Below are 42,040 nucleotides of genomic sequence, written 5' to 3' on the forward strand. Positions count from 1 at the left end.
TGACACGGTGACTTCAAGTCAGGGTGCCCGCCGCACTCCCTTTCCTGTCTCATCGAGTGCGAGGGCAGCAGCCTGTGATCCTGATCGGTGTTGATCCCCACAAGTCGTCCCACACCGCCGTCGCCGTCGATGCCGCCGGCCACCAGGTGGCCCAGCGCCGATTCGTCGTCAACGCCGGAACCTTCCGCCAGCTGATGCGCTGGTGCGAGCAATGGCCCGACCGTCGTTTCGCGGTCGAGGGCGCCGGCGGCCTGGGCCGCCCCCTCGCCCAGCAGCTGGCCGCCGCCGGCGAGAACGTGGTGGACGTGCCCTCGACCCTGTCGGCCCGGGCCCGGCTGCTGGCCACCGGCGGAGACCGGAAGACCGACGCCAAGGACGCCCTCCACGTCGCCCAGGTCGCTCTCTTCCGCACCGACCTGCGGCCCGTGGTCCAAGAACACCAGACCACGATCCTGCGGCTGCTGACCGAGCGGCGGGACGACCTAGTCCACGAGCGCACCCGTGTTCTCAACCGGCTGCATGCCGTCCTGCGCGATCTTCTGCCCGGCGGAGCACCCACCGGTCTGTCGGCGGACAAGGCCGCGGCCTTGGTGAAGGGCATCCGGCCGGTCACGGCCACCGACAACTGCCGCCGGGACATAGCCCGTGACCTGCTGGCCGACCTGCGCAGACTGGACCGGCAGGTCAAGGACAACGAAGCCGAGATGCGCGAGGCCGTCGCCGCGACCCGCACCACACTGACCACCCTGCCGGGCCTGGGCACCGTGCTGGCCGCGAAGGTCATCGGCCACATCGGGGACGTCAGCCGGTTCCCCACCGAGCACCACTTCGCCAGCTACACCGGCAGCGCACCCCTGGACGCCTCCAGTGGCAACAACGTCCGCCACCGGCTCAATACCGGCGGCAACCGCGCGCTGAACTCGGTGCTGCACACCATCGCCGTCTGCCAGATCCGAGACGGCGGGCGCGGACAGGACTACTACCTGCGCAAGATCGCCGAGGGGAAGACGCCTTCGGAGGCCCGCCGGGCCCTGAAGCGACGGCTGTCCAACGTGGTCTACCGGATCATGAAACGAGATCAACGGAACCGCCTCGCTCAGGCCGCTTGACACACAGAGGCGCTATCAGGTCACGATCGCCTGGTCGGCCGCGTGCGTCGTGGCCCTCCGCAGCGAGTCGACAGTTCTCCGACATGACAGCCCTTGGGCGTCAGCTTCGATGTGGGTCAGACCCAGCGGAGGACCACGACGCCATCATCACTGCTTCGATGGTTCCTGAGTCTGCCATGTCCTGCAGGTGTCCGGGGTGTGCTGCGGGCGTGTCGCCCGATGCCGGGGTGTTCGCGCTGGTCAACAACCTGCGCGATCCGCGTGACCCGCGCGGGCGTCAGTACCCGCTCGGCGCGGTGTTGCTGATCGCGTTGTGCGCGATGGTCTGCCGTTTCGACTCCTTCCGGGCGATGGGCCAGTGGGCGGCCACGGCTCCACCGGCCACGCTGGAACGGCTGGGGCTGCGCCGCAGCGGGGCCTTCGGCCTGGTGACGGCCCCGAGCTCGGACACGATCCGCCGCGTGGTCAACGCGGTCATGCCGGGCGGACTGGAGGAGCTGCTGCGGGTCTACAAGGACAAGGCGCGGGTGGTGGCCGTGGACGGCAAGTGCCTGCGGGGCTCCAAGGACGCGGCCGGGCAGGCGGTGATGGTGCTCGGGGCGATGCTGCAGGACGGCACTCTGGCCGCACAGCAGAAGGTGGCGGACAAGGGCAGCGAGATCACCGGCTTCGCCGCGCTGCTGTCCGCGCTGGAGCTGGAGGACGCGGTGGTGGTCGCGGACGCGCTGCACACCCAGCGCGAGCACGCCAGGGTGCTGGTAGAGGAGTTCGGCGCGCACTACGCCTTCCCGGTCAAGCGCAACCAGCCCGAGCTGTGGAAGGCGTGCCGGAAGGTGCCCTGGCAGGGCGTGCGGGCGGCCTTCCGCTCCACCGTACGCGCTCACGGCCGCATCGGTACGCGGGTGGTGGAGGTGGTGAGCTTCGCCGGCCTGGACTTCCCCTACGCGCGTCAGGTCGCCCGCATCACCCGGTACCGCACCGTGCAGGCGAGGCGAGTGGGAAGCGCAGCCGGGAGACGGTGTACGTGATCACCGACCTGTCCTCCGGCCAGGCCGACCCGCAGCGCATCGGGGAGATCGTGCAGGCCGAGTGGGGCATCGAGAACAAGATCCATTATGTGCGGGATGTGACGTTCGGCGAGGACGCCTCCCGCATCCGCACCGGCCACGGGCCCCAGAACATGGCCACGTTGAGGTCGGTCGCCATGAACTTCCTCCGCACGATGGGCCGTTCGATCGCCGACGCACGCCGGCAGCTCGCCATCGCGCCGCACACCGCCCCACTCAACCTCTTCGGCATCCCCTGCGACCTGCACACTCATCCCTGAAATCCGACCTTGCAACAGCCCTGGTCTTCGGCCCGCACGGAACGGAAGGCCTGCAGAGCTTGGTCGCTGGAGGAGGCGAGGATGTCGATCAGGGGGACGGCCGTCGGGGCGACACTGACGCGTTTCCGCAGTTCAACGGACCCTTCCCCGCGGTTTCAACGGCACCTGCGGAAGTACCGGTGCGGCCAGTGGGGCGCCGTCGTAGCCCTTGACCTCGCCGAAGCGGGTGCCCTCCATCCAATCCCGGCGGGCCTGTTCGATCTCCTCCTGGGTGCGGCCGATCCAGTTCCAGAACATGATCAGTTCTTCCTCGAAGGGCTCGCCGCCGAGGAGCATGAGACCGGCGTCCGAGTCGGCGCGCAGGGGCAGTTCGGCGCGCCCGCAGCCGAGGTAGAGCATCGATCCGGGCGCTACGGGAACGCCGTCGACGTGGGCCTGGCCGGACATGGACAGCACGGCGTACTCGAAGTCCGGCTCGAGCGGCAGGCTCACGTCGGCACCGGCGGCGAGGGCTAGGTCGGCGCCGACGATCGGTGTGTAGGTGGTGCCGGGCGAGGTGGCGCCGTCCAGGGTTCCGAGGATGAGAGTCGCCGCCAGCGCCGGCGCCGTGACGACCGGGAGCGCGGCGTGGTGCTCGAAGTGCGGGTCGGTGTGGCGGTGGCCGTCCGGAAGTGCCACCCACAGTTGGGCGCCGTGCAGGAAGCGGGCGTGCGGCCTGGGACTCTCCTCCGAGTGGCTGATCGCCCGGCCGGAGGTCATCAGGCCCAGCTCGCGCGGACGGATGGTCTGGAGGCTGCCGGTGGAGTCGCGGTGCAGCACTTCCCCCTGGTGAAGCCAGCTCACCGTTTGCAGGCCCATGTGCGGGTGCGGCGGCACCTGCATGCCGGGCTCGTCCGCGATGTCGTCGGGACCGTAGTGGTCGACGAAGCACCAGGCGCCGACCATGCGCCGGCCCAGGTTGGGCAGCAGGCGGCGGACCTCGGTCGACTCGCCGAGCGGGACGCGGCGCGGGCTGAGGAGTTCGCGGACCGGTTCCGCCACGACGAAACCGCGGCCACCGCACACGGCGGGCGCCGCCTGGCGATCAAGATTGCTCATAGCGGACAACCTAGCCCTGCGCGGGGTGTCCCGTCAGTCCGTCCCCCCGGTCCACCCGCCGTGTTCGAGTGACCGGGGAAAATAGTAGCCATGTACATAATCGCCATGTACTGTATTTGTCATGAGCAAGGTCTCCGAGGGAGCGACTCCCGGTTTTCTGGTGTGGCGTCTGTCGATGAAGTGGCGGGTCGCCGTCGATCGCGCGGTGGCCCCGATGGGCCTCACCCACGCGCAGTACGCGCTGGTCGCGTCCCTGTACGGGATGCAGCGCACCGGGGAGCACCCCAGTCAGCGCCGACTGGCCGACCACACCGGCCTGGAGCCGCTGTACGTCTCGAAGCTGGCGCGCGCGCTGGAGGCCGCCGGCCTCGTCGACCGCACCCGGAACCCCCGCGACCCGCGAGCCGTTCAACTCGCCCTCACCGAGGAGGGACAGGCCACCGTCCGCCGGGCGATCACCGCCGTGCACGGACTGTTGCGGCAACTGCTGGCGCCGCTCGGCGGGCTGGACAGCGAGCGGACTCGCGCGTTCCGCCACGACCTGGAGACCCTGCTCGACACCCCGCTCGATCCGCTCAGCGAACACGAAGGCATCGACAAGGAGCACCCATGACCACCACCGCACCGCTCGTCGACCCCCGCGTCATCGGTCTGGCGCACTACGCCGGACGCGCGGTCCTCGAAACAGTCCTGGCCCGCCGCGGCGCCACCTTCCAGCAGATGGTCGCCCTGCGCCTGGTCGCCGTGGCGGACGGCGCCCTGGACCGCGACCAGCTCACGACCGACGTCGTCGACGCCCTCAAGGTCGCCCCCTCGGAGGCGGACCGCACGGTCGCCGAACTGCTGGCGGCGGACCTGATGGCGGCCGCGGGGGCGTCCTCCGTGCGCCTCACCGAGGCAGGGCGGGAGTTGTTCGACGCGAGCTCGGCGGAGACCTCGGCCATATCCGCCCGCATCTACGCCGGTATCCCGGACGGCGACCGCGCCGTGGCCGGCCGGGTCCTGGCGCTGGTCACCGAGCGCGCCAACGCCGAACTGGCCGCCCTGACCGAACCGAACGGCTAGTGGAATTTCCGGCCACGTCCGGTGCGTTCCCCTCCCGCGAAGGAGGTCGGCAGTGGAAGCAGCAAAGGCGACGTTCGGACCGGTCCACCCCGCGGCGACCGGATCGGACTACTACGCCCACGGAACGCAGGACGAACGCTGGGAGAGGGCGCGGCTGTTCTTCGACGCCCGCGACTACGCGGCCGCGGCGCGGGTGCTGGCCGCGCTGGTGGAGGAGGTGCCCGAGCAGAGCGGGCCTCGGCTGCTGCTGGCGCGCGCCTACTACCACTCGGCCCAACTCCGGCGAGCTGAGACGGTGTTGCGCAACATCGTCGATCGCGAACCGGTGGAGCACTACGCCCGGCTGATGCTGGGGCGCACCCTCGAGCGCCAGGGCCGGACCGAGGAGGCCCGGACCCATCTGCGGATCGCGTCGGCGCTGGCAGGCGCCTTCGAGGATCTCTGAGGGCGCGCCGCCCGGCCTGCGAGGAGGCGCAGGCGAGGAGGCGCAGGAGAAAGGAACGCGCGGCACCCGGGGAGTCGCCGGGGCGGGGCGGCACCGCGCCTCCGGCCCGGCAGCGGGCGACAGGCGCAAGGCCCGGAGGGTGGGGCGCCCCGCCTCCGGGACCGACCGGTGGCGGTGCGGGTCAGCCCCGGTAGGCCTCCAGCAGGCGCAGCCACACCTCGCTGATCGTCGGGTACGACGGGACGGCGTGCCAGAGCCGGTCGACGGGCACCCGGCCGGCCACGGCGACGGTCGCGGAGTGGATCAGTTCGCCGACGCCGGGGCCGACGAAGGTCACTCCCCGCACGATCTCGTCCTCCACGTCCACGACCATGCGGGCGTGGCCGCGGTAGCCCTCGGCGTACAGGGCCGCCCCCGCCACGGACGACAGGTCGACGTCGACGGCCCGCACCCGGTACCCGGCCCGCTCCGCCTCCGCCAGCGAGAGGCCGACGGCCGCTGCCTCCGGGTCGGTGAACACGACCTGGGGCACGGCGTGGTGGTCGGCGGTGGCGGAGTGCGCTCCCCAGGGGTCGGTCTCCAGCAGGGGGACGCCGGCGGCACGGGTGGCGATCGCGGCTCCGGCGATACGCGCCTGGTACTTGCCCTGGTGGGTGAGGAGGGCGCGGTGGTTGACGTCGCCGACCGCGTACAGCCAGTCGGTGCCGGTCACCCGCAGGCTGTCGTCGACGTCGAGCCAGGAGCCGGGTTCCAGGCCGACGGTGTCGAGCCCGATGTCGTCGGTGCGCGGTGCCCGGCCGGTGGCGAAGAGGATCTCGTCGGCCTCGATCCGGTCGCCGCGGTCGGTGGCGACGACCACGGTGCCCTCCTGCCGGGTCACCGACGTGACGGAGGTGCCGGTGCGGACGTCGGTGCCGGCCTCGGCGAGCGCCTCGGCCACGAGTTCGCCGGCGAACGGCTCCATTCGGGGCAGCAGCCCCTTCCCGCGTATCAGGAGGGTGACGCGGGAGCCGAGGGCCTGCCAGGCGGTGGCCATCTCGGTGGCGACGACCCCGCCTCCCACCACGACGAGCCGACCGGGGACGGACTGGGCGCTGGTGGCCTCGCGGCTGGTCCAGGGCCGCACCTCGGCGAGCCCCGGCAGGGCGGGCAGGGCGGCGCGGCTGCCCGTGCACACGGCGACGGCGTGCCGGGCGGTGAGGACGTGGCTGGCGCCGTCGGGGCCGGTCACCGCGACCGTGCGCTCGCCGGTGAGGCGCCCCTGCCCGCGGTAGAGGTCGGCGCCGACGCCGTCCAGCCACCGGACCTGGCCGTCGTCCTTCCAGTGCGAGGTGTAGTCGTTGCGGTGGGCGAGGACCGCGGACGCGTCCAGGGGCCCCTGGACGGCCTGGGCCAGGCCGGGTGTCCGGCGCGCGTCGGCGCGGGCGATCGCCGGACGCAGCAGGGCCTTGCTGGGCATGCACGCCCAGTAGGAGCATTCGCCGCCGACCAGTTCGCTCTCCACCACCGCGGTCGACAGGCCGGCCGCGCGGGTGCGGTCGGCGACGTTCTCCCCCACGGGCCCGGCCCCGAGCACCACGACGTCGTACGCGATGTTTTCCGTCTCCGTCTTCTCCGTCATGGACGTCAGTCTGATGGGTGGTGTGCGCGGCTGCCACATGGGTAAGGGCGCGGGACACCCGTCGGAATACCGGCCCGTCCGCCCGTGTTGTCGCGGGCGGTAACGCTCCAACACCGGAATGAGGGATCACACGCCATGAGCAGCACCGTGGAGCTCACCAAGGAGAACTTCGACCAGACCGTCACGGAGAACGAGTTCGTCCTGATCGACTTCTGGGCGTCCTGGTGCGGACCCTGCCGTCAGTTCGCGCCGGTCTACGAGAAGGCCGCCGGCGAGAACCCCGATCTGGTGTTCGGCAAGGTGGACACCGAGGCGCAGCCCGAGCTGGCCGCCGCCTTCGGTATCCAGTCCATTCCGACCCTGATGATCGTCCGTGACCAGGTGGCCGTCTTCGCGCAGCCCGGCGCCCTGCCCGAGTCGGCGCTGACCGATGTGATCGGCCAGGCCCGGAAGCTCGACATGGACGAGGTGCGCAAGAGCATCGCGGAGCAGCAGGCGGGGGACGGGAAGGGCCAGTAGGTCGGCGCCTCCCGCCCGTCCCGGGCCCGCACCGGTGTGGTCGCCGGAGCGGGCCCGCGGTGTGTACGGGTGCGGCGGGTTCGCGGGCTTCCCGCCGCCCGGCCGGTGGGTGAGGCGGAGCAGGGGGCCCGCGGGGCGCGGGCTGCCGCCCGCATCGTCTGCGCGTCCCGGATCAGCTGGAGTCGCGCCGTACCACCGAGACCCGGAGTACGCGGTGCGTCTCGGGGGGTGCACCGGGGTCGGAGACGGCGCGGTCCACCAGTTCGGCGAGTTGCGGGCCCGAGGGCAGGTGGATGCGGACCGTGCTGAGCCGCGGGCGCAGCAGTCGGCCGAGCAGCAGATCGTCGGAACCGATCACGGCCGTGTCCTCGGGAACGCGTACCCCCGCGTCCTGCAGCGCCCGCATCAGCAGCATGGCGTACTCGTCGTTGTAGGCGAAGACCGCGTCGAGGCCGAGTTCGGGCCAGCGGGCGGCGAGCCGGGTCGCCGAGTCCTCCTCGTAGGCCAGTGGCAGTGCGGTGACGGTGGCGCCGGTGCCGCGCAGCGCTTGGCGTGCACCCGCCAGGCGGGGCCGGGAGAACGCCCCCAGGCCGGGCTCCTCGGGGACGACGACGCCGATGCGCCGGCGGCCGCGGGCGTACAGGTGGCCTGCGGCGGCGTACCCGACGCTGCCGTGGTCCATCAGCAGGGCGTGGGCGCCCTCCACGGACTCGGGGCCGAGCGTGACCACGGCGCGGGCACCGGAGCGCTTCAGGACCGCCACGCCCTCCGGGCCGAGGCCGAATCCGGGTATCAGCACGGCGACCGGACGCAGTTCGGCCCAGGCGCGGGCGGCCTCGTCGCCCGGCACGGCGGCGGTGCCGTACTGCACGACGGTGTAGTCGAGACGGCCCAGGGCGCCCTGGAGTTCACTGACGAAGGCACTGTAGAGAGGGCCGACGGGGATGGCGGGGGCGGGCATCAGGACCATGCGGCTCCGGCCTGCGCGCAGGCTGCGGGCGGCCGCGTGGGGTACGTAGCCGAGTTCCCGGGCGGCCTCGCGGACTCGGCGGCGGGTGGCCTCGCTGATCCGCACGGCGGTGGCGTCGTTCAGGACGTAGGACACGGTCGCGCGCGAGACGCCGGCAAGGCGGGCCACGTCGGCGCTCGTGGGCGCCGAGGAGGGTGCCTGGGGCGCGGACGCGGACGTGTTCGGTATCTGCACCATGACGTACCGCATCTTGGCAGAAGCACCGGCGCGCCCTCGGGCCGGGGGAAGGATGGGGGCGCGCGCGTACGGGCCGTCCCCGGTCGACCCGCCCGTCACCTGCCGCATCACCTGCCGTGTCGCCGGGACGGCATGCCGCACGCCCGCGAAGGCTCCGGCGCGGGCGGACCGCACCCCGTCCGGCGATGCGCGGCAGGTCTCTCGCTGTTCGTCGCGCGGGGCGGTCAGCCGGGCGTCGGGGCGGTTCGGGTGACGCGGGCGACCAGGTCCGCCCAGCCGGCCTCCAGCCGTTCGAGCGGAACTCGCCGCTGCCGGAGCAGGTGGTGCACGAGTGCGGGACTGAGCTGGGCCATCAGCGCGTGCGCGAGCAGTTCGCAGTCCGCGTCCGGGACGACCTGCCGCAGCAGCATGACGACGTGGCTGTGCAGTACCCGCCCCGCTGGCACGGTGAAGCGCCGCTCGGGACTCGGCTCGGCGGCCATCTGCAGCTCCAGTTCCTCGGCCGTGCGGCGCAGCATGGCGCAGCCGAAGGCGCGCAGCCGGTCCACCGGCGGCGCGCCCGGACCGAGCGGAGGCGGCCCGCTGAGGAAGGAGGCCTGGAACTTGCGTTCGGAGTGGTCCAGCAGCGCGGTCAGCAGTCCGGTGCGGTCTCCGAAGCGGCGGAAGACGGTGCCCTTGCCGACCTCCGCGGCGGTGGCCACCGCCTCCATGGTCACGGAGTCCGCGCCGCGTTCCGCGATCAGCCGGGCGGCCGCCTCCAGCAGCCTGGCCCGGTTGCGGGCGGCGTCCGCGCGCAGGCACGGCTCGTCGTCGGCGGTCCCTATGGACAGGTACGCGGGGCCTGCCGCATCGGGGTCGGGGTCCGGCAGGGACGGCAGGACTGTGGACATGGGGACAGGGTAAAGCATCGGGAATGAAACTGGACCCCGGTCCGGTTAGCCTGATAGAACTCAAGCGGACTTCGGTCCGGATCGTTTCATCAGAGTGTTTTTCACACCCCCCAGGAGTCATCCATGTCTGTTCGCATCCTCGCGCTCGTCGGCAGCATCCGCTCCGGTTCGCACAACCGCCAGCTCGCCGAGGCCGCCGTGAAGCTCGCCCCGGCGGGCGCCGAGGTCGTGCTGTTCGAGGGGCTGGCCGAGATCCCGTTCTACAACGAGGACATCGACGTCCAGGACGGCGTGCCGGCCGCCGCCGCCCGACTGCGCGAGGCCGCCCAGGGCGCCGACGCGTTCCTGCTGTTCTCCCCGGAGTACAACGGCACCATCCCGGCCGTGCTGAAGAACGCCATCGACTGGCTGTCCCGCCCCTACGGCGCCGGGGCCTTCGGCGGCAAGCCGGTCGCCGTGGTCGGCACCGCCTTCGGCCAGTACGGCGGCGTGTGGGCGCAGGACGACACCCGCAAGGCCGTGGGCATCGCCGGCGGCAAGGTGATCGAGGACATCAAGCTGTCCATCCCGGGGTCGATGACCCGGTTCGCCGAGACCCACCCGGCCGACGACGCCGAGGTCGCCGCCCAGCTGACCGAGGTCGTCGCCCGGCTGCACGGGCACGCCGGGGAGCCCGTGGCCGCCTGAGCCGCGGGACCGGAGCCGCCGGACCGGCGCACCGGCGGACCGGCGGAGCCACAGGCCGACAGGCCGACAGGCCGACAGGCCGACAGGCCGAAGGGGCCGGCGGAGCGATCCGCCGGCCCCTTCGCCATGTCCACCCGCGCCTCGGCAGCGGGGTCGCCGCCCGCGCGGGGCGACCGCACGCGGTGCCGCCGCCGCGCGGTCGGGTGCCGCTACCGCGCGGCCATCCGCAGCGCGCCGTCCATACGGACGGTCTCGCCGTTGAGGTAGTCGTGCTCGGTGATCATGGTGACCAGTCGGGCGTACTCGTCGGGGCGGGCGAGACGCTGAGGGCAGGGCACGCTCGCGCCGAGGCCGGCCCGGACCTCGTCGCTGAACCCCGCCATCATCGGCGTGTCGACGATGCCGGGCGCGATGGTCATCACCCGGATGCCGTGCTGGGCGAGGTCGCGGGCGGCGGTGACGGTCATCCCGGCGACGCCCGCCTTGGACGCGGCGTAGGCGATCTGGCCGATCTGGCCCTCGAACGCGGCGATGGAAGCGGTGTTGACGATCAGGCCGCGGCGGCCTTCGGCGTCCGCTTCGTGCCGCAGCATGGCGGCCGCGGACAGCCGCAGCACGTTGAAGGTGCCGACCAGGTTGACGTCCACGACCGTGCGGAACAGGTCGAGGTCGTGCGGGCCGCGGCGGCCGACGATGCGGGCGGAGGGAGCGATACCGGCGCAGTTGACGGCCAGGCGGAGCACGGCGCCGTCGGACTCGATCCTCGCCAGCGCCTCCTGGACGGGCTCCTCGCGGGTGACGTCGGCGGGCAGCAGCGTGACGCCGTCCGGCCGGTCGCCGGCCTCGGCGACGGCCTTCTCCAGGTCGAGACCGTAGACGGTGGCCCCGCGTGCGGCGAGAGCGGCGGCGGTGGCCGCCCCCAGGCCGGAGGCGGCGCCGGTCACCAGGGCTGCGGATCCTGCGATGTCCATCGGGACTCCTCGGTGGGTACGGGCGGCGGGCAGGGACCGGGCCCGCCGGGGGGAGGTGGGGAGGATGGGGCGGTCAGTCGCTGAGGCCGCGGCTGATGACGAGCCGCTGGATCTGGTTCGTCCCCTCGAAAATCTGCATGATCTTGGCCTCCCGCATGTACCTCTCGACCGGGAAGTCACGCGTGTAGCCGTACCCGCCGAGCACCTGCACGGCGTCGGTGGTCACCTTCATCGCGGCGTCCGTGCACACCAGCTTGGCGACGCTGGCCTGCCGGCTGAAGGGCCGCCCGAGATCGCGGCGGCGGGCGGCGTCCAGGTAGGTGGCCCGGGCGGAGTCGACCGCGGCGGCCATGTCGGCGAGCAGGAACCCGAGGCCCTGGTGGTCGATGATGCGCCGGCCGAAGGTGGTGCGCTCGTTGGCGTACGAGACGGCGGCGCTCAGGGCGGCCTGGGCCAGGCCGGTGGCGCAGGCGGCGATACCCAGACGGCCGCAGTCCAGCGCGCTGAAGGCGATCTGCAGGCCGGCCCCCTCGGCGCCGATGCGCCGGTCCGCGTCGAGCACCGCGCCGTCCCAGTAGGCGGCGGTGGTCGGCACGGCGTGCAGGCCCATCTTGCGCTCGGGGGCCCCGAAGGAGAGGCCGTCGGCGGATCCGGGGGCAAGGAAGCAGGAGATCCCGTGGCTGCCGGGCGCGGTCCGGGCGAACAGGGCGTAGAAGTCGGCCTTGCCGCCGTGGGTGATCCAGGCCTTGGTGCCGGTGACGCGGTAGCCGCCGGCCACCGGTTCGGCCTTGCAGGACAGGGACGCCGCATCCGAACCCGCCTGCGGTTCGGAGAGGCTGTAGCCGCCGATCCGCTCACCGGCCAGCATCGCGGGCAGCCAGCGGTCCTTCTGCTCGTCGGTGCCGAAGGAGTTCAGCGGGTGGCAGGCCAGGGTGTGGACGCTGGTGGCGACCGCCACGGCCGCCCAGCGGGCGGCGAGCTCCTCCAGCACCTGCAGGTACACCTCGTAGGGCTGCCCGCCCCCGCCGTGCTCCTCGGGGTACACCAGGCCCAGCAGGCCGGCACGGCCCAGGGTGGCGAACAGGCCCTCGGGATACGTCTCCGCGCTTTCGTGCTGCTCGACGCGGGGTGCGAGTTCCTTGTCTGCGATCTCCCTGGTGAGGGCGATCAGATCCGCGGCTTCCGGGGTGGGGAGCAGGCGGTCGACGTCCACGGCGACTCCTAGCGGTCCTCAAATCTAGCGGTACTGTGCATGGTACCTCAGTACCGTTTTCCGTAGCAGGGCAGGTGGGGCTTGGAATACTGGCGGGGTGATCGAGACGTCTGCCGCCGAGAGCCCGAAGCCGACCGGACGCGGCGCCGCCCGCCGCTCCGAGCTTTTCGAGGAGCTGGTGGTCCTGCTGGTCGACCAGGGCTTCGCCCATCTGACCCTGGACGATCTCGCCGCACGACTGCACTGCTCCAAACGCACCCTGTACGGACTCGCGGGAAGCAAGGAGCAGCTCGTACGGGCCGCGGTGGTGCAGTTCTTCCGCCGGGCCACCGAACGGGTGGAAGCGGCCCTGGCCGCGGAGACGGAGCCCGCACGGCGGCTCGCGGCGTACCTGCACGCCGTCTCCGCGGAGCTGGCACCGGCCTCGGCACGCTTCTTCGACGACGTGGCCGCCTTCGAACCGGCGGCCGAGGTCTACGACCGCAACACGCTGGCCGCGGCGCGCCGCGTTCAGCAGCTCATCGAGGAGGGCACGGACGCGGGCGCGTTCCGCGAGGTGCACGTGGCCTTCGCCGCCGATGTGATCAGCTCGGTGATGGTGCGCATCCAGCGCCGCCAGGTGGCCGCCGCCACGGGTCTGAGCGACGCACAGGCGTACGCCCATCTGGCCGAACTGCTGCTGCACGGCCTCACCCGCTGAGCCGCGCCGCCACGCCGCCGTGGGCCCGGGGCCGACCAATGCCCCTTCCCGTGCGTGTGCCGCGGTCGGGACTCCCCCCTGACTCCCGGGGGTCGGCACCGCGCGGCGACGGCGGCGACGGCGCCGGCAGCGCGCGGCGCCGCCACCGGGTCCGGCTCAGACGGCAGGCGTGCGGGCGAGCCTGCGCAGGTTGTGGAACTGGCGGGTCTGCATCACGAAGTGGGCGGGCTCCCCGAGCAGCAGGTCGAAGGGCCGGGCCAGCCACCGGGGCCGGCTCTGGCCGCGGGTGCGCACCACCAGCCGGGTCGCACCGCCGGGCGCCGGGCTCAGGTGGAAGGCCCAGATCCCGTCCATCCGCACCGCGGGCAGCGGCTCCGACCACGGGTCGAAGGAACGACCGGCGATCGGGTCCAGGTCCGAGCGGAGGACCAGGGTCCGGTTGGGTTCCAGCAGTGCGACGCCGAACCAGCAGCTGCCGTCCCGTGTCGCGTCCAAGCGCTGGCCCTCCCGCAGCTCCTGCCAGGCGGGGACGATGCGCTCCGTGCTGGGGTGCCCCCAGTGGTCCAGCCGGTCCCAGCTGTACCAGCCGCCGCGGTCGCCGCCCATCTGCACCAGCCACGGCCACACCCGCTCGGGCGGCGCCGGCAGCGTGGTCGCCATCGTGGAACTTCCGTCGGCGTACGGCACCATCTCGTCGCCGGGGTAGGCGCGGTGCGCCTCGCTCGGCGTGGCGCCCCAGGTCAGCAGTTTCGGACGGAACCGCAGAGCGTAGACGGCCAGCGCGGCGGAGGCCGCCGTCAGGAAGGCCGGGGTGAGCGTCCGTCGGAGTGTGCGTGGTCGCGTCTGGCGCATCGTGCCCTCCGTGATCGGCGGGAGCGGGCCCGGCGCCGGCAGCCCGGCGCGAGGGCCTTCGCCTGGTTCCGGCCTAGCCCGCCCGGAAGGGTGGGGGCGAGGGCCGAACGGCCACCCCGTGGGAGGGCCGGTCGGCCCTTCCCGAGGCCCCACCGGCCCGGGTCCCGGGCGCGGCCCGCCGCGGGAGAATCCCGGACCCGCTGCCGGTCGGCGGGCGCCGGGTATCCCGGGCCCGACGCGCCGACCGCCGCCTGCGGCATCGGCCGACCGGTCCGGCCGTGCAGGTGGCGCGTCCGGTCGCGAGAAGTGAAGGGGGAACGGGGGCACCGGCGTTGCACGCCCTCGCCGGGGGCTTAGGGTGCTCTCCGTGACTACGTCCACCGATGAGAACGTCCCCGGCCGCCACGGCCCCACCGCCACCACCGAGGCCGCCCCCCGCGAGGTCGGCCGGGTGCGCACCGAGTACTCGCCCGCGCACGACGGCGACCCCGACCCCGGGGAGATCGTGTGGACGTGGGTGCCCTTCGAGGAGAACGACGGCCGGGGCAAGGACCGTCCGGTCCTGGTCGTGGCGCGGGAGACGGCGGGCACCCTCCTGGCCGTGCAGCTCTCCAGCAAGGGGCACGACGGCGACCGGGAATGGGTCCCGCTCGGCAGTGGGCCGTGGGACCGCTCCGGTCGCGCGTCCTGGGTGGACCTGGACCGGGTGCTGCGCCTGCACGAGGACGGTATGCGCCGGGAGGCCTGCGCACTGGACCGGATGCGGTTCGACCTGGTCAGGCATCGGCTGCGGGAACGCTACGGCTGGAACTGACCGACAGGATCCGCGGGGCGGGCGCCGCACCCCGAGCGGGCTCGCGGCACGCTCCCTCGCCGGGGCGCACCCGGCCCGTGCACACGGGCGCGGTGCGGGACCGGTCGGCACGGCCCGCCCGGCACACGACGACGGACCCGGGGGCCCGACGCACGACGACGGACCCGGGGCCCGACGCAAGACGACGGACCGGAGAGAGACCCCTACCCGGCGTTCCCCGGCGGCCTGACGCCCCCTCGGTTCCGCGGACCGCCGACGTCGAAGGCCCGCTCGAACGCCGTCCGGACCGCGCTGCCCGGGGTGCGGTCCAGCACGGCGAAGACCACCTGTTCGAACCGGTCGCCGAACCGACGCCCCGGGCCCAGCAGTCCGTGGAAGGCGGCCGCCACCTGCTCCGGGTCGTTGCGGAACACGCCGCAGCCCCAGGCGCCCAGCACCAGCCTCCGGTAGCCGTTCGCCGAGGCCACCTCCAGCACCCGTTCGGCGCGCGCGAGCAGCGCGCCCGGCAGTGCGGCAGCGCGTTCCGGGGCCGTCCGCAGGACGACTCCGGCGTTCGGCGCGGCGGAGGTGAGGAAGCCGGCGCGGTACGGCGCGTCGAGCAGCCGCCCGCGGTCGTCACGGAAGACCGGAACGCCGGGCGAGTGGATGACGCGGTCGCTGTAGAACGGATCGCGGTGCGCCCGGTGGTGCTGGTAGAACCGCCGAGCCCGCAGCAGGCAGCCGTACAGCGCGGAGGCCCGGCACAACGCCTCTTCCTGGGCCTGCGCGCCGTTCAGGTAACCGCCGCCCGGGTTGCGGGCGGAGGCGAAGTTCAGCACGGCGACCGGTTCCCCGTGGAGTCGCCGGGCGGCTTCCAGACTGCTCTCCGCGGTGACCTCGATCCGGGTGCGGGCCGGTACGGCGGGCGCGTCCAGCGGCACCGGTTGCGGCCCCCAGATCCCGGTGCCTTCGCGGGCGGCGGCCACCGCGGCCGCGATCGGCACCTCCCGTCCGTCGGCGCGCCGGTACGCCCCCGCGGCGACGATCTGCTCGGTCTCGCGTGCGATGCCGCGCAGCCGCGCGCTCATGGCGCCACCCCCGTGGACGCCGTGAACGCGCCGCACGCGCCTTCCCCCGTCGTGCTCATGGAGGCATCCTGAGCGATGCTTGTCCTGCGTCGCAACGGAGTTTCCCGGTCCGCACCGGGGTCGGGAAACGGACGTCGCGTGCCACGGGCGCCCCGCTGGGCACCCTTGTGCGAACGGGCGCGAGGGTCTTGGGTGGGACGGGTGTGCCGTGCGCGGCCCTGACCGGGGGCCGGGCCGGTGGCATGGTGGAATCTCAGGAGGATCCCGACATGTCCGATACCTCGACCGCTTCGGCGGGCGGCCGCCCGCGGCCCCGCGCCACGGTCACCGAACCGGAAGTGGATGCCCTCGTCAGGGGAATCTGCTTCAAGACCGGCCCGCCCCGCGCCCTCGGTGTGGAGGTGGAGTGGCTGATCCGCGAGTTGCAGGGGACGGAACGCGCGGTGCCACCCGAACGCCTCGCAGCGGCGTACGCCGCTCTGCGTACCGTGCCTCTGCGGTCGGCGCTCACCGTCGAACCCGGCGGCCAGCTGGAGCTCAGCTCGCCGCCCGCCGCGACGCTCACGGAGTGCATCGGTACCGTCTCCGCCGACCTCGACGCCGTCCGGGCGCTGCTCCGCGACAACGGACTCGGCCTGCTCGGCGTCGGCCACGATCCCTGGCACCCGCCCCGCCGGTACCTGCACGAACCGCGCTACGACGCCATGGAGGCCTGCCTCGACCGCAGGGGTCCGGCCGGGCGCAGCATGATGTGCGCCTCCGCCTCCGTACAGGTCTGCGTCGACGCCGGGTACGAGGAACCGGGCCCCCTCGGTCACGTCCGGCGCTGGTGGCTGGCGCACACGCTGGGCGCCGTGCTGCTGGCGGCCTTCGCCAACTCCCCCATGGCCGGGGGCCGACCCACCGGATGGCGCTCCACCCGGCAGCTGATGTGGATGGAGATCGGCTCCGGCCGTGCGGGCGCGCCCCCGCTGGACGGGACGCCGAGGACCGCCTGGGCGCGGCACGTGCTGGACGCCGAGGTGATGTGCGTACGGCGGGAGTCCGGCCCGTGGACGGTCCCGGACGGGCTGACCTTCCGGGAGTGGACCCGCAGCGGCGCACCCCAGGCACCCACCGGTGAGGACCTGGACTACCACCTGACCACTCTGTTCCCGCCGGTCAGACCGCGCGGCCATCTGGAGCTGCGGATGATCGACGCGCAGCCCGGCGAGAACGGCTGGATCGTGCCGCTGGCCGTGACCGCCGCGCTCTTCGACGATCCGGAGGCCGCCGAGACCGCCTACCGGACGGTGAAGCCGCTGGCCGAGCGGATGCTGGGGCTGCCCGCGCCGCACAATCCGCTGTGGACGAACGCCGCCCGGCTCGGACTCGCCGACCCCGAACTCCACGAGGCGGCCGTCGCCTGTTTCGCTGCGGCGCTCCCCGCGCTGCCGCGCCTCGGCGCGGGCCGGGAGGTGGTGGACGCGGTGGCCGCGTACCGGGACCGGTACGTGGGCCCCGGCCGCTGCCCCGCGGACGACCTGCTGGACCGGCTGCACGCAACGGGAGGACCCCGGGCCGGACTCCACTCGACCGGACCAACCGGACCGACCGGATCGGCCCGACCGACCGGATCGGCCGAGGACACTCCCCACGCGCCCGGGAAGGACACGCACCCATGACCGAGCCCGCACTCGATCCCGACTCCCGCCCCGGTACCGCGCCCGGGGCCGCGGCCGAGACCGCGGCAGCGCCCGATCCGGTGGCCCTGCGCGAGCGGGCGGTCGGCGCGCTGACCGCGGCCCGCGACCGGACCACGCTGCTGACCTCCTGCGTGGCGGACCCCGACCTGACCGCCCAGCACTCGCCTCTGATGTCGCCCCTGGTGTGGGACCTGGCGCACATCGGGAACCAGGAGGAGCAGTGGCTGCTGCGCGCGGTGGCCGGACAGGAGGCGATACGACCCGAGATCGACGGCCTCTACGACGCCTTCGAGCACCCGCGGTCCGAGCGGCCCTCGCTGCCGCTGCTGCCGCCCGCCGAGGCCCGGGCGTACGCCGCAGACGTACGCGGCCGGGCGCTGGACGTCCTGGACGGCGCCGCGTTCCACGGCACCCGGCTCACCGAGGCGGGCTTCGCCTTCGGCATGATCGCCCAGCACGAACAGCAGCACGACGAGACCATGCTGATCACCCACCAGCTCCGGCGGGGACCGCAGGCGCTCTCCGCCCCGGATCCCGACCCGGCGCCGGTGTCCGCCGGCCCGCCCGAGGTCCTCGTCCCGGGCGGCCCGTTCGCCATGGGCACCTCCGCCGAGCCCTGGGCCCTGGACAACGAGAAGCCCGCGCACGTGCGCGAGGTACCGGCGTTCCACATCGACACCGCCCCGGTGACGAACGCCGCCTACCTGGCGTTCATCGAGGACGGCGGATACGACACCGAGCGGTGGTGGGCGCCGGCGGGCTGGGCACACGTCCGGCGGCACGGCGTCCACGCGCCGCTGTTCTGGCACCGCGACGGCGGGCAGTGGCTGCGCCGCCGGTTCGGGGTCACGGAGGTGGTCCCGCCGGACGAACCGGTGCTGCACGTGAGCTGGTACGAGGCCGACGCCTGGGCCCGCTGGGCCGGTCGGCGGCTGCCCACCGAGGCGGAGTGGGAGAAGGCGGCCCGCTTCGACCCGGCGACCGGCGGGTCGATGCGGTACCCGTGGGGCGACGCCGACCCGGGCCCGGCCCACGCCAACCTGGGCCAGCGTCACCTGCGGCCGGCGCCGGCCGGCAGCTATCCGGAGGGCGCGTCGCCGCTGGGCGTACGGCAGCTCATCGGGGACGTGTGGGAGTGGACGGCGAGCGACTTCCTGCCGTACCCGGGCTTCCGGGCGTTCCCGTACCGGGAGTACTCCGAGGTGTTCTTCGGAGGGGAGTACAAGGTGCTGCGCGGCGGCTCCTTCGCGGTGGACCCGGTGGCGTGCCGGGGCACCTTCCGGAACTGGGACTACCCGATCCGGCGGCAGATCTTCTCCGGCTTCCGCACCGCCCGCTCCGCCGCCGGGGCCGCCTGATGTGCCGTCATGTGGCCTGTCTGGGGCCGGCCGAGCCGCTGGGCCGGCTGCTGGTGGATCCGCCGCACTCCCTGTACCGGCAGTCGTGGGCGCCGCGCCGGCAGCGGTACGGCACCGTCAACGCCGACGGTTTCGGGGTGGGCTGGTACGCCGAGGGCGATCCGGTACCGGCCCGCTACCGCCGGGCCGGCCCCGTCTGGGCCGACCTGTCCTTCGCCGACCTGGCCAGGGTCGTGCGGTCGACCGCGGTACTGGCGGCCGTGCGCGACGCCACGCTCGCGGGCGCGGACGGGGAGGCGGCCGCGGCGCCGTTCGCCGCGGGGCCGTGGCTGTTCAGCCACAACGGCGCGGTCGTGGGCTGGCCGCGCTCGGCGGCGGCCCTCTCCCGGACGCTGCCGCCCGAGGACCTGCTGGCGCTGGAGGCCCGCAACGACTCCGCGCTCGTGTGGGCGCTGGTCCTGGCGCGGCTGCGCGGCGGTGAGACGATGCCGCAGGCGCTGGCGGACACCGTGCTCGACGTCGCCGCCGCCGCGCCGGGCTCGCGGCTCAACCTGCTGCTCACCGACGGCGAGACCGTCGCCGCCACCGCCTGGGGCGACACCCTGTGGTACCTGACCGAGCCGGGCCTGCGCACGGTCGTCGCCTCCGAACCGTACGACGACGACCCGCGGTGGCGGGAGGTTCCCGACCGGACGCTGCTCGCGGCGAGCCGCACCGACGTGCTGCTCAGCCCGCTGAAGGACATCGAGGAAACGGCCGCCCCAGGGGCGCCCTCACCACGCAAGGAGTCCCGCACGTGAGCCTGTTCCGCATCACCCGCACCCTGCCCGAGGACGCCACCGGCGCCGCCCTGCGCGCCGACGTCCTGGGCGGCCTGACCCGCTCCCCCAAGACGCTGCCGCCGAAGTGGTTCTACGACGCCCGCGGCAGCGAGCTGTTCGAGCAGATCACCGAGCTGCCCGAGTACTACCCCACACGCGCCGAGCGCGAGATCATCGTCGACCGGGCGGGCGACATCGCCGCCGCGACCGGCGCCCGCACCCTGGTAGAACTGGGCTCCGGCTCCTCGGAGAAGACCCGGCACCTCATCGAGGCGCTCACCGGCCTGGACACCTATGTCCCCGTCGACGTCAGCGCGAGCGCCCTCGAACAGGCCGGGCGGGCGCTCACCGAAGCCCATCCGGGGCTGCACGTGCACGCCCTGATCGCCGACTTCACGGCCGCGCTGGCTCTTCCGGACACGCCGGGCCCGCGGCTGGCGGCGCTGCTCGGCGGCACCGTCGGCAATCTGCTGCCCGCGGAGCGCGCCGCGTTCCTGGCGTCGGTGCGCGGGCTGCTGGCGCCGGGCGACGCGCTGCTCCTCGGCACGGACCTGGTCAAGGACGAGTCCGTGCTGGTGCCGGCGTACGACGACGCGGCCGGGGTGACGGCCGCGTTCAACAAGAACGTGCTGTCGGTCATCGACCGCGAGCTGGGCGCCGACTTCGATCCGGGCGCGTTCGAGCACGTCGCCCTGTGGGACGCCCGCAACGAGTGGGTCGAGATGCGTCTGCGTGCCCGCACCGCGCAGACCGTGAAGATCCCCGCACTGAACCTGGCGGTGGAGTTCGCCGCCGGCGAGGAGATGCGCACCGAGGTGTCGGCGAAGTTCCGCGAGGAGGGGGTGCGGTCCGAACTGTCCGCCGCCGGGCTGGAGCTGACCCACTGGTGGACGGACGCCGAGGGGCGCTTCGCGCTGTCGCTGAGCGAGGTGCGCTGACGCCGGGGTTCAGGCCAGCGGCACCTGGAGCTGCTCGGTGATCCGCCGGGAGGCGCGGCGGGCCTCGGTGGCGGGATCGGCGCCGGAGAGCACCGCCGACATGTACGCCTTGATCGGGTTGTCGGCCTCGACCACGGCCCACTCGGGGGTACTGGGGGTCGCCCGTCCGCGGGCGGCCCCCGCGGCCATGGCCGCGACGCCCTCGTCGTCGCCGACTGCCGGAGCGAGTGCGGCCTTGTTGGGCACGTAGTCCATGGTCCGGGCCAGGTCGGTGTCCCACTGCCGGCCGGTGAGGGCGCCGACGACGGCGACGGCGCCCTTGCGGTAGTCCGTGTGCTGCGGGATGACCAGGTCGGAGCCTCCGGTGAACACGGCTCCCGGCTGCCCGGCCTTCCTGCCGGGCACGGGGAAGAAGCCGAGCTTGTCGGCGAGTCCGGGGTTCTGCCGGATGATGGTGCGGGCGAGCCCCGGCACCGCGACGATCTGCGCCACCCGGCCCCGGGCGAACACGCCTGCCTGGGGCGGGTGCTCCTCGTCGGAGTCGGCGGGGCCGTCGCCGAGGGACTGGAGGCGGCGGTAGAAGTCCATGCCGCGCAGCGCGGCCGGCGTGTCGAGGGTGCCCTTCCAGACGCCGTCGTGCTGTTCGGCGAGGTTGCCGCCCTCGTCCCAGATGAAGCCGGAGAGGGTGTACCAGTCCTGTCCGGCCAGGTAGATGCCCTGGTTGCCGTCGGAGTCGAGCTTCTCGGTGGCGGCGAGCCACTCCTCGCGGTTCTTCGGCGGTACGTCGACGCCGGCCCGGGCGAACAGGTCCTTGCGGTAGATGACGACGCGGTTGGCGGCGTACCAGGGGATGCCGAACTGCTGGCCTCGCAGTTGGCCCGGCTCGGCGAGACCGGGCAGCCAGGCGTCCGAGCCCCAGTCCCGCAGCGACTCCAGGGTGAGGTCGAGCAGTCCGCCGCTGTCGACGTACTGCGGCACCTGCGTGTTGCCGACCTCGATGACGTCGGGGGCGTCCGCGTCCTCCGACTTGAGCGCGGACTGCACCTTCGGTCCTATCCCGGTCCACTCCTGGACCTTGATGTCGAGGTCCAGGTCCGGGTGGGTGCTCTCGAAGTCCTTCGTGAAGCGCTTGACGAAGTCCGGCGAGGCGCTGCCCTTCATCAGCCACACGGTGACGGTGTGCCGCTCCCCTCCGCCCTGCGGCAGCAGGCCGCAGGCGCTGAGCAGGGAGGCGGACACGCAGACGAGGGCGAGCAGACGACGTCTCACAGAGGGGTTCTCCCGGGTCCTGAGCTGGTCCTGCGGACAGGGCGAGGTGGCCCGACGTGGGGGGGACGAGCGACAGCGCCCGAACGGGTGTGCTGGATTTTGGTATGGACCAATGCTCGGGTCAAGTGCTTCCCCCGGAAGCGCCGACGCCTCGCGCTCCGCCGCAGCTTGGGGCACGGTGGAGTGACGCGTCCCACACGCACCGTCATCACCGCGGAGAGGAGTCCCGCATGTCGAACCACACGTACCGGGTCACGGAGATCGTCGGTACCTCGCCCGAGGGCGTCGACCAGGCAGTCCGCAACGGCATCACCCGCGCCGGGCGGAAACTGCGCAACCTGGACTGGTTCGAGGTGACCCAGGTCCGCGGCCAGATCGAGAACGGGGACGTCGCGCACTGGCAGGTCGGCCTGAAGGTGGGTTTCCGCCTCGACGAGTCGGACTGACCCCGGCGGGCGAGGCGGCCGGGCGTCCGCGGACGGTCGGGCGCCCCGCTCCCGCCCCGCTCCCGCCCCGCTCCCGCCCCGCGGGGCGGCCACCGGCCGCCCGCTCGCATCACCGGGAGCCCGGCGGAACGCCGTGGAAGAAGCCGGCTGCCGCGTGCTTCCATGGGCGGCATGCCGTCCGCCGACCGCCTTCCGGCCTTCGCCGCCCTGTCGTTCCTGCTGATCGCGGTACCGGGGCCGAGCGTCCTGTTCGTGATCGGACAGGCCCTGGCCCGCGGACGCCGAGCCGCGCTGACCTCGGTCGCGGGGAACACGCTCGGCGCCTACGCCCTCGTCACGGCCGTGGCCTTCGGCGTCGGCTCGGTCGTCGCACGGTCGGTGCTCGTCTACTCGGCGTTCAGGCTGGCCGGCGCCGCCTATCTGGTGTACCTGGGCTTCAGGGCGTGGCGGGAGCGCGGCACCCTGCGTGCCGCGCTCACCGCCGAGGCCCCGGTGCGCGCCGCCCGCCGCACCTTCCGTGAGGGTTTCGCGGTCGGCGTCTCCAACCCGAAGACCCTCGTCTTCTTCGCCGCCGTGCTGCCGCAGTTCGTCGACCGCTCGCAGGGGCACGTGGCCGGGCAGATGCTGATGCTCGGCCTGGTCTTCAACGTCATGGCCCTGGTCTCGGACAGCGTCTGGGGGCTGGCCGCGGGCACCGCGAGGGACTGGTTCGCCCGCTCGCCGCGGCGGCTCTCGCTGGTCGGCGGGGTCGGCGGGCTGACGATGATCGGTCTGGGCGTCGCCGTGGCCGCGACCGGCCGCTCCGAGTGACCCGCAGAGCGGGCCGGTGCGCCGCTCTGCACGGCTGACCCGCGAAGGTCTCCGGCCCGGCGGCGCGGGGCCGTCCGCCGCGTGGACACGGCGCGTGGACACGGCGCGTGGACACGGCGCGCGGCTCACGACTCCTTCCACACCAGTACGGTCAGCACCGCGCTGGTGAGCGTCACCGGTCCGCCGCCCTGGTTCAGGAGGGACATCCGCATCGTGCGGCCCGCTCCCAACCTCTTGGTCAGCGGGACGACCGCGAAGGTACCGCCCGCGGTCCCGACGATCTCGTGCACCGGATGGCTCAACCGGTGCGCGTCGCCCTCGTACTCCGCCATCCGGACCTGCACGACCTCGCCCACCCCCAGCCCGGTCATCGCCACGCCGAACGAGCCGGTGAACCGGCAGGCCCCGCGGGCGAACACCGAACCGCCAGGGGGGTGGTCACCGGTCTCGTCGGTCCACTCCCGGGAGAACTCCAGCGAGTCCCAGGCGCCGGCCCTCAGGATGTAGTGCCGGGCCAACCCCATGTTCACGTACTGCGGCATGTCGTCCTCCTCGTCGGTGGCACCCGCGGCCCAGGCCCGCAGGCCGGCCTCGGACAGATAGGCGATGGACCGGTCCACCGGCCGGTCCGTGAACTGCCAGACGAGCGGGAACCGACCGGACGGCCGGGGCCGCGCCGCCGCCTCGGCGCGGCCGTACCCGGCCTCGCCCCACGGATAGGCGGGGTACCACAGCGGCACCCCGCCGGGGACCCGGCCGGCGGCCAGGTCGTCCGCCGAGGTGTAGACACCGACGCGCTGCCCCGGGAACGCCCGGCGCACCGCGGCGATCCAGGCCTCGGCCCAGGCCCTGATCTGTGCGTCGCCGCATCCGGAGTAGTTCCTGCCGTCCGGATACCGCTCCAGGTCCAGCCAGTGGGTGAACCCCCGGCGCGCGTGGGGGCGGACGGCACCCACGTAGTTGGCGGCGTCCGCCTCCGCGTCCTGGTTGGGCCAGGCGAAGTGGTAGGCGCCGGGCACCAGCCCGGCGGCGATGATGCCCGCGATGTGGTGGCCGAACCGGCCGTCCCGGGTCCGGCGGCCCTCGGACGCCTTGGCGAAGGCGAAGACGACGCCCTCCCGCCGGCGCGCTTTCCAGTCCTGGGTCCCCTGATAGGCGGAGACGTCCATGCCGCGGCAGGTGGCCATGCAACCTCCAGGCAGATGTGCACCCTTGGCCGCTGACGGCGCGGGGGTGGCGGCGAGAGCCGGAACCCGGCATTCCTGTCGGTGGGCTCTTGCCCGGCCCCGACCGCCCCGACGCGCCGGCAGGGCAGGTTGCGGAAGCACCGGGCGGCGTGGGGGCGTGCGCCCCGCAGCACGGGAATCCTGCGCGCCCTGAGGCGTTGAACCCCCTGTGAGCTCCCTGATCGCCCGGACCCGGTTCTCCGTACTCGACCGCTCGCGCACCCGCGAGGGGCGACCCGACGCCGAGGCGCTGCGCGACACCGTGCGGCTGGCGCGGGAGGTGGAGCGGCTCGGCTACCACCGGTTCTGGGTGTCGGAGCACCACGGTGTGCCCGGGGTGGCGGGCTCGGCCCCGACCGTGCTGGCCGCCGCGGTGGCCGCCGCCACGCACACCATCCGGGTGGGCACCGGCGGGGTGATGCTGCCCAACCACCGGCCGCTCGTCGTCGCCGAGCAGTTCGGCGTCCTGCAGGCCCTGTTCCCCGACCGCGTCGACATGGGCCTCGGTCGCTCCGTCGGCTTCACCGACGGGGTGCGCCGGGCGCTGGGCCGGGACAGGAGCGACGCGGACGCCTTCGCCGCGCAGCTGGAGGAGCTGCTGGGCTGGTTCCGCGGCACCTCCGAGTCCGGGGTGCGCGCCCGGCCCGCCGCGGGCCCGACCGTGCCGCCCTTCGTCCTGGCGACGGGCGGGAGCGCGGCGACCGCCGCGCTGGCGGGGCTGCCGCTCGTCATCGGGGACCTGCGCGACCGGGACCGGATGCGCCGCGGCGTCGACGCGTACCGGTCCGGCTTCCGCCCCTCCCTCTGGGCACCGGAGCCGTACGTCGTCGTCTCCGGCACCGTCGCCGTCGCGGGCACCCCGGAAGCGGCCCGCCGCCTGCTGGTCCCCGAGGCGTGGTCCGCCGCGTACGCCCGCACCCACGGCACGTTCCCGCCGCTGGCCCCGGTCGAGCAGATCGAGAACCGCACGATGACCACCAAGGAGCGCGACCTGTTCGCGTCCGGCTTGACCGGTCACATCGCCGGCACCGAGGAGCAGGTCGCGCAGGAGCTGGAGTCGGTGCTGCGGGAGACGGGCGCGCAGGAGGTGCTCGTCACGACCAGCACCCACGACCGTGCGGCCCTGCTGGACTCCCACCGGCGGCTGGCCCGGCTGACGCTGGGTGCCCGACGAGCGGGCACGGCGGGTGCCCGACGAGCGGGCACGGCGGGTGCCCGACGAGCGGGCACGGCGGGTGCCCGATGAGCCGATGAGCTCCCGCCGTCCGAAGCGGACCGGAGCGGCAGCGGCGAACCCCGGGACGCGCGCTGCCCGGTCGCGGCCGGGCGTGGGCCGGTCGCCCCTCCCTGGGCGACCGCTCGCATAGGATCAGGGGGTTTGCCCCCGCAGAACGGTGCCGAGCCCCATGCACAGCCCCCACGATCCGTACGTCCGCGTCCGCGGCGCCCGCGAGCACAATCTCCGGGGTGTGGACGTCGACATCCCCCGCGACGTGCTGGTGGCGTTCACCGGGGTGTCCGGCTCCGGCAAGTCGTCACTGGCCTTCGGCACGGTCTACGCCGAGGCGCAGCGCCGGTACTTCGACTCCGTCGCGCCCTACGCCCGCCGGCTGATCCACCAGGCCGGCGCGCCGAAGGTCGGCGAGATCACCGGGCTGCCACCCGCGGTCTCCCTCCAGCAGCAGCGCTCGGCACCCGGCTCCCGGTCCTCGGTGGGCACGGTCACCACCCTGTCCAACTCGCTGCGGATGCTCTTCTCCCGCGCGGGAGACCACCCGCCGGGGGCCGCGCGCCTCGACTCCGACGCCTTCTCCCCCAACACGGCCGCCGGGGCGTGCCCCGCGTGCCACGGGATGGGCCGGGTGCACCGCACGACGGAGGAGTCCCTGGTGCCCGACCCGTCGCTGTCGATCCGGGAGGGCGCCGTCGCGGCCTGGCCGGGGGCCTGGCAGGGCAAGAACCTGCGGGACATCCTGGAGGCGCTCGGACACGACGTGGACCGCCCGTGGCGCGAGCTGCCCGCACAGCAGCGGGAGTGGATCCTGTTCACGGACGAGCAGCCGGTGGTGACCGTGCACCCGGTGCGGGACGCGGACCGGATCCAGCGGCCCTACCGGGGGACGTACCAGAGCGCGCACCGGTACGTGATGAAGACGTTCTCCGATTCCCGGAGCGCCGCGCTGCGGGCCCGCGCGGAGCGCTTCCTGACCAGCGAGCCCTGCCGGGCCTGCGGGGGCAGCAGGCTGCGGCCCGAGGCGCTGGCGGTGACGTTCGCCGGCCGCACCATCGCGGAAATGGCCGCACTGCCGCTGGACGAGCTGGCGGACGCGCTCGGCGCGGGGGCCTCCGCGGCCGCCCGCGCCCTCACCGAGGACCTGCGGGCCCGGATCGGGCCCGTCGTCGAACTGGGCCTGGGCTACCTGAGTCTGGACCGGGCCGCACCCACCCTCTCCGCGGGCGAGTTGCAGCGGCTGCGGCTGGCGACCCAGTTGCGTTCCGGGCTGTTCGGTGTGGTGTACGTGCTGGACGAGCCGTCGGCGGGACTGCACCCGGCCGACACGGAGGCGCTGCTGACGGTGCTGGAGCGGCTCAAGTCGGCCGGGAACTCGGTGTTCGTGGTCGAGCACCACCTCGACGTGGTGCGCGGCGCCGACTGGCTGGTGGACATCGGCCCGGGCGCGGGCGAGCACGGCGGGCGCGTGCTGCACAGCGGACCGGTGGCCGAGCTGGCCGGCGTGCCCGAGTCGGCGACGGCCCGCCACCTCTTCGACGACTCCCCCGTCCCCGCCCGCGAGGTCCGGCGCCCGGCCGGGTGGCTGACGGTCGGGCCGGTCACCCGGCACAACCTGCGCGGGGTGACGGCCGAGTTCCCGCTCGGCGTCCTCACCGCGGTGACCGGCGTGTCGGGATCCGGCAAGTCGACGCTGATCGGCGAGCTCGCCGCGGATCCGCCGGACGGGGGCCGCCTGGTCACGGTCGACCAGAAGCCGATCGGTCGGACACCGCGGTCCAACCTGGCCACCTACACCGGCCTGTTCGACACGGTGCGCAGGCTCTTCGCGGCGACCGAGGGGGCGCGGGCCCGCGGCTACGGCGCGGGCCGGTTCTCGTTCAACGTGGCCGGCAGGCGGTGCGAGACCTGCCAGGGGGAGGGCTTCGTCAGCGTGGAGCTGCTGTTCCTGCCGAGCACGTACGCCCCGTGCCCGGACTGCGGCGGGACCCGCTACACCTCCGACACGCTGGAGGTCGCCTACCGGGGCCGCAGCATCGCCGGGGTGCTGGACCTGACGGTGGACGCGGCGGCGGAGTTCTTCGCCGGCACCCCGGCCGCGGCGCGCACCCTCGGCACCCTGCGCGACGTCGGTCTCGGCTACCTGCGCCTGGGCCAGCCGGCGACCGAGCTGTCGGGTGGCGAGGCGCAGCGCATCAAGCTGGCGAACGAACTGCAGCGCGGCCGCCGCGGCCACACCGTGTACCTGCTGGACGAGCCCACGACCGGCCTGCACCCCGCCGATGTCGTGGTGCTCATGCGGCAGTTGCACGGGCTGGCGGACGCCGGGCACACGGTGGTGGTCGTCGAGCACGACATGTCCGTCGTCGCCGGCGCGGACTGGGTGATCGACCTCGGGCCGGGTGGCGGGGACGCGGGCGGCCGCATCGTCGCCGCCGGTCCCCCGGCGCGGGTGGCGGGTACGGAGGGCAGCGCCACCGCGCCGCATCTGGCCCGCCGGTGCGGGCCGGCGACGCCCTCCGAGGGGAGCGGGCGTCCCTGACGCGCGCGGGAACACCGACCGGCCGCTTGTCGCCAGCTTCGCCCAGCTCGGAAGGAACCGCCCCGACCGGCTCGGTGTGTCGCGGTGCCGGCTGCTGGGCGTCGAGGGACCGGACGTGCACGTGCAGTGCAGGGACTGGACGCGGTCGACGGCACCCCCGTGCTGGACATCGGGCCTTACCCGGCCGGGTTCGGCCCGCGCGGCGAGGTCGGGCAACCCGGCTGGGCCACCGCGCTCATGCGGAACTACCGCTGAGGCGGGGCCGGAGCCCGGGGGCGACGGTCCCGGTGGCACCGTAAGGCCGGTGCGCGCCTTCCGGAGCGGGCGGTTGCGCCGCCCGGGCGAGAGCGCGGCGGTCGGGCCGGCTGCCGGGCGGGATCGCCCGGAGCAGGGACGCCTCGGCGACCAGCCCGCGCGCCGACACCACTCGCCATACCGAGGTGAACAGGGAGTCCTCTCCGACGAAGGACGCAGCGGTGCCGGCCGAGCCGTCGGCCAGCCGGTAGCGGATGCTCACCGGCTGGACGGGGACGCCGGCGTCGAGCGCGGCCTGGAAGGCCGCCGGGCGGAAGGGGCCCTGGGCACGGCCGCACCACGTGCTGCCTTCGGGGAACACGGCCACCGCCTGCCCGGTGCGCAGCACCTCGGCGATCCCGGCCACGGTGGCGGGGAGTGCGCGCAGCCGGGACCGGTCGATGAACAGGGCCCCGCCGCGGGCGGCCATCCAGCCGGCCACCGGCCAGCCGCGGATCTCGGACTTGGCCAGCATCCGTGCCGGGCGGACGGCTGCCAGCAGCGGCACGTCCAGCCACGAGACGTGGTTGGCGACCAGCAGCAGGCCGCCCTCGGCCGGGGCCCCGGGTCCGCTGACGCGCAGGCGCACCCCAGCCGCCCGGACGATCCAGCGGCACCAGCCCCGGATCGCCCGCGACGGGATCCGCGTACCCAGCGGCGACAGGGCGAGGCCGACGAGGAGGAGCGCCAGCACCGCCGTCAGGCGCACCGCGGCCCGCGGCAGCGCGGTGATCCGGGCGGGGGCGTCCACGCACGCTCCCGGGGTGCAGGGCGAGGTGGGCTGCCAGCCGCTCATCAGGCCGGGACCAGTGAGAGGAAGTGCCGCAGATAGCGCGGGTTGACCCGGCGCATCGACAGCAGCACGTACAGGTCGGCCACGCCGAAGTCGGGGTCGTGGGCGGGTTCTCCGCACACCCAGGCGCCCAGGCGGACGTATCCGCGCAGCAGCGCCGGGAGTTCGGTGCGGGAGGCCGGCGCCGCCGCGGCCTGCGGAACCCACGGCAGCAGCGGCCGTACCCGGTACTCCGCCGGCGCCAGGTGCCCGGAGCGCACCCGGTCCCAGGTGGCTGCGGCCAGGGTGCCGCCGTCGTCGAGCGGTACGGAGCAGCAGCCGGCGAGCCACTCGTGGCCGCGGTCGACCATGTAGCGGGCGATTCCGGCCCAGATGAGGCCGATGACGGTGCCGTCGCGGTGGTCGGGGTGGACGCAGGAGCGGCCGACCTCGACCAGCCCGGGTCGGATCGCGTCCAGTGCGGTGAGGTCGAACTCGCCCTCGGAGTAGAGCCGGCCGGCGACCGCGGCGCGTTCCGGGGGAAGCATCCGGTAGGTGCCGACGACCTGGCCGGTGGCGTCCTCGCGGACGAGCAGGTGGTCGCAGTAGGCGTCGAAGGCGTCGATGTCGTGACCGGGCTGCGGGGTGGTCAGCAGGGCGCCCATCTCGCCGGCGAACACGTCGTGGCGCAGCCGCTGCGCGGCACGTACGTCGGCCTCGTCACGGGCGAGGGAGACGGTGTAGCGGGGAGGTGCTGCCGCGGGCTGCGCGGGACGGTCGAGTGTCGAAACGCCGGTCATGGCTACTCCTGGGCACGGGCCGGTCGGCGGGGGTGGGAGCGGCCGGCCCGCGGACGTGCGGGCCGCCGGTCCTGTTCTTCCGACGCTGGTTGGCGTGTACGTGACCTGTGCCAGGAGAGCGGATGTGGGGATGCTGAACGGCCCGCGTCACCGCGTCACGGCGCCGGGGCGCTCCGGTGCCGGAAGGGCCGGGACAGGGGTGCGGAGTGCGGGGTGCGGGTGCGGGTGCGGGCAGCGGAGTGCCGGGGCCGGGTGCGGCCGCCTGCGGCGGGGCGGACCGCGATGCCGGGTGCCGGGGCGGGCCGACGGGGGCCGGGGGTGGGGAAGCGGGACGGGCCGGTGGCGGGGAAACGAGACGGGGCCGGGGATGAGCACCACTCCCGGCCCCGCCCGCCCGCCGTGTCGGCGAACGTCCTCTGCTAGCGCCCGGCGGCCTTCCGGGTGGCCCGCAGCCATTCCTTGTTCATTCCGGTGATGGACGTCAGCGGGATGCCCTTCGGGCAGGCGGTGGCGCACTCTCCGGCCAGCGTGCACCCGCCGAACCCCTCGCTGTCCATCTGGGCCACCATGTCGAGTACCCGGGTCTCCCGCTCGGGGGCGCCCTGCGGGAGCACGTTCAGGTGGTTGACCTTGGCGGAGGTGAACAGCATCGCCGCGCCGTTGGGGCAGGCGGCCACGCACGCGCCGCAGCCGATGCACTCGGCGTGCTCGAAGGCGAGGTCGGCGTCCGGCTTCGGCACGGGTGCCGCGTGGGCCTCGGGCGCGGCACCCGTGGGGGCGGTGATGTAGCCGCCGGCCTGGATGATCCGGTCGAAGGCCGACCGGTCCACGACCAGGTCCTTGATGACCGGGAAGGCGGCGGCCCGCCAGGGTTCGATGTCGATGGCGTCGCCGTCCCGGAAGGACCTCATGTGGAGCTGGCAGGTGGTGGTGCGCTCCGGGCCGTGCGCCTCGCCGTTGATGACGAGGGAGCAGGCGCCGCAGATGCCCTCACGGCAGTCGTGGTCGAAGGCGACCGGGTCCTCGCCCCTGAGGATGAGTTCCTCGTTGAGGGTGTCCAGCATCTCCAGGAAGGACATGTCGGGGGAGATGCCGTCCACCTCGTACGTGGACATGGCGCCGTCGGCTTCGGCGTCCGGCTGACGCCAGACGCGCAGGGTGAGCTTCATGCGTAGCTCCGCTGGGTGGGGTGGACGTACTCGAAGGCCAGGTCCTCCTTGTGGAGGGCCGGCGGGCGGCCGGTACCGGTGAACTCCCAGGCGGCCGCGTAGCCGAACTCCTCGTCCTTGCGGGCGGCCTCGCCGTCGGGGGTCTGCGACTCCTCGCGGAAGTGGCCGCCGCAGGACTCGGTGCGGTGCAGGGCGTCGAGGCACATGAGCTCGGCGAGCTCCAGGTAGTCGACGATGCGGTTGGCCTTCTCCAGGGACTGGTTGAACTCCTCGCCGGTACCGGGGACCTTGATGCGCCGCCAGAACTCCTCCCGGATCTCCGGGATGCGCCGCAGTGCCGTGCGCAGGCCGCTGTCGCTGCGCGCCATGCCGCAGTACTCCCAGAGGAGCTCGCCGAGTTCGCGGTGGAAGGAGTCGGGGGTGCGGTCCCCGTCCACCGCCAGCAGGCGGGAGAGGCGGTCCTCGGTCCCGGACAGCGCCTCCCGTACGGCGGGGTGGTCCGGGGGCACCGGGTCCTGGTGCGGGTTGCGGGCGAGGTAGTCGTTGATGGTGGCGGGGAGCACGAAGTAGCCGTCGGCCAGACCCTGCATCAGCGCGGACGCGCCGAGGCGGTTCGCTCCGTGGTCGGAGAAGTTGGCCTCGCCGATGGCGAACAGGCCGGGGACGGTGGTCTGCAGGTCGTAGTCGACCCACAGTCCGCCCATCGTGTAGTGCACGGCGGGGTAGATCCGCATCGGCACCCGGTACGGGTCCTCGTCGGTGATCCGCTGGTACATGTCGAAGAGGTTGCCGTACCTGGCCTCGACGGCCTTGCGGCCCATCCGGGCGATGGCGTCGGCGAAGTCCAGGTAGACGCCCTGGCCGCCGGGGCCGACGCCGCGGCCCTCGTCGCACACGTTCTTCGCGGCGCGGGAGGCGATGTCGCGGGGCACGAGGTTGCCGAAGGCGGGGTAGATGCGCTCCAGGTAGTAGTCGCGCTCGTCCTCGGGGATCTCGTTCGGCGGGCGGGTGTCCCCCTTGGCCGTGGGCACCCAGATCCGGCCGTCGTTGCGCAGCGACTCGCTCATCAGGGTCAGCTTGGACTGGTGGTCGCCGGTGCGCGGGATGCAGGTGGGGTGGATCTGGGTGAAGCAGGGGTTGGCGAAGTAGGCGCCGCGCCGGTGGGCCCGCCACACGGCGGTGGCGTTGGAGTTCATGGCGTTGGTCGACAGGTAGAACACGTTGCCGTAGCCGCCGCTGGCGAGGACGACGGCGTCCGCGAAGTAGGTGTCGATCCGCCCGGTGACCAGGTCCCGGGCCACGATGCCGCGGGCCCGGCCGTCGACGACGATCAGGTCGAGCATCTCGGTGCGCGGGTGCAGTTCCACGTTCCCCGCGGCGATCTGCCGCGAGAGGGCCTGGTAGGCGCCGAGCAGGAGCTGCTGGCCGGTCTGTCCGCGGGCGTAGAAGGTGCGGGAGACCTGGACGCCGCCGAAGGAGCGGGTGTCGAGCAGGCCGCCGTACTCGCGGGCGAACGGCACGCCCTGCGCCACGCACTGGTCGATGATCTCCACCGAGACCTGGGCGAGGCGGTGGACGTTGGACTCGCGGGCCCGGAAGTCGCCGCCCTTGACGGTGTCGTAGAACAACCGGTGCACGGAGTCGCCGTCGTTGCGGTAGTTCTTCGCGGCGTTGATGCCGCCCTGCGCGGCGATGGAGTGGGCGCGGCGCGGGGAGTCCTGGTAGCAGAACTGGACGACGTGGTAGCCCTGTTCGGCGAGGGTGGCGCCGGCGGAGCCGCCGGCCAGTCCGGTGCCGACCACGATGACGGTGTGCTTGCGGCGGTTGGCGGGGTTGACCAGCTTCGCCTCGAAGCGGCGCTTGTCCCAGCGCTCGTTGATCGGGCCGGCCGGGGCCTTGCCGTCGGCGAGCGGCTCGCCGGTGGTGTAGTGCGTGTATGCAGCGGTCATGTCAGCTCACCACTCCGGTCATGACGCCCACGGGGACGGCGATGAAACCGGCCGTGAGCAGCAGCGCGAGGACGTCGGCGACGATCTTCAGGGCACGGTCGCGGGTGCGGCTGCCGACGCCGAGGGTCTGGGCCGCGCTCCAGAATCCGTGCCGGACGTGCAGGCCGAGGGCGAGCATCGCGACGATGTAGATGACGTTGCCGTACCAGGTGGAGAAGGTGTCCACCACGTTCTGGTAGGGGTGGCCCTCCTGGAAGCCGCCGGAGTGCACGGTGCCGGTGGTCAGGTCCAGGATGTGCCAGACGATGAACAGGCCGAGGATGACCCCGCCCCAGCGCATGGTGCGGGTGGCGTAGCTCGCCCGCGGCCTGGAGTGCACGTACCTGCTGGGGCGCGCCCGGAGGTCGCGGCGGCTGAGCTGGTAGGCCGAGACGGCGTGGGCGAGGACGGCGACCACGAGGACGACGCGGACGGTCCACAGCGTCCACTCGTAGTGCATGAACGGTTCGCCCACGGTGCGAAGCCAGTGCGCGTAGTGGTTGAACTCGCCGGCGCCGAAGTAGATCTTCAGGTTGCCGATCATGTGGACGACCAGGTACAGCAGCATGATCAAACCGCTGACCGCCATCACGGTCTTCTTGCCGACGGTGGAGTGCCACACGGTGCGCGCCATCGACGGCCGTCGGTCCGTCCGCGTTGCCAGAGCCATGGGACAGCAGGCTAGGGCCGGAAGGCCCCATCGGTCCAAGACATGGCCCGCCTTGTTTCCATAGGCGGGAGCTATCGGCGGGGTACCTTTGCAGGATGCAGTTCCAGCAGCTCCAGTACTTCGTCGCGGTCGCCGAGACCCGGCACTTCACCCGGGCCGCGGCGGCGGTCCACGTGGCGCAGCCGTCGCTGTCGCAGCAGATCCGGGCGCTGGAGCGGGAGCTGGGCGCCGATCTGTTCCTGCGGGCGCGCGGCAACATCACGCTCACCGACGCCGGCGAGGCGCTGCTGCCGCTGGCCCGCCGGATCCTGGCCGACGCCGACACCGCCCGGCACGAGGTGCAGGAACTGGTCCAGCTCCGCCGGGGCCGGGTGCGGCTGGGGGCGACGCCGAGCCTGTGCACGGGGCTGCTGCCGGACGTGCTGCGCGCCTTCCACGACCGCTACCCGGGCATCAGGCTGCTGATCGAGGAGGGCGGCTCGCACGACCTGGTCCGCGAGCTGGCCCGGGGCGCCCTGGACCTCGCCCTGGTCGTGCTGCCGCTGCCGACCCCGTCTCCGGCGCTCAGCACGGCGGAGCTGCTGCGCGAGGACCTGGTGGTGGTCTCCTCGCCGGAGGCGCCCCCGCCCGGCGGCGGGCGGCGCACCGTGGACGTCGCCGAGCTGGAGGGGGAGCGCCTGGTGATGTTCCGGCACGGCTACGACCTCAGGGAGCTGACCGTGGCGGCGTGCCGCGCCGAGGGCTTCGAACCCGAATTCGCGGTGGAGGGGGGCGAGATGGACGCGGTGCTGGGATTCGTACGGGCGGGGCTCGGGGTCGCCGTCGTCCCGCGGATGGTGGCGACGCGCTCGGGGCGAGGACTGCGGGTGACACCGCTGTCCCGGCCCGCGCTGCACCGGACGATCGCCCTGGCGCACCGCAGCGACGTGGCGCCGCCGCGGGCCGCCAGGGAGCTGCAGCGGATGCTGCTGGAGCGGTAGGCGCGCCGTTCGGCCCACCACCCGCGCGCCCAAGGCGTCGTCCACCGCCAGGCGTCGTCCGCCGCGCGGTGCCGGACGCGCCGCCCGCCGGGCCGTGATCGCCCGGCCGCAGCAGTCCCGCTCGACGGCCACGGCGGCACTACCGGCCCGGGCGGCCTGGGCGGCCTGGGCAATCGCGGCGGAGGCACGGCGTCCGGCCGGGACGTCGCGGCTCCGGTCGGCGCGAGGGCTCAGCCCGCCGCGTCCACCAGCGCCAGCTCGTGCAGCCGCTCCGGCGGGCCCGGGCGGGCGTAGTACCAGCCCTGGGCGGTGTCGCAGCCCAGTATCCGCAGCTGCTCGGCCTGTGCGCCGGTCTCCACGCCCTCCACGGTGACCGCCAGATCGAGGCTGTGCGCCAGCGAGACGATGCCCTCGACGATCTTCAGATCGACGGGGTCGGCCGGGAACTGCTGCATGCCGCGGGTGAAGGAGCGGTCCAGTTTGAGCACGCTGACCGGCAGCCGGCGCAGGTTGGCGAGGTTGGAGTATCCGGTGCCGAAGTCGTCGAGGGCGATGTCGACCCCCATCTCGGCCAGTCTGCGCAGCGGTTTGAGCAGGCCGTCGTCGGCGCCGATGAGGGCCGACTCGGTCACCTCCAGGCACAGTGCGTCGGGGGCGATGCCCGCCCGGTCCAGGATGTCGACGGTGTCCTGGACGAGTCCGGGGTGGTGGAGCTGGCAGGGGGAGAGGTTGACGTTGATGCGGAACGGGCCGGCGGAGGCGTGGCGCTCCCGCCACTCGCGGGCCTGCCGCACCGACTGCTCCAGCACCCAGCGGCCCAGCGGAACGATCAGCCCGGTGTGCTCGGCGAGCGGAATGAACCGGTCCGGGCCGAGTACGCCGTGCTGCGGATGCAGCCAGCGCACCAGGGCCTCGGCGCCGCGCACGCTGCCGTCGCCGAGGTGCACCAGCGGCTGGTACTCGATGAAGAACTCGCCGCGGTCCAGGGCCGCCGGCAGCGCCGTGGTCAGCCCGTGCCGGGTGATCGCCCGGGCGTCGGCCTCCGCGTCGGCGAGCTCGAAGCGGTTGCCGCCGGCCGACTTGGCCCGGTACATGGTGATGTCGGCGCTGCGCAGCACCTCCGCGGCGCTGCGCTCCCCCGCCGGGCCCTCGACGATGCCGATGGAACCCCGTACGGTCAGTTCGCGGCCGTCGATGCTCACCGGTGCGAGCAGCGCGTTCATGATGCGCGCCGCCAACTCGTCGACCTCGCGCCGGGTGTCGGGCCCGGTGGTCAGCGCCACGAACTCGTCCCCGCCGAGCCGCGCCACCATCTCCCCCGGGGCGGTCGCGCAGGACTGGAGCCGGTCGGCGACCTCGACGAGCAGCCGGTCGCCGGCCGCGTGGCCGAGGCTGTCGTTGATGGTCTTGAAGCCGTCCAGGTCGAGGTAGCACAGGCCGTAGCGCTGCCCCTCGCCCGCGCCGAGCGCCTTCTCCAGCCGTTCGAAGAACAGCGTGCGGTTGGGCAGCCCGGTGAGCGCGTCGTGGGTGGCCTCGTAGCGCAGGCGCAGGTTGAGCAGCCGGCGTTCGGTGGTGTCCTCCATCAACGCCAGCTGGTACTGCGGGAGGCCGTCGGCGTCGCGCAGCAGGGAGACGGTGAGGTTGGTCCACAGCACGGTTCCGTCGGGACGGTAGAACGCCTTCTCCACGTGGTAGTGCTCGCGTTCGCCGCGCACGAGTTCCTCGTACAGCCGCCACACCTGCGGTGCGTCCTCGGCATGCGTCCAGTCCTTGACGTTGCGGCCGCGGACCGACTGCTCACCGCCGCCGAACATCCGCACCAGCGCGGCGTTGACCTGCAGTATGTTGCCCTCCAGGTCGGCGATGCCGATCCCTATGGCGGCGCCCTCGAACACGGCGCGGAAGCGTGCCTGGCTGGCGTGCAGGGCCTGCGCCACCACACCCTGGGCGCGCAGCGCGGCCTGGGCGATGGCCTCCTGCTCGGCCAGTGTCCGCTCCCGCAGTGCCTGGGCGTACCCGGCGGCCATGGCGTGCTGGAGCCGCCCGGACCGGATGCGCAGGTCCTCGGCGTCGCCCTCGCCGCCGCAGTACAGCACCAGGTAGGCGTCGACGCAGTCCAGGCTGCGGCTCAGCGCCTCCGGATCGGTGCAGTGCGCGGCGACCAGCGCGGCACCGACCGCGCGGCCCTCCTCCGGGTCGAAGGCGCGGGCGCGCAGTGCCTCGCTCAGCCGCCTCGCCAGCGGCAGCAGCAGCATGCCGAACTCGACGCCGGTCGAGGACGTGGACGTGACCGGGAACACCGCCCGACTCCAGATCGCGGCGAACCGTCGCAGTCTGCCGTCCGGCCCGTCCGCCTCGGCGCTCACGCCGAACGCCCCACGCCGGCGAACCCGGAGAAGGCATAGGGATCCTCGTCCTCCACCGCGGTCTCCGGCCGCCAGTGCGGCATCGGCACCAGTCCCGGTTCCACCATGTCGTACCCCTCGAAGAACCGCGCGACCTCGTCACGCGAGCGCATGATCAGCGGATTGCGAATGTTCCTGTATACGCCCACTGCGCCCCCTGCACGCTCGGGAGGCAGCGGGATTCCCTCGTACGAGGCATGGGTGAGCAGCAGCAGGCTGCCGGGCGCGAGCGCACGACTCAGCTCGGCCACCGCCCGGTAGGGGTCGTCCTCGTCCGCCACGAAGTGCAGTATGGCAACGAGAAGCAGCGCCACCGGCCGCTTCAGGTCGATCAGGCGCTCCACTTCGGGGCTCGACAGGATCGCCCGGGGCTCGAGCAGGTCTGCGGCGACGACCCCGGCGTCGGCGTTTCCCCGCAGGACCGCCTCGCTGTGGGCCACGGCGACCGGGTCGTGGTCGACGTAGACGACGCGGGCGCCGGGCCGGACCTCCTGGGCGACCTCGTGGACGTTGCCGAAGGTGGGGATGCCGGAGCCGACGTCCAGGAACTGGTCGATGCCCTCGGCCGCCGCGAAGCGCACCGCGCGCCGCATGAACGCCCGGTTCGCCTGCATGATCTTGGGCAGGCCCGGCAGGAACTCCATGGCCCTGCGCGCCGCCTCCCGGTCGACCTCGAAGTTGTGCGAACCGCCCAGGTAGTAGTCGTAGATGCGCGAAACGCTCGGCACCGAGATGTCGATGCTCCGGGGGGCCCAGGCGGGGCGCTCCATCTGCTCTCTCCAAGACATAGGCGATCCGGTGTTCGAGCAGAGGCTACTGATCGCCCGGCAAAGGAGCGAGTGGAAACGGAAATTGACCGTCCGTTACCGGTCACTGCCTGCGGCACGTGCCGCGGTGAAGTTGCCCGCCGGAACCGCGAACAGCCCGGGTGAAGCGGTCGTTGTCCGCCCAGGAGGTGAGGAACCGCGGGTCTCGGGTGAAAGGGAGCACATGGGCCGGCCCCCTCCGAGCGGCACGGAGGGGGCCGGCACCGGGCAGGTCGCGCCGAAGCGGGCAGGGGGTGGTCGACCCTGGGGAAGTGATCCCCCTACTTCTTCGGCGCGCCGACCGGCTTGCCGTCGGGCGCCACGGCGTACCAGGTGCCGCCGACGCCCTGGCCGTTGGTGTCCCCGGGAGACTTGTCACCGGAGAAGGTGTAGACGGGCCAGCAGTTCACCGTCTGCTGCTTGACCCCGTCGGGCCGGGTGAAGCCCATCAGGCCCTTCTTCTGCACTCCCTTGGTGTCACCCGCGGCGACGGGCGGCACCACCGGCCACTTGTCCAGGCAGGCGCCCTTGCAGGCCGACACCGGCTTGGGCCACGCCTTGTCCTTGAGGAAGCGGTAGACGGTCATGCCGTTGTGGTCGACGATCACGTCGCCGAGTTCGGGGTCCTTGCGGACGGACAGTCCGGGCAGGTCCGACAGCTTCGCCTTCTTGCCGTCCGGCGCGAGGGCGTACCACTTCCCGCCCACTGCCTGCCCCTCGACGTCCCCGGGCTCGGTGTCCTTGGCGTAGCGGTAGGCGGGCCAGCCGCCGATGGTGAGCTGCTTGGTGCCGTCGGTGCGGGTCACCTCGCCGAGCATCGCCTTGTCGATCCCCGCACCCGCCGTGGCATCGTCGGCGGGGACCGGCGGCCAGGCTTTGGCGCAGTCGCCGTCGCAGTTCGACTTGGGCGGTTCGGCGGTGTCGTCGTCGAAGCGGTAGAGCGTGAGTCCCGCGCCGTCCGTGAGCACCTTGCCGAGTTCGGCGTTCTCGGTGACGGCCAGTTTCCCCGCCGGCTCGACCTCCGCCGGCGGGCTCGCCTCGTCCTTCGCATCACCGGCCTGCGTGCCGTATCCCGCGCTGCCGGCGCCGCCGGCCGGCGCGGTCGCGCCGACGTTCTGGCCCACGGCCTGCGTGCCACCGCCTTCCTGACCGCACGCCGTCGTCAGGGCCAGCACGGCCACGGCGCTCGCCAGCAGCGAGGCGTTCCGCCAGGAGGTCCTCATGTCGTCAACTCCCATGTGCACACGGTGTTGCAGCGCCCTGCTGCGCCGTCGCACGGCACTGGGTACGCACGGGCACGGGTGCGGTGTTCAATCACGGCGCGGCTTTCTTCCCACCGCCCCTCCCCGACCGCCGCCGGCCGCGAGCCGGCTGCCCGCACGACCGGCGGTCTCGTACGCGCGTGCCCGGGGCCGGACAGGCGAGCACCCGCCGATCAAACCGCGCGGCGGGGACCGTCCTCCCTTCGGGGCAATCCCCCGCCGAGCAGGCGTGTCCCGCCGCCGCAGACCGCATGATCTCCGTCGTGCAGCATGGACCCGAACGGACCCGACTCGCCCTGGTGTCAAGGGTGTTGGCGCTCATGACGCTCGCGTGGCTGCTCGTGGGGGCGCCCGCGGGGACGGCGGAGGCCGACGCGTGCGCCTACGCCTCGACCGGACCGGACGGAGTCGACGCGGTGGCGGTCTCGGGCACCGCCCCCTGGCCGGCCTCCTGGCCGGCCTCCTGGCCGACGCCCCCCGCCTGCCGCTCCCCAGGGCCACCCCCCACCCCGACTCCCGCACCCACTCCGCCGCCGGCGGAACCGACGCCACCACCACCGCCCGAGCCGGTACCCGAGCCCTCTCCGCCGCCCGCCCCGCCACGCCGGCCGGCACCACCGCGGCCCGCCCCGACACGTCCGGCCCCGCCGAAGCCGACGCCCACGCACCGGCCGAGCCCCACCCCCAGCCCCTCCGCGACACCGGTCGCCTACCCGCGCTATCACGCGACGGCGACCCACTCGCGCCCGCACGGCAGGGTGTCGCCGGTCACCTACGTCCTGCTGATCACCATGCCCGCGGTGGTCGCGGTCGCCGCGCTGCGCCCCCGCTGACCGGGATCCCCCTCCGCGCCGCCCACTCCACACCGCCCCTCCACACCGCCGACTCCGCGCCGCCCCGCCGGATCGTCACGCCGGACGGCTCGAGCCGGCCCGCTCACAGCGCCCCTCCACCGACCGGCGGATCCGCTCCGCGGCCCGGGTCCGCGGTCTCGATCCGCACACCCGCCACGTCCCGCACGACCGCCGACGTCCTGCGCCGGTGCACCCCAGGAGGTACTTCCTTGCCGGAATGGCTCGTTCTCACCCTCGCGATGCTGGCCTCGTGCGCCGTGGTGGTCGTCGTCACCATGCTCCGCCACCGCACCGCGTCGGACGACGACGACCCCGACGAGACGCCAGACGTCATCGAGTACATGACCATGTGGATCGGCGTGGTGTACGCGATCGTGCTGGGCCTGGCCATCGCGGGCGTCTGGGAGGCCCGCGGCGCCGCACAGGACCACGTGCAGGCCGAGGCGCAGGCGCTGCACGAGATCGACGCACGGGTCCGGGTGTATCCCGCGGACGTCCGTGACACCGTCCGGGCGGACGTCAACGCCTATGTCGGCCATGTCATGACCACCGAGTGGAAGGCGATGGCCGACCACGGCCGGGTGACCGAGCGGGGCGACGCGCTGCTCGAGCGGGTGCGCCGCGACGTCACGGACTACCGGCCCCGCACGGACTTCGAGGCGCAGGCCTACCAGCCGCTCGTCGACCAGGTGGCCGCGGCCGACCGGGCACGGACCGAACGGGCGGGCTCGATGGAACCGACGATGCCGGGGGTGGTCTGGTTCGGGCTGATCGGCGGGGCTGTGATCACCATCGGCATGGTGTTCGCCCTGCAGATCCGGCGGACACCGCGTGAGCTGGTCCTCGCCGGGCTGTTCTCGGCTCTGATCGCCTTCCTGCTGTTCCTCATCTGGGACTTCGACGCGCCCTACACCCGGGACGTCGCGAACTCGATGGACCCCTTCCTGAGCCTCTTCCCGCACTCCCGGGGTTGACCGTGCCGGCCGCCGGTGTCCGCGTGCCACGCCGCAGCGACCCCCGGACACCGCAGCGGCGTCCACCGTGCGGCCCACACGGTTGACCCGTTCGCGCGACTGCGTTCGCGGCCGCGCACACGCGTTCCTAGCGTTTCGGATGTCGAGGTGCATCCCTGATGCCTGCGGAACAGGTCCGCAGCTGCTCCTCGGGACCCGGAGGATCCACATGCGCGCGATACGCGTCGCTTCGGCCGCACTACTGGGCGTCGGCGCCCTCTCCCTCGCCGCGCCGGCCGCCGTCGCCACCAGCGACCACGATGTCACCCCGTTCGGCTTCAGCGTCGAACCATCGACCATTGCGGCGGGCGGGCAGGTCCGGCTGCGGTTGGAACGGGACGACGGCGGCTGCAAGGGAGCGGCGACCGTCACGTCGGGGGTCTTCGACACGGTGACCATCCCGCGGCACCGCTCGACCGCGACCGCCCGAGTCGACCGGGACGCCCGGCCGGGCGCCGTGTACGAGGTGACGTTCACCTGCGACCGGGTGAGCGGCTCGACGCCGCTGACCATCGCCGGAGGCCACTCGACGGAACTGACGCCGGTGCCGCGGGGCGTGCACGCCGGCCAGGGCGGGAGCGTCGCGGGATTCGACCTGGGCCGGATCGGACTGGGGGCGGCCCTGGTCACCGCCTCGGTCGGTGCGGCGTACCGGCTCGTGCGCCGGCGGAGCGGAGACGGTGCCGCCTGACGCGCGGTCATGGAGACCGTTCGTGGAGTCATGGAGAAGGCCGTCCTCCCGGCCCCTGGTGGGGCCCGGGAGGACGGCCTTCCCTCATGACGTGCGGATGACGCTTGCCGCTTCCCCGTGGCCTGCGGACGGCCGGCTGCCGCTCCGTGGCCTGCGGACGGCCGGCGTGCTTCGCCGCGACGTGCGGATGACCGGGACGCGGGTGACTGGGGTACGGATGACCGGAGTACGTACAGCGTGCGCGAGAGACCCGGGGGCCGAGGGGGCCGCCGTTGCGGACTGGTCGAGCTGCGGTGGTGGCGGGAGGCCACCTCGGCGTTCAGGGGCGAGCACCCCGGGACACGTCCCCGCAAGGGGGCGGCAGAGGGCTGCCGACCGGCTGCGGGCGCGGGGGGGGGGGGGGGGGGGGGGGGGGGGGGGGGGGG

Annotated in this window: 40 protein-coding genes; 22 read left to right on the forward strand and 18 right to left on the reverse strand. The window is 73.6% G+C overall.

Annotated features, from left to right (window positions below; genetic code table 11):
• Positions 1–74 precede the first annotated feature (74 nt).
• The 3 genes from ACL02U_RS27710 to ACL02U_RS27720 all read left to right on the forward strand — a co-directional run bounded on the left by ACL02U_RS27710 (position 75) and on the right by ACL02U_RS27720 (position 2,436).
• Entirely contained in the window at positions 75–1,109 is a 1,035-nt protein-coding gene (locus tag ACL02U_RS27710; protein ID WP_412793699.1) for an IS110 family transposase, read from the forward strand.
• A 209-nt stretch (positions 1,110–1,318) separates the two neighbouring features.
• Positions 1,319–2,137, forward strand: a complete 819-nt coding sequence (locus ACL02U_RS27715; protein WP_412793700.1) for an ISAs1 family transposase — start codon at positions 1,319–1,321, stop codon at positions 2,135–2,137.
• Positions 2,134–2,436, forward strand: coding sequence for a transposase (locus ACL02U_RS27720; RefSeq protein WP_412793701.1), 303 nt, complete (start codon positions 2,134–2,136; stop codon positions 2,434–2,436). The genes ACL02U_RS27715 and ACL02U_RS27720 overlap by 4 nt, the downstream gene beginning before the upstream one ends.
• A 132-nt stretch (positions 2,437–2,568) precedes the next feature.
• Here ACL02U_RS27720 and ACL02U_RS27725 read toward each other — a convergent pair whose 3' ends face one another.
• Positions 2,569–3,534, reverse strand: coding sequence for a pirin family protein (locus tag ACL02U_RS27725; protein WP_412793702.1), 966 nt, complete (start codon positions 3,532–3,534; stop codon positions 2,569–2,571).
• 121 nt (positions 3,535–3,655) lie between these two features.
• Between ACL02U_RS27725 and ACL02U_RS27730 the strand changes: the two genes are divergently transcribed.
• From ACL02U_RS27730 to ACL02U_RS27740, 3 genes are read left to right on the forward strand one after another with little or no spacing between them, the layout of a single operon-like run.
• Complete coding sequence (locus ACL02U_RS27730) at positions 3,656–4,147, forward strand: MarR family winged helix-turn-helix transcriptional regulator (RefSeq protein WP_412793703.1); 492 nt, start codon at positions 3,656–3,658, stop codon at positions 4,145–4,147.
• On the forward strand, positions 4,144–4,599 hold the full coding sequence (locus ACL02U_RS27735) for a MarR family transcriptional regulator (protein ID WP_412793704.1): 456 nt from the start codon (positions 4,144–4,146) through the stop codon (positions 4,597–4,599). The genes ACL02U_RS27730 and ACL02U_RS27735 overlap by 4 nt, the downstream gene beginning before the upstream one ends.
• A gap of 52 nt (positions 4,600–4,651) precedes the next feature.
• Positions 4,652–5,044, forward strand: coding sequence for a tetratricopeptide repeat protein (locus ACL02U_RS27740; RefSeq protein ID WP_412793705.1), 393 nt, complete (start codon positions 4,652–4,654; stop codon positions 5,042–5,044).
• 181 nt (positions 5,045–5,225) lie between these two features.
• Here the strand turns inward: ACL02U_RS27740 and ACL02U_RS27745 are convergent, their stop codons facing one another.
• Positions 5,226–6,665, reverse strand: a complete 1,440-nt coding sequence (locus tag ACL02U_RS27745) for a dihydrolipoyl dehydrogenase family protein (RefSeq protein WP_412793706.1) — start codon at positions 6,663–6,665, stop codon at positions 5,226–5,228.
• A gap of 135 nt (positions 6,666–6,800) precedes the next feature.
• Between ACL02U_RS27745 and trxA the strand changes: the two genes are divergently transcribed.
• On the forward strand, positions 6,801–7,184 hold the full coding sequence (trxA, locus tag ACL02U_RS27750; RefSeq protein WP_412793707.1) for a thioredoxin: 384 nt from the start codon (positions 6,801–6,803) through the stop codon (positions 7,182–7,184).
• 172 nt (positions 7,185–7,356) lie between these two features.
• Here the strand turns inward: trxA and ACL02U_RS27755 are convergent, their stop codons facing one another.
• Together ACL02U_RS27755 and ACL02U_RS27760 are read right to left on the reverse strand one after the other, a co-directional pair.
• Positions 7,357–8,403: a LacI family DNA-binding transcriptional regulator gene (locus ACL02U_RS27755; protein WP_412793708.1), complete on the reverse strand. Its 1,047-nt coding sequence runs from the start codon at positions 8,401–8,403 to the stop codon at positions 7,357–7,359.
• Positions 8,404–8,615: 212 nt separating this feature from the next.
• Positions 8,616–9,281, reverse strand: coding sequence for a TetR/AcrR family transcriptional regulator (locus tag ACL02U_RS27760; protein ID WP_412793709.1), 666 nt, complete (start codon positions 9,279–9,281; stop codon positions 8,616–8,618).
• Between the two features lie 123 nt (positions 9,282–9,404).
• On the opposite strand from ACL02U_RS27760, the gene ACL02U_RS27765 reads away from it, so the two are divergent.
• Entirely contained in the window at positions 9,405–9,968 is a 564-nt protein-coding gene (locus ACL02U_RS27765; RefSeq protein WP_412793710.1) for an NAD(P)H-dependent oxidoreductase, read from the forward strand.
• Between the two features lie 209 nt (positions 9,969–10,177).
• Here ACL02U_RS27765 and ACL02U_RS27770 read toward each other — a convergent pair whose 3' ends face one another.
• Positions 10,178–10,939, reverse strand: coding sequence for an SDR family NAD(P)-dependent oxidoreductase (locus ACL02U_RS27770; RefSeq protein WP_412793711.1), 762 nt, complete (start codon positions 10,937–10,939; stop codon positions 10,178–10,180).
• 73 nt (positions 10,940–11,012) lie between these two features.
• Positions 11,013–12,152, reverse strand: coding sequence for an acyl-CoA dehydrogenase family protein (locus tag ACL02U_RS27775; protein ID WP_412793712.1), 1,140 nt, complete (start codon positions 12,150–12,152; stop codon positions 11,013–11,015).
• A 97-nt stretch (positions 12,153–12,249) separates the two neighbouring features.
• Here ACL02U_RS27775 and ACL02U_RS27780 point away from each other — a divergent pair, with 97 nt between their 5' ends.
• A complete protein-coding gene (locus ACL02U_RS27780) occupies positions 12,250–12,852 on the forward strand; it encodes a TetR/AcrR family transcriptional regulator (protein WP_412793713.1) in 603 nt (200 codons plus the stop codon).
• 156 nt (positions 12,853–13,008) lie between these two features.
• On the opposite strand, the gene ACL02U_RS27785 is transcribed toward ACL02U_RS27780, so the two are convergent.
• Positions 13,009–13,704 carry a hypothetical protein gene (locus ACL02U_RS27785; protein WP_412793714.1) on the reverse strand — a complete coding sequence of 232 codons (696 nt, stop codon included), beginning with the start codon at positions 13,702–13,704 and terminating at the stop codon, positions 13,009–13,011.
• A 367-nt stretch (positions 13,705–14,071) separates the two neighbouring features.
• Here ACL02U_RS27785 and ACL02U_RS27790 point away from each other — a divergent pair, with 367 nt between their 5' ends.
• Positions 14,072–14,518, forward strand: a complete 447-nt coding sequence (locus tag ACL02U_RS27790) for a type II toxin-antitoxin system PemK/MazF family toxin (protein ID WP_412793715.1) — start codon at positions 14,072–14,074, stop codon at positions 14,516–14,518.
• 203 nt (positions 14,519–14,721) lie between these two features.
• Here the strand turns inward: ACL02U_RS27790 and ACL02U_RS27795 are convergent, their stop codons facing one another.
• Positions 14,722–15,585, reverse strand: a complete 864-nt coding sequence (locus tag ACL02U_RS27795; RefSeq protein ID WP_412793716.1) for a TIGR02452 family protein — start codon at positions 15,583–15,585, stop codon at positions 14,722–14,724.
• Between the two features lie 269 nt (positions 15,586–15,854).
• Here ACL02U_RS27795 and egtA point away from each other — a divergent pair, with 269 nt between their 5' ends.
• From egtA to egtD, 4 genes are read left to right on the forward strand one after another with little or no spacing between them, the layout of a single operon-like run.
• Complete coding sequence (gene egtA, locus ACL02U_RS27800; RefSeq protein ID WP_412793717.1) at positions 15,855–17,249, forward strand: ergothioneine biosynthesis glutamate--cysteine ligase EgtA; 1,395 nt, start codon at positions 15,855–15,857, stop codon at positions 17,247–17,249.
• A complete protein-coding gene (gene egtB, locus ACL02U_RS27805) occupies positions 17,246–18,628 on the forward strand; it encodes an ergothioneine biosynthesis protein EgtB (RefSeq protein WP_412793718.1) in 1,383 nt (460 codons plus the stop codon). The genes egtA and egtB overlap by 4 nt, the downstream gene beginning before the upstream one ends.
• Positions 18,628–19,428, forward strand: a complete 801-nt coding sequence (gene egtC / locus ACL02U_RS27810; protein WP_412793719.1) for an ergothioneine biosynthesis protein EgtC — start codon at positions 18,628–18,630, stop codon at positions 19,426–19,428. Before egtB ends, egtC begins: the two co-directional genes overlap by 1 nt.
• A complete protein-coding gene (gene egtD / locus ACL02U_RS27815) occupies positions 19,425–20,387 on the forward strand; it encodes an L-histidine N(alpha)-methyltransferase (RefSeq protein WP_412793720.1) in 963 nt (320 codons plus the stop codon). Before egtC ends, egtD begins: the two co-directional genes overlap by 4 nt.
• A gap of 9 nt (positions 20,388–20,396) precedes the next feature.
• On the opposite strand, the gene ACL02U_RS27820 is transcribed toward egtD, so the two are convergent.
• Complete coding sequence (locus tag ACL02U_RS27820) at positions 20,397–21,656, reverse strand: extracellular solute-binding protein (RefSeq protein ID WP_412793721.1); 1,260 nt, start codon at positions 21,654–21,656, stop codon at positions 20,397–20,399.
• A 230-nt stretch (positions 21,657–21,886) separates the two neighbouring features.
• Here ACL02U_RS27820 and ACL02U_RS27825 point away from each other — a divergent pair, with 230 nt between their 5' ends.
• Positions 21,887–22,102: a dodecin gene (locus ACL02U_RS27825; RefSeq protein WP_412793722.1), complete on the forward strand. Its 216-nt coding sequence runs from the start codon at positions 21,887–21,889 to the stop codon at positions 22,100–22,102.
• 171 nt (positions 22,103–22,273) lie between these two features.
• Entirely contained in the window at positions 22,274–22,912 is a 639-nt protein-coding gene (locus tag ACL02U_RS27830) for a LysE family translocator (RefSeq protein ID WP_412793723.1), read from the forward strand.
• Positions 22,913–23,037: 125 nt separating this feature from the next.
• On the opposite strand, the gene ACL02U_RS27835 is transcribed toward ACL02U_RS27830, so the two are convergent.
• On the reverse strand, positions 23,038–24,099 hold the full coding sequence (locus ACL02U_RS27835; protein ID WP_412793724.1) for a glycoside hydrolase family 25 protein: 1,062 nt from the start codon (positions 24,097–24,099) through the stop codon (positions 23,038–23,040).
• A 208-nt stretch (positions 24,100–24,307) separates the two neighbouring features.
• On the opposite strand from ACL02U_RS27835, the gene ACL02U_RS27840 reads away from it, so the two are divergent.
• From ACL02U_RS27840 to ACL02U_RS27850, 3 genes are all read left to right on the forward strand, one after another.
• On the forward strand, positions 24,308–25,384 hold the full coding sequence (locus ACL02U_RS27840; protein WP_412793725.1) for an MsnO8 family LLM class oxidoreductase: 1,077 nt from the start codon (positions 24,308–24,310) through the stop codon (positions 25,382–25,384).
• Positions 25,385–25,544: 160 nt separating this feature from the next.
• Positions 25,545–27,911, forward strand: a complete 2,367-nt coding sequence (locus ACL02U_RS27845; RefSeq protein WP_412793726.1) for an ATP-binding cassette domain-containing protein — start codon at positions 25,545–25,547, stop codon at positions 27,909–27,911.
• 126 nt (positions 27,912–28,037) lie between these two features.
• On the forward strand, positions 28,038–28,166 hold the full coding sequence (locus ACL02U_RS27850; RefSeq protein ID WP_412793727.1) for a hypothetical protein: 129 nt from the start codon (positions 28,038–28,040) through the stop codon (positions 28,164–28,166).
• On the opposite strand, the gene ACL02U_RS27855 is transcribed toward ACL02U_RS27850, so the two are convergent.
• The 5 genes from ACL02U_RS27855 to ACL02U_RS27875 all read right to left on the reverse strand — a co-directional run bounded on the left by ACL02U_RS27855 (position 28,147) and on the right by ACL02U_RS27875 (position 33,568).
• A complete protein-coding gene (locus ACL02U_RS27855) occupies positions 28,147–29,001 on the reverse strand; it encodes a lysophospholipid acyltransferase family protein (protein WP_412793728.1) in 855 nt (284 codons plus the stop codon). The genes ACL02U_RS27850 and ACL02U_RS27855 overlap by 20 nt on opposite strands.
• Positions 29,001–29,777: a GNAT family N-acetyltransferase gene (locus tag ACL02U_RS27860; protein ID WP_412793729.1), complete on the reverse strand. Its 777-nt coding sequence runs from the start codon at positions 29,775–29,777 to the stop codon at positions 29,001–29,003. The genes ACL02U_RS27855 and ACL02U_RS27860 overlap by 1 nt, the downstream gene beginning before the upstream one ends.
• Before the next feature lie 419 nt (positions 29,778–30,196).
• On the reverse strand, positions 30,197–30,946 hold the full coding sequence (locus tag ACL02U_RS27865) for a succinate dehydrogenase/fumarate reductase iron-sulfur subunit (RefSeq protein WP_412793730.1): 750 nt from the start codon (positions 30,944–30,946) through the stop codon (positions 30,197–30,199).
• Entirely contained in the window at positions 30,943–32,895 is a 1,953-nt protein-coding gene (locus ACL02U_RS27870; protein WP_412793731.1) for a fumarate reductase/succinate dehydrogenase flavoprotein subunit, read from the reverse strand. The genes ACL02U_RS27865 and ACL02U_RS27870 overlap by 4 nt, the downstream gene beginning before the upstream one ends.
• Position 32,896: 1 nt before the next feature.
• On the reverse strand, positions 32,897–33,568 hold the full coding sequence (locus ACL02U_RS27875) for a succinate dehydrogenase (protein ID WP_412793737.1): 672 nt from the start codon (positions 33,566–33,568) through the stop codon (positions 32,897–32,899).
• A 131-nt stretch (positions 33,569–33,699) separates the two neighbouring features.
• Between ACL02U_RS27875 and ACL02U_RS27880 the strand changes: the two genes are divergently transcribed.
• Positions 33,700–34,584 (forward strand): LysR family transcriptional regulator, encoded by an 885-nt coding sequence (locus tag ACL02U_RS27880; RefSeq protein ID WP_412793732.1) that lies wholly within the window; start codon positions 33,700–33,702, stop codon positions 34,582–34,584.
• A gap of 230 nt (positions 34,585–34,814) precedes the next feature.
• Here the strand turns inward: ACL02U_RS27880 and ACL02U_RS27885 are convergent, their stop codons facing one another.
• From ACL02U_RS27885 to ACL02U_RS27895, 3 genes are all read right to left on the reverse strand, one after another.
• Entirely contained in the window at positions 34,815–36,950 is a 2,136-nt protein-coding gene (locus tag ACL02U_RS27885) for a putative bifunctional diguanylate cyclase/phosphodiesterase (RefSeq protein ID WP_412793733.1), read from the reverse strand.
• Positions 36,947–37,759 carry an SAM-dependent methyltransferase gene (locus ACL02U_RS27890; RefSeq protein ID WP_412793734.1) on the reverse strand — a complete coding sequence of 271 codons (813 nt, stop codon included), beginning with the start codon at positions 37,757–37,759 and terminating at the stop codon, positions 36,947–36,949. Before ACL02U_RS27890 ends, ACL02U_RS27885 begins: the two co-directional genes overlap by 4 nt.
• A 317-nt stretch (positions 37,760–38,076) precedes the next feature.
• Positions 38,077–39,018 (reverse strand): SCO0930 family lipoprotein, encoded by a 942-nt coding sequence (locus ACL02U_RS27895; protein ID WP_412793738.1) that lies wholly within the window; start codon positions 39,016–39,018, stop codon positions 38,077–38,079.
• Between the two features lie 1,102 nt (positions 39,019–40,120).
• Between ACL02U_RS27895 and ACL02U_RS27900 the strand changes: the two genes are divergently transcribed.
• The gene (locus ACL02U_RS27900) at positions 40,121–40,885 is read left to right on the forward strand and encodes a hypothetical protein (RefSeq protein ID WP_412793735.1); all 765 of its coding nucleotides are present in this window, start codon (positions 40,121–40,123) and stop codon (positions 40,883–40,885) included.
• A gap of 208 nt (positions 40,886–41,093) precedes the next feature.
• On the forward strand, positions 41,094–41,615 hold the full coding sequence (locus ACL02U_RS27905; RefSeq protein ID WP_412793736.1) for a hypothetical protein: 522 nt from the start codon (positions 41,094–41,096) through the stop codon (positions 41,613–41,615).
• Positions 41,616–42,040 lie beyond the last annotated feature (425 nt).

The sequence above is a fragment of the Streptomyces sp. MS06 genome (assembly GCF_047200655.1).
Classification (GTDB): Bacteria; Actinomycetota; Actinomycetes; order Streptomycetales; family Streptomycetaceae; genus Streptomyces.

Bases quoted from the DNA above. Each gene is read 5' to 3' on its own strand.
- ACL02U_RS27765 (WP_412793710.1), top strand. From the start codon at position 9,405: ATGTCTGTTCGCATCCTCGCGCTCGTCGGCAGCATCCGCTCCGGTTCG.
- ACL02U_RS27730 (WP_412793703.1), top strand. From the start codon at position 3,656: ATGAGCAAGGTCTCCGAGGGAGCGACTCCCGGTTTTCTGGTGTGGCGT.
- ACL02U_RS27795 (WP_412793716.1), bottom strand. From the start codon at position 15,585: ATGAGCGCGCGGCTGCGCGGCATCGCACGCGAGACCGAGCAGATCGTC.
- ACL02U_RS27880 (WP_412793732.1), top strand. From the start codon at position 33,700: ATGCAGTTCCAGCAGCTCCAGTACTTCGTCGCGGTCGCCGAGACCCGG.
- ACL02U_RS27875 (WP_412793737.1), bottom strand. From the start codon at position 33,568: ATGGCGCGCACCGTGTGGCACTCCACCGTCGGCAAGAAGACCGTGATG.
- ACL02U_RS27735 (WP_412793704.1), top strand. From the start codon at position 4,144: ATGACCACCACCGCACCGCTCGTCGACCCCCGCGTCATCGGTCTGGCG.
- egtB (WP_412793718.1), top strand. From the start codon at position 17,246: ATGACCGAGCCCGCACTCGATCCCGACTCCCGCCCCGGTACCGCGCCC.
- ACL02U_RS27905 (WP_412793736.1), top strand. From the start codon at position 41,094: ATGCGCGCGATACGCGTCGCTTCGGCCGCACTACTGGGCGTCGGCGCC.
- ACL02U_RS27855 (WP_412793728.1), bottom strand. From the start codon at position 29,001: ATGAGCGGCTGGCAGCCCACCTCGCCCTGCACCCCGGGAGCGTGCGTG.
- ACL02U_RS27755 (WP_412793708.1), bottom strand. From the start codon at position 8,403: ATGCGGTACGTCATGGTGCAGATACCGAACACGTCCGCGTCCGCGCCC.
- ACL02U_RS27745 (WP_412793706.1), bottom strand. From the start codon at position 6,665: ATGACGGAGAAGACGGAGACGGAAAACATCGCGTACGACGTCGTGGTG.
- ACL02U_RS27725 (WP_412793702.1), bottom strand. From the start codon at position 3,534: ATGAGCAATCTTGATCGCCAGGCGGCGCCCGCCGTGTGCGGTGGCCGC.
- trxA (WP_412793707.1), top strand. From the start codon at position 6,801: ATGAGCAGCACCGTGGAGCTCACCAAGGAGAACTTCGACCAGACCGTC.
- ACL02U_RS27825 (WP_412793722.1), top strand. From the start codon at position 21,887: ATGTCGAACCACACGTACCGGGTCACGGAGATCGTCGGTACCTCGCCC.
- ACL02U_RS27835 (WP_412793724.1), bottom strand. From the start codon at position 24,099: ATGGCCACCTGCCGCGGCATGGACGTCTCCGCCTATCAGGGGACCCAG.
- ACL02U_RS27890 (WP_412793734.1), bottom strand. From the start codon at position 37,759: ATGGAGCGCCCCGCCTGGGCCCCCCGGAGCATCGACATCTCGGTGCCG.
- ACL02U_RS27870 (WP_412793731.1), bottom strand. From the start codon at position 32,895: ATGACCGCTGCATACACGCACTACACCACCGGCGAGCCGCTCGCCGAC.
- ACL02U_RS27770 (WP_412793711.1), bottom strand. From the start codon at position 10,939: ATGGACATCGCAGGATCCGCAGCCCTGGTGACCGGCGCCGCCTCCGGC.
- ACL02U_RS27865 (WP_412793730.1), bottom strand. From the start codon at position 30,946: ATGAAGCTCACCCTGCGCGTCTGGCGTCAGCCGGACGCCGAAGCCGAC.
- ACL02U_RS27895 (WP_412793738.1), bottom strand. From the start codon at position 39,018: ATGAGGACCTCCTGGCGGAACGCCTCGCTGCTGGCGAGCGCCGTGGCC.
- ACL02U_RS27860 (WP_412793729.1), bottom strand. From the start codon at position 29,777: ATGACCGGCGTTTCGACACTCGACCGTCCCGCGCAGCCCGCGGCAGCA.
- ACL02U_RS27830 (WP_412793723.1), top strand. From the start codon at position 22,274: ATGCCGTCCGCCGACCGCCTTCCGGCCTTCGCCGCCCTGTCGTTCCTG.
- ACL02U_RS27785 (WP_412793714.1), bottom strand. From the start codon at position 13,704: ATGCGCCAGACGCGACCACGCACACTCCGACGGACGCTCACCCCGGCC.
- ACL02U_RS27845 (WP_412793726.1), top strand. From the start codon at position 25,545: ATGCACAGCCCCCACGATCCGTACGTCCGCGTCCGCGGCGCCCGCGAG.
- egtA (WP_412793717.1), top strand. From the start codon at position 15,855: ATGTCCGATACCTCGACCGCTTCGGCGGGCGGCCGCCCGCGGCCCCGC.
- ACL02U_RS27760 (WP_412793709.1), bottom strand. From the start codon at position 9,281: ATGTCCACAGTCCTGCCGTCCCTGCCGGACCCCGACCCCGATGCGGCA.
- egtC (WP_412793719.1), top strand. From the start codon at position 18,628: ATGTGCCGTCATGTGGCCTGTCTGGGGCCGGCCGAGCCGCTGGGCCGG.